General features: G+C 62.5%; 48 protein-coding genes (1 of these 48 running past the window's edge). 17 read left to right on the forward strand and 31 right to left on the reverse strand.

What is annotated here, in order from left to right:
• Nucleotides 1-234 precede the first annotated feature (234 nt).
• From BLS51_RS18350 to BLS51_RS18360, 3 genes are all read right to left on the reverse strand, one after another.
• Nucleotides 235-2736 (reverse strand): TonB-dependent receptor, encoded by a 2502-nt coding sequence (locus tag BLS51_RS18350; protein WP_090186006.1) that lies wholly within the window; start codon nucleotides 2734-2736, stop codon nucleotides 235-237.
• A 139-nt stretch (nucleotides 2737-2875) separates the two neighbouring features.
• Nucleotides 2876-4090 (reverse strand): acyl-CoA dehydrogenase family protein, encoded by a 1215-nt coding sequence (locus BLS51_RS18355; RefSeq protein ID WP_090186011.1) that lies wholly within the window; start codon nucleotides 4088-4090, stop codon nucleotides 2876-2878.
• Nucleotides 4091-4099: 9 nt separating this feature from the next.
• Nucleotides 4100-4804 (reverse strand): histidine phosphatase family protein, encoded by a 705-nt coding sequence (locus tag BLS51_RS18360; RefSeq protein ID WP_090186016.1) that lies wholly within the window; start codon nucleotides 4802-4804, stop codon nucleotides 4100-4102.
• Nucleotides 4805-4887: 83 nt separating this feature from the next.
• Between BLS51_RS18360 and BLS51_RS18365 the strand changes: the two genes are divergently transcribed.
• Both BLS51_RS18365 and BLS51_RS18370 read left to right on the forward strand, forming a co-directional pair.
• Nucleotides 4888-5799 carry a LysR family transcriptional regulator gene (locus tag BLS51_RS18365; RefSeq protein WP_090186020.1) on the forward strand — a complete coding sequence of 304 codons (912 nt, stop codon included), beginning with the start codon at nucleotides 4888-4890 and terminating at the stop codon, nucleotides 5797-5799.
• A gap of 49 nt (nucleotides 5800-5848) precedes the next feature.
• Complete coding sequence (locus BLS51_RS18370; protein WP_175472623.1) at nucleotides 5849-6664, forward strand: EcsC family protein; 816 nt, start codon at nucleotides 5849-5851, stop codon at nucleotides 6662-6664.
• Nucleotides 6665-6730: 66 nt separating this feature from the next.
• On the opposite strand, the gene BLS51_RS18375 is transcribed toward BLS51_RS18370, so the two are convergent.
• From BLS51_RS18375 to BLS51_RS18385, 3 genes are read right to left on the reverse strand one after another with little or no spacing between them, the layout of a single operon-like run.
• On the reverse strand, nucleotides 6731-7369 hold the full coding sequence (locus tag BLS51_RS18375) for a PqiC family protein (RefSeq protein WP_229207641.1): 639 nt from the start codon (nucleotides 7367-7369) through the stop codon (nucleotides 6731-6733).
• Nucleotides 7366-8985, reverse strand: a complete 1620-nt coding sequence (locus tag BLS51_RS18380) for a PqiB family protein (protein WP_090186026.1) — start codon at nucleotides 8983-8985, stop codon at nucleotides 7366-7368. Before BLS51_RS18380 ends, BLS51_RS18375 begins: the two co-directional genes overlap by 4 nt.
• The gene (locus tag BLS51_RS18385) at nucleotides 8978-10246 is read right to left on the reverse strand and encodes a paraquat-inducible protein A (protein WP_090186030.1); all 1269 of its coding nucleotides are present in this window, start codon (nucleotides 10244-10246) and stop codon (nucleotides 8978-8980) included. The genes BLS51_RS18380 and BLS51_RS18385 overlap by 8 nt, the downstream gene beginning before the upstream one ends.
• A gap of 93 nt (nucleotides 10247-10339) precedes the next feature.
• Here BLS51_RS18385 and BLS51_RS18390 point away from each other — a divergent pair, with 93 nt between their 5' ends.
• Entirely contained in the window at nucleotides 10340-11062 is a 723-nt protein-coding gene (locus tag BLS51_RS18390; RefSeq protein ID WP_090186033.1) for a substrate-binding periplasmic protein, read from the forward strand.
• Here the strand turns inward: BLS51_RS18390 and BLS51_RS18395 are convergent.
• The 3 genes from BLS51_RS18395 to BLS51_RS18405 are packed head-to-tail and all read right to left on the reverse strand — an operon-like array spanning nucleotide 11049 to nucleotide 13937.
• Nucleotides 11049-11498 carry a thioesterase family protein gene (locus BLS51_RS18395; protein ID WP_090186036.1) on the reverse strand — a complete coding sequence of 150 codons (450 nt, stop codon included), beginning with the start codon at nucleotides 11496-11498 and terminating at the stop codon, nucleotides 11049-11051. The two genes, BLS51_RS18390 and BLS51_RS18395, sit on opposite strands and share 14 nt — an antisense overlap.
• Before the next feature lies 1 nt (nucleotide 11499).
• On the reverse strand, nucleotides 11500-12726 hold the full coding sequence (locus BLS51_RS18400) for a M20/M25/M40 family metallo-hydrolase (protein WP_090186040.1): 1227 nt from the start codon (nucleotides 12724-12726) through the stop codon (nucleotides 11500-11502).
• 11 nt (nucleotides 12727-12737) lie between these two features.
• The gene (locus tag BLS51_RS18405) at nucleotides 12738-13937 is read right to left on the reverse strand and encodes a urate hydroxylase PuuD (protein ID WP_090186043.1); all 1200 of its coding nucleotides are present in this window, start codon (nucleotides 13935-13937) and stop codon (nucleotides 12738-12740) included.
• A gap of 116 nt (nucleotides 13938-14053) precedes the next feature.
• Here BLS51_RS18405 and BLS51_RS18410 point away from each other — a divergent pair, with 116 nt between their 5' ends.
• Together BLS51_RS18410 and BLS51_RS18415 are read left to right on the forward strand one after the other, a co-directional pair.
• A complete protein-coding gene (locus BLS51_RS18410) occupies nucleotides 14054-14992 on the forward strand; it encodes a LysR family transcriptional regulator (RefSeq protein ID WP_090186046.1) in 939 nt (312 codons plus the stop codon).
• Between the two features lie 72 nt (nucleotides 14993-15064).
• Nucleotides 15065-16813 (forward strand): allantoate amidohydrolase, encoded by a 1749-nt coding sequence (locus tag BLS51_RS18415; protein WP_090187238.1) that lies wholly within the window; start codon nucleotides 15065-15067, stop codon nucleotides 16811-16813.
• On the opposite strand, the gene BLS51_RS18420 is transcribed toward BLS51_RS18415, so the two are convergent.
• Nucleotides 16801-17712, reverse strand: a complete 912-nt coding sequence (locus BLS51_RS18420; protein ID WP_090186049.1) for an AraC family transcriptional regulator — start codon at nucleotides 17710-17712, stop codon at nucleotides 16801-16803. The two genes, BLS51_RS18415 and BLS51_RS18420, sit on opposite strands and share 13 nt — an antisense overlap.
• 96 nt (nucleotides 17713-17808) lie before the next feature.
• Between BLS51_RS18420 and BLS51_RS18425 the strand changes: the two genes are divergently transcribed.
• Nucleotides 17809-18702: an SDR family oxidoreductase gene (locus BLS51_RS18425; RefSeq protein WP_090186052.1), complete on the forward strand. Its 894-nt coding sequence runs from the start codon at nucleotides 17809-17811 to the stop codon at nucleotides 18700-18702.
• On the opposite strand, the gene BLS51_RS18430 is transcribed toward BLS51_RS18425, so the two are convergent.
• Genes BLS51_RS18430 through BLS51_RS18470 form a run of 9 tightly spaced genes read right to left on the reverse strand, consistent with a single transcriptional unit; the run spans nucleotide 18665 to nucleotide 30889 of the window.
• On the reverse strand, nucleotides 18665-20038 hold the full coding sequence (locus tag BLS51_RS18430) for a tetratricopeptide repeat protein (protein ID WP_090186055.1): 1374 nt from the start codon (nucleotides 20036-20038) through the stop codon (nucleotides 18665-18667). The two genes, BLS51_RS18425 and BLS51_RS18430, sit on opposite strands and share 38 nt — an antisense overlap.
• A gap of 32 nt (nucleotides 20039-20070) precedes the next feature.
• Nucleotides 20071-21297 (reverse strand): Zn-dependent hydrolase, encoded by a 1227-nt coding sequence (locus BLS51_RS18435; RefSeq protein WP_090186059.1) that lies wholly within the window; start codon nucleotides 21295-21297, stop codon nucleotides 20071-20073.
• Nucleotides 21298-21307: 10 nt separating this feature from the next.
• Entirely contained in the window at nucleotides 21308-22702 is a 1395-nt protein-coding gene (hydA, locus tag BLS51_RS18440; protein WP_090186061.1) for a dihydropyrimidinase, read from the reverse strand.
• Between the two features lie 10 nt (nucleotides 22703-22712).
• Nucleotides 22713-24197 (reverse strand): NCS1 family nucleobase:cation symporter-1, encoded by a 1485-nt coding sequence (locus BLS51_RS18445; RefSeq protein WP_090186064.1) that lies wholly within the window; start codon nucleotides 24195-24197, stop codon nucleotides 22713-22715.
• 49 nt (nucleotides 24198-24246) lie between these two features.
• Nucleotides 24247-25542, reverse strand: a complete 1296-nt coding sequence (preA, locus tag BLS51_RS18450; protein WP_090186066.1) for an NAD-dependent dihydropyrimidine dehydrogenase subunit PreA — start codon at nucleotides 25540-25542, stop codon at nucleotides 24247-24249.
• Nucleotides 25542-26912, reverse strand: coding sequence for an NAD(P)-dependent oxidoreductase (locus BLS51_RS18455; protein ID WP_217636468.1), 1371 nt, complete (start codon nucleotides 26910-26912; stop codon nucleotides 25542-25544). The genes preA and BLS51_RS18455 overlap by 1 nt, the downstream gene beginning before the upstream one ends.
• Nucleotides 26913-26926: 14 nt before the next feature.
• Nucleotides 26927-28420 carry a CoA-acylating methylmalonate-semialdehyde dehydrogenase gene (locus tag BLS51_RS18460; RefSeq protein ID WP_090186070.1) on the reverse strand — a complete coding sequence of 498 codons (1494 nt, stop codon included), beginning with the start codon at nucleotides 28418-28420 and terminating at the stop codon, nucleotides 26927-26929.
• A 25-nt stretch (nucleotides 28421-28445) separates the two neighbouring features.
• A complete protein-coding gene (gene ald, locus BLS51_RS18465; RefSeq protein WP_090186073.1) occupies nucleotides 28446-29561 on the reverse strand; it encodes an alanine dehydrogenase in 1116 nt (371 codons plus the stop codon).
• Between the two features lie 11 nt (nucleotides 29562-29572).
• Nucleotides 29573-30889, reverse strand: coding sequence for an omega-aminotransferase AptA (locus BLS51_RS18470; protein ID WP_090186076.1), 1317 nt, complete (start codon nucleotides 30887-30889; stop codon nucleotides 29573-29575).
• Between the two features lie 190 nt (nucleotides 30890-31079).
• Here BLS51_RS18470 and BLS51_RS18475 point away from each other — a divergent pair, with 190 nt between their 5' ends.
• Both BLS51_RS18475 and BLS51_RS18480 read left to right on the forward strand, forming a co-directional pair.
• Nucleotides 31080-32528 (forward strand): aminotransferase-like domain-containing protein, encoded by a 1449-nt coding sequence (locus BLS51_RS18475; RefSeq protein ID WP_090186079.1) that lies wholly within the window; start codon nucleotides 31080-31082, stop codon nucleotides 32526-32528.
• The gene (locus BLS51_RS18480; RefSeq protein WP_090186083.1) at nucleotides 32516-33175 is read left to right on the forward strand and encodes a TetR/AcrR family transcriptional regulator; all 660 of its coding nucleotides are present in this window, start codon (nucleotides 32516-32518) and stop codon (nucleotides 33173-33175) included. The genes BLS51_RS18475 and BLS51_RS18480 overlap by 13 nt, the downstream gene beginning before the upstream one ends.
• On the opposite strand, the gene BLS51_RS18485 is transcribed toward BLS51_RS18480, so the two are convergent.
• Nucleotides 33135-34235: a collagen-binding domain-containing protein gene (locus tag BLS51_RS18485; RefSeq protein ID WP_229207642.1), complete on the reverse strand. Its 1101-nt coding sequence runs from the start codon at nucleotides 34233-34235 to the stop codon at nucleotides 33135-33137. The two genes, BLS51_RS18480 and BLS51_RS18485, sit on opposite strands and share 41 nt — an antisense overlap.
• A 136-nt stretch (nucleotides 34236-34371) precedes the next feature.
• Between BLS51_RS18485 and BLS51_RS18490 the strand changes: the two genes are divergently transcribed.
• The 5 genes from BLS51_RS18490 (at nucleotide 34372) to BLS51_RS18510 (ending at nucleotide 37586) form a co-directional block, all read left to right on the forward strand.
• The gene (locus tag BLS51_RS18490; RefSeq protein WP_090186088.1) at nucleotides 34372-34950 is read left to right on the forward strand and encodes a GNAT family N-acetyltransferase; all 579 of its coding nucleotides are present in this window, start codon (nucleotides 34372-34374) and stop codon (nucleotides 34948-34950) included.
• 102 nt (nucleotides 34951-35052) lie between these two features.
• Nucleotides 35053-35304, forward strand: a complete 252-nt coding sequence (locus tag BLS51_RS18495) for a hypothetical protein (protein WP_090186093.1) — start codon at nucleotides 35053-35055, stop codon at nucleotides 35302-35304.
• Nucleotides 35301-36212, forward strand: a complete 912-nt coding sequence (locus BLS51_RS18500; protein ID WP_090186098.1) for a sensor histidine kinase — start codon at nucleotides 35301-35303, stop codon at nucleotides 36210-36212. The genes BLS51_RS18495 and BLS51_RS18500 overlap by 4 nt, the downstream gene beginning before the upstream one ends.
• Nucleotides 36209-36970, forward strand: coding sequence for a LytR/AlgR family response regulator transcription factor (locus BLS51_RS18505; RefSeq protein ID WP_090186101.1), 762 nt, complete (start codon nucleotides 36209-36211; stop codon nucleotides 36968-36970). The genes BLS51_RS18500 and BLS51_RS18505 overlap by 4 nt, the downstream gene beginning before the upstream one ends.
• A 175-nt stretch (nucleotides 36971-37145) precedes the next feature.
• Complete coding sequence (locus BLS51_RS18510; RefSeq protein WP_090186105.1) at nucleotides 37146-37586, forward strand: VOC family protein; 441 nt, start codon at nucleotides 37146-37148, stop codon at nucleotides 37584-37586.
• On the opposite strand, the gene BLS51_RS18515 is transcribed toward BLS51_RS18510, so the two are convergent.
• The 7 genes from BLS51_RS18515 to xapA form a co-directional block, all read right to left on the reverse strand.
• Nucleotides 37562-38791: a nucleoside deaminase gene (locus BLS51_RS18515; protein WP_090186110.1), complete on the reverse strand. Its 1230-nt coding sequence runs from the start codon at nucleotides 38789-38791 to the stop codon at nucleotides 37562-37564. The genes BLS51_RS18510 and BLS51_RS18515 overlap by 25 nt on opposite strands.
• Nucleotides 38791-39243 carry a cytidine deaminase gene (locus BLS51_RS18520; RefSeq protein WP_175472624.1) on the reverse strand — a complete coding sequence of 151 codons (453 nt, stop codon included), beginning with the start codon at nucleotides 39241-39243 and terminating at the stop codon, nucleotides 38791-38793. Before BLS51_RS18520 ends, BLS51_RS18515 begins: the two co-directional genes overlap by 1 nt.
• Before the next feature lie 60 nt (nucleotides 39244-39303).
• Entirely contained in the window at nucleotides 39304-40629 is a 1326-nt protein-coding gene (gene deoA / locus BLS51_RS18525; RefSeq protein ID WP_090186121.1) for a thymidine phosphorylase, read from the reverse strand.
• A gap of 62 nt (nucleotides 40630-40691) precedes the next feature.
• Nucleotides 40692-43076 (reverse strand): aldehyde dehydrogenase family protein, encoded by a 2385-nt coding sequence (locus BLS51_RS18530; protein ID WP_373994337.1) that lies wholly within the window; start codon nucleotides 43074-43076, stop codon nucleotides 40692-40694.
• Nucleotides 43077-43090: 14 nt separating this feature from the next.
• Nucleotides 43091-44044, reverse strand: coding sequence for a deoxyribose-phosphate aldolase (gene deoC, locus BLS51_RS18535; protein WP_090186124.1), 954 nt, complete (start codon nucleotides 44042-44044; stop codon nucleotides 43091-43093).
• Nucleotides 44041-45234 carry a phosphopentomutase gene (locus BLS51_RS18540; RefSeq protein ID WP_090186132.1) on the reverse strand — a complete coding sequence of 398 codons (1194 nt, stop codon included), beginning with the start codon at nucleotides 45232-45234 and terminating at the stop codon, nucleotides 44041-44043. Before BLS51_RS18540 ends, deoC begins: the two co-directional genes overlap by 4 nt.
• 52 nt (nucleotides 45235-45286) lie before the next feature.
• Nucleotides 45287-46126, reverse strand: coding sequence for a xanthosine phosphorylase (gene xapA / locus BLS51_RS18545; protein ID WP_090186134.1), 840 nt, complete (start codon nucleotides 46124-46126; stop codon nucleotides 45287-45289).
• A 208-nt stretch (nucleotides 46127-46334) separates the two neighbouring features.
• Between xapA and BLS51_RS18550 the strand changes: the two genes are divergently transcribed.
• The 4 genes from BLS51_RS18550 (at nucleotide 46335) to BLS51_RS18565 (ending at nucleotide 53282) form a co-directional block, all read left to right on the forward strand.
• Nucleotides 46335-47465 carry a carbohydrate kinase gene (locus tag BLS51_RS18550; RefSeq protein ID WP_090186136.1) on the forward strand — a complete coding sequence of 377 codons (1131 nt, stop codon included), beginning with the start codon at nucleotides 46335-46337 and terminating at the stop codon, nucleotides 47463-47465.
• Between the two features lie 4 nt (nucleotides 47466-47469).
• Nucleotides 47470-48384 (forward strand): pseudouridine-5'-phosphate glycosidase, encoded by a 915-nt coding sequence (locus tag BLS51_RS18555; protein WP_090186139.1) that lies wholly within the window; start codon nucleotides 47470-47472, stop codon nucleotides 48382-48384.
• An 18-nt stretch (nucleotides 48385-48402) separates the two neighbouring features.
• The gene (locus BLS51_RS18560; RefSeq protein ID WP_090186142.1) at nucleotides 48403-49311 is read left to right on the forward strand and encodes a LysR family transcriptional regulator; all 909 of its coding nucleotides are present in this window, start codon (nucleotides 48403-48405) and stop codon (nucleotides 49309-49311) included.
• A 134-nt stretch (nucleotides 49312-49445) separates the two neighbouring features.
• Nucleotides 49446-53282, forward strand: coding sequence for an Ig-like domain-containing protein (locus BLS51_RS18565; protein WP_090186146.1), 3837 nt, complete (start codon nucleotides 49446-49448; stop codon nucleotides 53280-53282).
• Here BLS51_RS18565 and pcp read toward each other — a convergent pair whose 3' ends face one another.
• The 4 genes from pcp to BLS51_RS18585 all read right to left on the reverse strand — a co-directional run.
• Complete coding sequence (gene pcp / locus BLS51_RS18570) at nucleotides 53283-53933, reverse strand: pyroglutamyl-peptidase I (RefSeq protein WP_090186149.1); 651 nt, start codon at nucleotides 53931-53933, stop codon at nucleotides 53283-53285. It abuts the gene before it with no gap.
• A gap of 37 nt (nucleotides 53934-53970) precedes the next feature.
• Complete coding sequence (locus BLS51_RS18575; RefSeq protein WP_090186152.1) at nucleotides 53971-54927, reverse strand: DUF979 domain-containing protein; 957 nt, start codon at nucleotides 54925-54927, stop codon at nucleotides 53971-53973.
• Nucleotides 54924-55646 (reverse strand): DUF969 domain-containing protein, encoded by a 723-nt coding sequence (locus BLS51_RS18580; RefSeq protein ID WP_175472625.1) that lies wholly within the window; start codon nucleotides 55644-55646, stop codon nucleotides 54924-54926. Before BLS51_RS18580 ends, BLS51_RS18575 begins: the two co-directional genes overlap by 4 nt.
• 79 nt (nucleotides 55647-55725) lie before the next feature.
• A protein-coding gene (locus BLS51_RS18585) for a TonB-dependent receptor (protein WP_090186157.1) crosses the window boundary here: on the reverse strand, nucleotides 55726-57671 show its 3' portion. 334 nt of this gene lie beyond the right edge of the window; only the last 1946 of its 2280 coding nucleotides appear in the window; its start codon lies beyond the right edge, outside the window; it ends in the stop codon at nucleotides 55726-55728.

A 57671-nucleotide genomic window follows, 5' to 3' on the forward strand; every position in this document is an offset into this window, starting at 1 on the left:
TCAAGGTAATGAAACGGATGGCCTATGGCTACCGCGACTCCGACTTCTTTTTCCTGAAGATCAAAGCCGCGTTTCCCGGTAATCCGTGAAGAGCCAAAAAAAAGCCCGCTACGAGAGCGGGCTAAATCTATTTCCTTGGAGGAGAATAGAGGAGACAGGTGCAATCATGCCCGTCACCAAACTATTAATCCAATTTATCTTTCTGATGCCAGAGATTCACCAAGCGCATAACACTTAGAATTTGACGTCCAGCTTGACACTGAAGTAGCGGAACACATCACGTGGCGGCACCCAGCTGCTGGCCGAAACCTGTGGCGAGGTCGAGGTCTGGCCGGCGCGGAACGACGACGGACCGCTGGCGTTGGCGTTCGGGATGTAGAACTTGTCGAACAGGTTGTTGACGCGGAAGCTCAGCTTGTAGCGATCCTTGCTGTCACGCACGCCAAAGCCCAGATCCGTGATCGAATAGCCATCATTTTCAGCATTCGGATCGTTGTTGATGTTGGTGCTGTACTTGCCCTGGTAACGCACGTTGACGTTGACAAAGCCCTTGAACGGCATCTGCGGGATCGCGAAGTCGTAGTTGGCGCCGATGTTCAGCTTGATCTTCGGTGTGCCAGGGAACACGCCGCCGTCCAGTTTCTGCACGCCGGTGGTCGACCCTGCTGCGATCGGGAAGCAGGCCGTGTTCTGGCCGGCGATCGAACCGTTGGCCGCGTACTTGGTCGTGCCCACCGCGACATTGGTCGGGTCGCTGTAGCATGGGCCGTTGGCCCACTCATCGATCTTCGGACGGGTGTAGGCCAGCGCCGCATTGACGGTCAGGTTCTGCGCCACCAGCGCGTTCATGTCGATCTCGAAGCCACGGGTGGAAATGTGCGGAATCGAATTCAGCTGGCTATAGATGGTTGGGTCGTTTGGCAGCACATAGGTGACGTTCTGCTGGTAACCGAAGAAGTCCGACAGGTAGGCCGTGGCCGCGATCGACACGCGGTTGTTGAACAGGTTGGCCTTGGTGCCGAGTTCGAAGCTCTGGCTGGTCTCCGGCTTGATCGGGAACGCCGCCGACGCCTTCAGGCCCGAGGTAACGTCATACGCCTCGCCCTTGTAGCCGGTCGATGCCTGCGTGTAGACCATCCAGTCCGGGGTGATCTGCTTCTGCAGACTGAGCTTGCCGGTGACGGCGCGGTCGGTGTTGCCGATGCTGTGGAACTGGTCCACGCCTTCCGGACCCGGCTTGAAGGTCGATTCGTCCAGCTGGTCGGTGTAGTAGTTGCGCTTGTAGTGGTAGCCCGAGATTTCCTCGTTCAGACGCATGCCGCCGGTCAGCGTCCAGGTCGGCGCGAACTCCCACGACGCCTGGCCAAACACCGACTTGTTGGTGTTGTAGATGTCGGTGTAGTAATTGGTCGGGCTGGATGGCGAGTTGCCGTTGCAGGCGGTCGGCGCCACGCAGTAGCCACGGATGAAGTGGCGGTAGATCTCGTTATGCGCCGCCCACAGGCCGGCCACATATTTGAAGGTGCCTGTGTCCGGCGAGACGTAGCGGAATTCCTGCGTCTTCGAACGGATGTCGTAGGTGCCGAACTGGTAGTTGCCGATGGTTGGCACGGTCTGGCCGGCGGCCGCGATGGTCGGCAGGTCGGTAAAGTCCTGGTCGCGGAAGTCGTTGGCCAGGTATTTGCTCCACGAGGTGATCGACATCAGCGTGGCGTCGTTCGGCAAGGTCCACGACACTTTCAGGCCGACGCCGCGATCGCTGGAAATCAGGCCGGTCGGAAAGTCGCGGCGCACATTGCGGTTGCCCTTGTCGTTGACGTTGATGCCAGCCAGCAGTTGCGACGCCGGCAGCAGCGGATTGCCGTTCAGGTAGACGCCATCCAGGCCGATCGGCGTCGATACCTGGGTGCCGGCTGCGGCCGAACCGGTGCGCAGGTTGAAACCGTTCACCGCCGTCACGCCGCGCGAGTTTTCCTGGTAGTTGTAGCGTGGCGTGAGGTCGACCTGCACCGTGTCGATCGGATTCCACTGCAGCTTGGCCATGAAGGTCTTGCCGCCCGAACCGTTGACGTCCTTGCCATCGGTCAGGTTGTGGAAATTGCCCGGCATGCGCGTCTTGCCGGCGTACAGGCGCAGCGCGAAGTGCTCGTCCAGCTGGCCGCCGGCCGAGGCGTTGACGCGCCATTCGTGGTCATTGGTCAAATAGGTGCTGGCGCGATAGGTCATCGGGCCGGAAATCTGCTTGGTGACGATGTTGACCGCGCCAGCCACCGCCGACTTGCCGAACAGCGTGCTTTGCGGGCCTTTCAGCACCTCGATGCGGGCCACGTCGGCCAGGTCCTTGAAGGCCTGGAACTGGGTGGCGATCGGGATGTCATCGATGATCACCGCCACGTCCGACTCGACACCAATGCCGACCGAGACGGTGCCGATGCCGCGCATGAAGATGGCGTTGTTGGCGGCGGTGGTGCCGGAATTCAGCGTCAGCGATGGCATCATCGCCACCACGTCCTCGATTTCACGGATGTTGGTGCGCTGGATTTCCTGCTCGCTCATCACCGAAATCGACATTGGAACGCTTTCCAATTTTTCGACGCGTTTATTCGCGGTTACTACTACCGTCTCCAGCGTGCCGGGTTTGGTGGTCGATTCTTCTTGCTGCGCCTGGGCGTTCATGGCCAGTAAAGCCAGCGCAAGCGCCGACGCCATCGGCGTCAGGTGGATGGGTTTCTTCATGGTCGTCTCCGTTCTAGTTTTAGTTAATCGTTTAACTTAAGTGACGAGCAAGATTAAAACAGCCTCCAAAATAAGTCAATACAAGTGGGAAATCCGCGCAACACATGCGCGGAAAACGATTACCTTAAATGTCAAAGGGTTATTTGTAGCGGGCAAGTTCCATTTTGCCGATCTGGGAACGGTGCACCTCGTCGGGACCGTCGGCCAGGCGCAGCGAGCGGGCGCTCGCATAGGCGTGAGCCAGGAAAGGGTCGGCCATGCCGCCGCCGCCCTGCACCTGTATCGCCCAGTCTATCACCTTGCAAGCCATGTTCGGCGCCGCCACCTTGATCATGGCGATTTCCTTGGCTGCCACCTTGTTGCCGACCGTATCCATCATGAAGGCGGCGTTCAGCACCAGCAAGCGTGCCTGGTCGATCAGGATGCGCGACTCGGCAATGCGTTCCAGCGTCACGCCCTGCTCCGCCACCGGCTTGCCGAATGCCACGCGCGACAGGCTGCGCTTGCACATCTGCTCCAGCGCGCGCTCGGCCAGGCCGATCAGCCGCATGCAGTGGTGGATGCGGCCGGGACCGAGGCGGCCCTGGGCAATCTCGAAGCCTCTGCCCTCGCCCAGCAGCAGGTTGCCGGCTGGCACGCGGACGTTGTCAAACACCACCTCGGCGTGGCCGTGCGGCGCATCGTCGAAGCCGAACACCGGCAGGTGGCGCAGGATGTTGACGCCGGGTGTGTTGCGCGGCACCAGTATCATCGATTGCTGCTTGTGGCGGCTGGCATTGTCCGGATCGCTTTTGCCCATGAAGATGAACAGCGCGCAGCGTGGATCATTGGCGCCGGACGACCACCATTTGCGGCCGTTGATGACGTACTCATCACCATCGCGGACAATCGAGCTTTCGATATTGGTGGCGTCCGACGAGGCCACCGCGGGCTCGGTCATGCCGAAGCAGGAACGGATGCGGCCGTCGAGCAGCGGTTCCAGCCACTGTTTCTGTTGCTCCGGCGCGCCGTAGCGCGCCAGCACTTCCATATTGCCGGTGTCCGGCGCCGAGCAGTTGAACACTTCCGGCGCCCAGTGCACGCGGCCCATGATCTCGCACAGCGGAGCATATTCCAGGTTGGTAAGGCCGGCGCCCTGGTCGGAATCCGGCAGGAACAGGTTCCACAGGCCGGCGGCACGCGCCTTCAGCTTCAGCTCTTCCATGATGCGGGTCGCCACCCAGGCGTTGCCGGCGTTGCGGTTGGCGTCCACCTCGGCGTGAAACGCGGCTTCGTTCGGGTAGATATGTTCTTCCATGAAGGCCGTCAATTTGGCCTGGAGTTGCTTTACTTTCGGGCTGTAGTCGAAATCCATCGTGTCTCCTTATCGGTATGTGACCGCACCTGGCTGGCCCAGCCATTCCAGATGCGCATAATTATTCAGGTAGCTCAGCGTGAACTGGCCGGGGCGCTGCATCAGCTTGGTGACGGCGGCGTTGGCCAGCGTCCAGTTCAGTTCCATGACCTGGAAATCCTGCAGGCCCAGCAGATGCTGCATCAGCGCCGCGATCACGCCGCCGGAGGTGAACACGATGGTGGTCTGCTTGCTGCTGTCGGTGTCCAGCCGTTCCAGCGCGCGCACGCAGCGGCGGCGGAAGTCCGGCCAGGTTTCGCTGTAGTCGCCGTCATGCCAGCCACTCATCCAGCGCTGCATGGCGGCGCGGAACAGATGCTCCAGCGCGCGCGGCGGATCGACATGCGCGGCCAGCAGCGCCTTGAAGGCGGCGGCGTCGGCAAATTCCGGGCAATGCCGCAGCAGCACCTCGTGATGATCGAATTCAGCGAAGTCCTCGTCGGTGATCCATTCGGTGTCGACCAGCAGCTTCTTCGGCAACGCGCCCATGCAGGCGTCCGCCGTCTGCCGGTGGCGCGCCATGCCGCCGTTGATCACCTTGTGGAAGCGCTGATGCGTGTTGGCATACCACTGGCCCAGCAAGCGCGCCTGCTCATAGCCCAGTTCCGACAACTGATCGTAATTGGCTTTGCCGAACGAGGCCTGCCCGTGGCGCACCAGAAAAATTTGTCCCATATCGCCTCCTCCCGAGAACCGTAGCTTAGCGGCTAGCCTATAATTCATCAAATGAATAGAATTAATGCTCCGCGATAAATCTCATGCATATATCCAAGGTCGACCTCAACCTGTTCATCGTGCTGGAAGCCATCTACGCCGAAGGCAGCATCACGCGCGCCAGCCAGAAAATGAACCTGACGCAGCCGGCCATCAGCCACGCGCTGAACCGGCTGCGCCAGCTGTTCGACGATCCGCTGTTCGAGCGCCAGGGCCACGTGATGACGCCAACGCCGCTGGCCCGTTCCATCATCGAGCCGGTGCGGCGCGCGCTGCGCGGATTTGAGGTGACGCTGACCGGCGCCGCGCGCTTCGACGCCGCCAGCAGCGGGCGCAACTTCTCGCTGGCGGTGCGCGACGTGCTGGAAGCCAGCGTGCTGCCGCCGCTGATGGCCGGCATCGCACGCGAGGCGCCTTCGGCCACGCTGAGCACGGTGCAGGTCAGTCGTCGCGAGCTGGAAAGCGAACTGGCCGCCGGCACGCTGGACGCCGCCATCGACGTGCTGCTGCCGCTGCCGAACGATGTCCGCCGCGCGCAGCTGGCGGGCGACCAGACGGTGGTGCTGGTGCGGCGTGGCCATCCGCTGGTCAAGCGCCGCGCACTGACGCTGGAGACCTATCTGCAACTGGAACACATCCAGACCAGCTCGCGCCGCCGTGGTCCGGGCCTGGAAGATGTGGAACTGAGCAGGCAAGGCCTGCAACGCCGCATCCGCCTGCGCTGCCAGCACTACTTCGCCGCCTGCCGCGTGGTCAGCCAGACCGACCTGGCGCTAACCATGCCCGACCGCCTGGCACGCATCGTCAACCAGCAGTTCAACAACCAGATCCTGCCGCTGCCGCTGGCCATGCCATCGCTGGACGTGTATTTGTACTGGCACGCCAACGTCGACAACGACCCGGCCAACACCTGGCTACGCAGCCAGATCGCCGCCGCCATGCAGGCCGCCGGCTGATTCCCCCAAGTGATACCATGCGATGTCTCAATCTGCGACAAGGGCCAAGATGAATGCCAAGGAATTACAGGACCTGGAAAACGCGGTCAAACTGCTGACCGCGACGCCCGTCCTGATCCGCATGAGCAATGCGGTCGGTTCGACCATCGAAGCGGGCATGAAAAAGCTGCCGGCCAAGGTGCGCGACGGTATCCAGGACGCCACCCACAAAGGCCTGACCAAAGCCATCGAATGGGCCGGCAAATCACTGGACGGCAAAGTGCAGGATGCCAGCACCAGGCGCCATATGCTGGCTGCCGCCACCACCGGCGCCATCGGCGGTTTTTTCGGCTTCGCCGGCCTGGCGATTGAAATTCCCGCGACCACCATGCTGATGATGCGCTCGATACTCGACATCGCGCGCAGCGAAGGCCACGACATTACCGATCCGGTCATCCAGCTCGAATGCCTGAGCGTCTTCAGCCACGGCAGCAGTAGCACCCAGTCCGACGACGCCACCGACACCAGCTACTACACGGCCCGCGTCGCGCTCGCGGAGACGATGGCGGAAACCGCCAAAGCGCTGAGCAAACTCGCCGCTGAAAAAGCTGCGAAAGGCATATCGCAAGGTGTGTCCGCCTCCACCGCCGGTAAATGGATGGCGCGTTTCATCGACGCCGTGGCAACCCGCTTCGGCATCGTCATCACCGAAAAAGCTGCGCTACAAGCCGCGCCGCTGCTGGGCGCACTGACCGGCGCTACCATCAACAGCCTGTTCATGGACTTCTACCAGGATGTAGCACGCGGCCACTTCACCGTCCTGCGCCTGGAAAAGCTCTACGGCCAGGAAACCGTAAAAACCCGATTCGAAGCCCTTGCTCCCTGACGCAGGGGCAGTTCCGGCAATCCGCCATGTGGTGGTTTGCCGGAACTGACTACGACATTGTTGGCATCAGCATGATGGCTTCTCGCCGGCGGCCAGCGTGCGTACGGCTTTGGCGATGTCGGCGCCGATGCGGGTGACGGCGCGCCGGTGGCCGGCAACCAGTTCGTCGTAGCCGGCGCCGACGCTTTCCTGCGCCACGCTGCGACAGGTCAGCACCTGCGCATTGCCGGCCAGGCGCACGCTCCACACCGCGTCAATCAGCGCGTACTGGCCCGGCGCCGATTCGAAGCGCTGCACGTTGGTGCTGATGCGGTACACCGGCGCCTTGTCCGGCACCGGATTGCGGAATACGTCGATCGTCCCCAGTTCGCCGGTGATCGTCAGCGACAGCGCCTGTCCAATTTCCGCCGCCGGCGGCGCCGACCAGCGCTCCTGTTCCAGCACGTCGATGCGGCTGGCGCCGGTCGTCACCACCAGCTGATTGCGCGCCACCTGCTTCGGCACCGTCACCGCCGGCAGCTCGATGTAATAGGCCGGCGCAGCCAGCGTGGTCCGCGCCGCACCATCCGCCGGCACCGGTTTGCCAACACCGAGGCCATTGCTCAGACTATAGAATCGCTCCTGCGGCACGCTGCCGCAGGCCGTCAGCATCAGTGCCGCTGCCAGCAGCGTTGCGCACGTGGCGCTAGAACCGTCACGCATCATTTCTGCTCTCCTTTTTTCTCCGGCTTACCGCGTATCAGCGACTCCGGATGCCGCTCCAGATAATCCGACAGGGCATTCAACGACTCCATGGTTTCCGTCACCTGCCGCAAGGCCTCGCGCAAATCCGACTGCATCGGCGAATCCTTTTGCAGCAGCAGGTCCGCTTCGCTGAAGGTTTTGCGCGCGGCGGCCAGCGTGTCCTTCAGTTCCGGCACCACTTGCGCGTCCAGGCGCTTCATCAGCACGTCGGCGCTCTTCAGTGTATCGCGCAGGTTCTTGCCGATCTCCTCGAACGGCACCTTATCCAGCTTGCGCGCGATGCTGGACAGCTGCGTCTGCAACTCATCCAGGCTGTTAGGCACGGTCGGCAGCTCCACCACCTCCGCCGTGGCGTCGATCTTCACCGGCGCCGCATTCGGGAAGAAGTCCAGCGCCACATACAACTGGCCAGTCAGCAGGTTCCCGGTGCGCAGCTGGCCGCGCAGGCCGCGCGCCACCAGGCGCTCCAGCACCAATGCACCGTTGCGCTCCTGGTCATCCTGCACGCTCTTGGCAAAGCTGCGGCCCAGGCGTGCCGGGTACATATCCACCGTCACCGGCATGCGGAAGTTCTTCTTCACAGGATCGAACTCCACGCCGACCGAGCGCACCTCGCCCAGCACGATGCCACGGAAGTCCACCGCTGCGCCGGCCGACAAGCCGCGCAGCGACTGGTCGAAATACAGCACCGTGGTCACCGCCATGCCATCCGGCTCGCGCATCGCGCTGGCCTGGTCTGCCGCCAGCGCGAACTCGCTACCGCCCGGCGCCACCGCCGACGGCTTCTGTCCGCTCACCGACTCAAACGAAATGCCACCCACCAGCACTGCCGCCAGCGACTGGGTATTCACCTTGAAACCGCTGGAATCCAGGCGTACGTCAACGCCGCTGGCATGCCACCAGCGCGTGTTCTTGCCCACATACTGATCGTAAGGCGCGGCGATAAACACCGACATTTTCACACCCCGGCCCTTCTCTTCCAGATCGAAACCGGTCACCTGCCCCACCTGGATGCGGCGATAGAAAATCGGCGCACCGACATCGATGGAACCCAGCGATTCGCTATGCAGCAAATAGGATGTGCCCTTCTCGTCGCGCGTCACCTGCGGCGGCTTTTCCAGCCCGGTGAATTCATTGGTGGTTTCCTCCGACTTGCCGGCATCCACGCCGATGTATGAGCCGGACAGCAAAGTGTTCAGCCCCGACACGCCACTGGCGCCGATGCGCGGCCGCACCACCCAGAAGCGCGTATCCTGCGCCGTGAAGCGCTTGGCCTCCTTGCTCATGTCGATCGTCACCAGCACCTTGGACAAGTCACGCGCCAGCGAGATCGACTTCACCAGGCCGATATCCACGTCCTTGTACTTCACCTTGGTCTTGCCCGGCTCCAGTCCATCCGCGCTGCGGAAGCTGACGGTCACGGTTGGCCCCTGGTCCAGCAGCGTCTTGGTCACCAGCGTCAGGCCGATGAGCGCCGCCAGCAAGGGAATCAGCCACACCAGCGATGGCAGCCAGCGGTTGGCCTTCTCCACTTCCGGCTCGTTCAACGGCGGATTGCCGTTCTCATTCTCAGGCATGCTTCTCTCCATGTGTATCGACAGGGTCCCAGATCAGGCGGGGATCGAACTGCATCGACGCGATCATGGTCAGTACCACCACCGCGCAAAACGCCAGCGCGCCGGGACCGGCCGTGATCACCGCCAACGACTGAAACCGCACCAGCGCCACCGTCAGCGTAATGACAAAAATATCCAGCATCGACCAGCGGCCGACAAACTCCACGATGCGATACAACACCGTGCGTTGCAAGGGCTGCCAGCGCGAGCGCCGCTGCGCCGTCCAGGCCAGCAGTCCCAGCGCCACCAGCTTCAGCACCGGCACCACGATGCTGGCGATGAAAATGATGACCGCCAGCGCCGGCGAGCCGCTGGTCCAGAAATAGACCACGCCACTGATGATGGTGTCGTCCTCCTTGCCGAACAGCGAATGCGTATGCATCACCGGCAGCAGGTTGGCCGGAATATAGAGGATGGTGGCCGCCAGCAGGAAAGCCCAGGTGCGTCCGACGCTGTCCGGACGGCGCCGGTGCAGGCGCGCGCCGCAGCGCGCACAATACTGGTGCCGCACCGTGTACTTCAACGACTCCACCAGCCCGCAAGCATGACAGGCCAGCAGCGGCGCGCCCTTTACCAGCGCCGCATACTTGAAGGTCTTCTGCGCCACGCGACGCGGTCCCGGCAGGTGCTCGCCGATATTCCATAGCGTCTTCGGATCGAACGACACCACAATGGCCAGCATCATGGTCAGCGCGCCGAAGGCAAACAGTCCGGGATGCACGACCACTTCGGCCAGGCTGGTCATCTTGACGATGGTGATCAGGATGCCAATCATCAGCACCTCGGTCATGCCCCAGCGCCGCGCCATGCCAACCGCGCGCAGCAGATGATCGAAGCCCGCTGGACGGCGGCCGGAGCGCAGCGACATGGTCACATACAGCAAGGAAGCCAGTTCCACCGCCGGCAACAGCATCGTGAATAAAAACACCACTACCGCCACCAACTGCATCTGTTCCATCCACAGCACGCGGATAGCGCCAAGCAGCGTGGCGCTGGTGTTATAGCCGCCCACCTCCAGCTCCACGATGGGGAAGAACTGCGCAATCAAAAACGTGAACACCGCCGCCATCGTGATCGCCGCCATGCGGCTGGCATCCGAGTGCACGCCGCGATACAGCACCGAACGGCAACGCACGCAGCGCGCCTTCTCGCGTGGGCGTAACGGGCGGTGCTGGTGCAGCACGCCGCAATCGTGGCAACTGATCAAATCGTATCGATGCACAGGCTGGCCGTTCAGTCAATAATATCCCTATCATACGATAAAGCCGTATCGGCTATGATAGAGCACTAACTCAAACAAAAACGGAGACAGCCGATGCCCCGCTGTTGGCCCGCGATGCTCACCGCCGCCTTCACCAGCCTTCCCGCCGCGGCGCAGGGCCCGGACACGCTCATCTTCGGCACCACCCATGAAAGCGACTCGGTGGTGTACCAGTACGCCACTGCCTACCTGAACAAGCTATGCGCGGAAATCCGCCAGCGCTGCCAGTTGCAAAGCCTGCCGGGCCGGCGCGCCGAAGCAATGCTGGCCGATGGCAGCATCGTCGGCGAAATGGGGCGGGTCAAGGACTATGGCCGCAAGCATCCACACTACCTGCGTATCGACGAGCCGTTTGTGCAGACACGCACCTTCGTCTTCACGCCGGCAGCAAAGCCGGCCATCGACAGCTGGCAGGAACTGACGCAACAAGCCCGCACCGTCAGCTACAAGCGCGGCATCCACACCTATCAAACCAGGTTGGAAATGCTGCGGCCGCAGGTGACGCCGCATGATGTGCAAACCGTGCCGGCTTGTCTGCAAATGGTGATCGCGGGGCGCGACCAAGCCTGCGTTTATGATGACGGCAGCTTGAGCGCCGCCTCGCGCGCCATGCTGTCGCTGGGGCGCATCGGCAAGCCGCTGGAAGAACTCGATCTGTATATCTATCTTGGCCGCGACCAGCGCGCGCTGGCGGGCAGCATCAATGCAGCCGCCGGCCGCCTGCATGCCCAGGGCCTGAACGCCGAGCTACGGCGGAAGTATTTTATTTCGCCTTGACGCTGGAAGACAGTTCCTGGAAGTCGTCGCTCTTGACCAGGGCCTGCCAGGTGGCCATCAGCTTCGCCGGCGGCGTAATCAGCTTGCGCTCCCCCAGGTCCAGCCAGCCGCCGGTGCTGTTGACGCGCGCCGCCAGCTTGCCATCCGGGCGAATGATGTCCGAGCGCAGTATCCAGCGGCTGCCATCTTCCGCCAGGCCGGCCAGCGACAGCGTCACGGTGATTTCCTCCAGCAGCAGCACTTCCTTGACGTAGGCAATTTCGTCCTTCATCACCACCGGGCCGATTTTCAGCCGCATGAATTCACTCATGGGGAAGCCGTGCTCCGACAGGAACAGCATGCGCACATCGCCGGCTTTATCGAGAAATGCGGTATTGCGCATATGGCTGTTGAAGTCCATGTCACCCCAGCCAGCCATCAGTTTTTTAGCAAACATCTCACTCCCCAAGGAAATCGAATAAGGTGCATGCTACCACCTTCGTCGCCTTGCGCAGATCTTCGAGATTAAGACGTTCGTCGGCCTTCTTGGCGTTCGATTCCGGCACCGTGCGCGGGCCGGCGCCGTACAGCACCGCCGGAATGCCATGCTCGCCGTACAGGCGCGCGTCCGCATACAGCGGCGTGCCTTGCGCCGGGATCTTCTCGCCGATGATGGTTTCGGCGTTCTGCTGGATGCTGGCTACCAGCTTGTCCGTACCTGGACGCTCGCGCAGCGCGTGCGACAGCAGCAGGCGCTTGATCTCCAGCGTGATGCCCGGAACACCCTGCACCGCATTCTCGATCAGCGCCCGCACCTGCGCTTCCACCTCGGCCGGATCTTCTTCCGGAATCATGCGGCGGTCCATCTTCAGCACCACTTTTCCGGGCACCACGTTGGTATTGGTGCCGCCGTCGATACGGCCTACCAGCATGGTCGGCGAGTCGATGCCGGCGATCTTTGACTTGATCTTCTTCAGTTCCGGCAGCTGGCCATAGATGGCGTTGAGGATGCGTGTGGCCGCCTGCAGTGCATCGTGGCCGGTTTCCGGCATCGCGCCGTGCCCCGACTTGCCGTGTACCGTGATCTCCAGTTGCAAACAGGCGTTGTGTGCGGTGACGATGTTGTAGCTGAAGCCCGCCGCGATCACGTAATCCGGCTTGGTCAGTTTCTGTTCCAGCAGCCAGCCCGGTCCCAGCAGGCCGCCAAACTCCTCGTCGTAGGTGAAGTGTAGTTCCAACCCGCCCTTCAGCGGCACGCCCAGCGCTTCCAGCGCGCGCACCGCAAAGATGTAGGTCGCGAAGTCGCACTTCGACACTGCCGCCGCCCGGCCATAGATGTAGCCGTTATCCACCACGCCGCCGTATGGCGGATAAGTCCAGTTGTCACCCGGCGGCACGACATCGCCGTGCGCATTCAGCGCCACCGTGGGGCCACCCGCCGCATAGGGGCGGCGCACGATCAGGTTGGTGATGCTCTGCATGCCGTAGTCGTGCACGGCCTGCTCGGGCACTGCATGCTTCTCGGCGCTCCAGCCGTAGGCCGTCACCAGATCCGCCACCAGGTCCGCGTGCGGCGCGTTATTGCCCGGAGGTGTATCGGTTGGCACGCGCAGCAGTTGCTGTAGCACGCCGACTTCCTCGTCAAAGTGCGCGTCGATCCATTCAGCCAGTTTTTGCTTGCTCATTGCTTGTTCCTTCATTTGGCGCCGGCCTCGTACCAGGCGGCGATCTGCGCCCGTTCGGCGTCGGTCATATTGGTCAGGTTAGCCAGCGGCATGGCCTTGGTCTGCACCACCTGCTTGTAGATTTTCTCTGCATTCTGATGGATTTCGGCGGCGGTGTCGAAGGCCACACCCAGCGGGGCCGCAGCAAAGCCGGGCTGCGTTGGATGCGCAGCATGGCAGGACAGGCAGCGCGCATCGACCACCGCTTTGACGCTGGCGAACTCCGGCGCCGCCACCGTCGCAGAAACCGGCCTGGCGGGCGCTATCGCCACCGCCACGCCAGCCAGCAACGCCACGCCGATGGCCGGATAGCGCCATTCCACGCGCCCTTTGTGGCGCAGGTTGAAGAAGTGGCGGATGAACACGCCCGCCGCCATGATCAGCGCCAGCACCAGCCACGCGTGCCCGTTCCGGTACGTCATCGCATAGTGGTTGCTGATCATGATGAACAGCACCGGCAGCGTGAAGTAGTTATTGTGGACGCTGCGCTGCTTGGCCTTCTGGCCATGCACCGGGTCCGGCATGCGGCCGGCGGTCATGGCTTCGACCATCTTGCGCTGGCCAGGGATAATCAGCATCAGCACATTACCGACCATGATGGTGCCGATCAGCGCGCCCACATGAATATACGCCGCGCGTCCACTCAGCACATGCGTCAGTCCATACGCCGCCGCCACGATCAACGCAAAAATCACCACGCCAAACCACAAATCATGCTTGCCCAGCGGCGAACGGCACAACAAGTCATATACCGTCCAGCCGATCACCAGCGTGCCGACACCGATGCCGATCGCCTGCAAGCTGCTGATATCCGCGATCTGCTTATCGATCATCATCGCTTGCGCATTAAAATAATAAGCGATGGTCAGCAACGCAATGCCGGACAGCCAGGTGGAATAAGCCTCCCATTTAAACCAGTGCAGTTCCTTCGGCAACTCGGCCGGCGCCACCAGATACTTCTGCGGATTGTAGAAACCGCCGCCATGCACCGCCCATAATTCACCCGACACACCCTTCTTCGCCAGCTCCGATCCGGGCGCCGGCGGGCGGATCGAATTATCCAGCCACACAAAGTAAAACGACGCGCCTATCCAGGCAATGCCGGTAATGATGTGCAGCCAGCGGACCAGCAGGTTAGCCCATTCGAGGCCGTAAGGGATCAGGTATTCCATGTAGTTTTAAAGGTCAAGAATGTGGCTAATTTACAGAAGATAAACGGATTTGATTCCTGCTACATGAACATTAGAGTATATTAAACATATCCATTTCCGTATAAACGACTCAACTCATGTCCGCTTTGCCGCAACACCTGGACCTTCACCTGATCCGCATCCTCTACCTGCTGCTGGTGGAGAAAAACGTCTCCCGCGTCGCGCTGAAACTGAATCAGCCGCAGCCATCAATCTCCGCCTCGCTACGCAAGTTGCGCGAGCTGACCGGCGATCCTCTTTTGGTGCGTGGCGCGCGCGGCATGGTGCCGACCCAGCATGGTGAAAGCCTGCTTGCACCAGCAAAGCGCATTCTCGATGAAACCGAGAACCTGTTCCTCAAGAAGGCAGCTTTCGTGCCACAGGAAGAAGCGCGCACCTTCCACGTCGCCGCACCGGACTACCTGGACAGCCAGTTCCTGCCCAATCTGGTAGCGCTGCTGCGGCGCGGCTCGCCCAACAGCCGCATCAAGATTCATGGCCTCGGTCCGGGCTCGGACTATGTGCGCCTGCTGTCGGACGGCGACATGGACCTGGTCATCGCCAACTGGGACGAGCCACCCGAGCACCTGCACATGTCCAAGCTGTTCGAAGATCCCATCGTCTGCGTGATGCGCGCCGACGCGCCTTATGCGCTGCGCACCGACAGCGACAAGATGACAATGGACGATTACCTGACGCTGCCACACGTGGCGCCAACGCAGATCCTGCCCGGCTATCTCGGCGTAATCGACGACTATCTCGAACGCCAGGGCCTGCAGCGCAACGTGGTGGTGGAGTCGGCCTACTTCGGCCTGATCCCCAGCATGCTGGCGCAGACGGACTTGATGCTGACCACCGGCAGTCAGTTCGTGCGCCATTACGAAAAACAGATGGGACTGAAGAAGTTCACCGTGCCGGTCAAGTTCCCGGCGATGCGTTTCTATCAGTTGTGGCACGAGCGCGTGCACCAGGCGCCGGAACACAAGTGGCTGCGCGAACAAGTCGCCGCCGCCGCCAAGGCGCTGACGCAAAACTAAGCACAGCCGTATAAACCGTACCGCATACCGCATATATCGCAGCGACGCTGGCGCGTTATGATGGAGCCCATGATGACGACACTCTCTGACCTGAACAGCTGCGACACCGCCACCTTCGTCGAACGCCTGCGCGGCATCTACGAACACTCGCCATGGATACCGGAACGCGCCGCCGCGCAGCGGCCGTTCAACAGCGTTACCGCGCTGAAGCTGGCCTTGCAGGATATGGTCAGCGCAGCCTCGCTGGATGAACAACTGGGCCTGATCCGCGCCCATCCCGAGCTGGCTGGGAAGGCCGCCGTGGCCGGCCAGTTGACTGCGGAATCGACCAGCGAGCAGGCCAGGTCCGGCCTGCACCTGTGCAGCGCAGAGGAATTCGCCACGCTGCACCAGCTGAATGCCGACTACAACGCCAAATTCGGTTTCCCGTTCATCCTCGCTGTCAAAGGCCCTACCGGCCAAGGGCTGACGCGGCAAGCAGTCATCGCCACCTTTGCACGCCGCCTGAAGAATCAGCGCGCCGCTGAAATCGCCGAATGCCTCCGCCAGATCAAGCGCATTGCAGAAATCCGCCTGAATGATCTGCTGTCCGTGCAGCTGGAGTTCGGTCCCACCATCATGCAGTGGAGCGAGGAACTGGCGGCGTGGAGCGACGACGAAGCCGCGCTCACCTGCGCCTACATGACCTCCGCGCATCGCCAGACAGCCGCGCAGCTGCTGGAATGGATGCAAGCCGCCGGCATGAATGCGCATATCGACGCTGTCGGCAACGTAGTCGGCGTCTACCGCTCGGAAGCGGCCAACGCCAGAACGCTGATGACCGGCTCGCATTACGACACCGTGCGCAACGGCGGCAAATACGACGGCCGGCTTGGCATCCTGCTGCCGATCGCCATCGTGCGCCATCTGCACGCACGCAGCGAAAAACTGCCCTTCCATATTGAAGTGGTTGGCTTCGCCGAAGAAGAAGGTGTGCGTTTCAAGAGCACCTTCCTTGGCAGTACCGCCATCACCGGCCGCTTCGACATGTCTTTACTGGAGCAGGCCGACGCCGATGGCGTCAGCATGCGCGATGCCTTGCTGGCCGCAGGCCATGATATCGCGCGCATTCCGGCGATCGCCCGCAATCCTGCCGACCTGCTGGGCTTCGTTGAGGTCCATATCGAACAAGGCCCGGTGCTGCTGGAGCGTGACCTGGCGCTGGGCGTGGTCACGGCTATCGCCGGCAGCTCGCGCTACCTGGTCGAACTGACCGGTCTGGCCAGCCATGCCGGCACCACGCCGATGAATATGCGCAAGGACGCCGCTTCGGCGGCCGCCGAAATCGTGCTGCTGGTCGAGCAGCGCTGTGCGCAAGCGCCTTCGCTGGTCGGCACGGTCGGCCAGCTGCAAGTTCCGGGCGGTTCGGTCAACGTCATCCCCGGTGCCTGCAAACTGTCGCTCGACATCCGCGCTGCCGACGATGCGGTGCGTCTGGCTGCGGTAAAAGACGTTTTGGACGGCATCGCCACCATTTGTGCGCGCCGCCAGATTGAATTCACGCTGCAGCCGTTGCTGGAGGCCAGCGCCGCGCCGTGTGCGCCGCGCCTGATGCGGCAGTTCGGTGACGCCATCGAACGCGCCGGCCTGCCGCGCTTTGAGCTGTTGTCCGGCGCCGGCCACGACGCCATGGAGATGGCAGCCATCACCGACGTCGCCATGCTGTTCACGCGCTGCGGCAACGGCGGCATCAGCCACAATCCACTGGAAACCATGACCGCCGACGACGCCGACATCGCTGCCCGCGTGCTGCTCGACTTCCTGCGCAGCTACAAGGACTGATCGCGCACGTACTGGCGCGGCGAGCAGCCCATCACACGCTTGAAAGCCGTGCTGAATGCACTGTCCGATTCGTAGCCCAGTTGCTGCGAGATGACCGACACCGGCTGGCTGGAATGCACCAGCCGGTCGCCTGCAAGCAGCATGCGCCAGCGCGTCAGGTAATCCATCGGCGAACTACCGACGGTCTGTTTGAACTTGAGCGCCAGCGTGGAGCGCGACATGCCGACATGCTGCGCCAGCGTCTCCAGCGTCCAGCGTTGCGCCGGCTCCGCGTGCAGCGCACCGATGGCGCTGCCGATCTGCGGATCGGCCAACGCGTAAAGCCAGCCGACGCCATTGCCCTCCTCTTCCGCCAGCACCAGCCGTAAGGCCTGCACCAGCATCATGTGCGCCATGTGCTGTGCGATCAGCACATGGCCCGGCCGTTGCTCGCGCAGTTCCGTCGCCAGCCGCTGCAAGGACCAGCGCAACGCTTCGCGGTCGCTGTCCTTGTGCACGTGGGCGATGGGCGGCAACGCCTCCAGCAGAATGCTGGTGTGCTTGCCGTTGAAAACAAAATGACCACCGACGATCATGCAGCCGCCGCCATCGTTGATGATGCCGATGCCGCCGACACGCCGCTTGTGCAGCAACTCCAGCGCATTCACCGGCGGCAGCGACAAGTCGCTGGCCAGCCGGAACGCGCGTCCACGCGGGAGTAAAAAGCAGTCGCCGGTCTTCAGGCGCACCGGCTCGTCCACATCCTCCACCGACAGCCAGCACTCACCATGCACCACCGCGTAGCACTTGATGCCTTCGGGCCGATGGAATTGCAGCGCCCAGTCACCGGCGGCGTCAAAACCGCCGGCCATGTAGCTACGCGGCTTCAGCAAGGACAGCACATCTGACAAAGGATCCATAATTTTCGGACGAATACAAAGAAAGTACGGATTCTACAGCATGGATCGTCCGGCCAGCATCTCCTATCATGCAGTCATCCACACGAGGAGATCAACATGAAAGTATTCGTTACAGGTGCAACGGGCTGGGTAGGCTCGGCGATCATCCAGGAATTGATTGCGGCAGGCCACAAGGTGCTGGGACTCGCGCGCAGCGACGACGGCGCCGCCCTGCTGCGCGACCGTGACATCGCCGTGCATCGCGGCGAACTGTCAGACCTGGAGGCGCTGCAAGCCGGCGCGCGGGCATGTGATGGCGTGATCCACACCGCCTTTATCCACGACTTCAAGGACTTCAACGCCGCTGGCGAAACCGATCGCCGCGCCATTGAGGCCATGGGTGACGCGCTGGCGGGCAGCGGCAAGCCGCTGATCACCACCTCGGGTAGCGCGCTGCTGCCTCACGGCCGCCTTGGCACGGAAAGCGACGCGGCCGATCCGCACGGCGCCGCCCAGCACCGTACCGCCTCGGAAGCGCTGACGCTGGCACTGGCCGGGCGCGGCGTGCGTTCATCGCTGGTGCGCCTGCCACCATCGGTGCATGGCGACGGCGACTACGGTTTCGCACCACGGCTGGTGGATATCGCCCGCGCCAAAGGCGTTTCGGCCTACATTGGGGATGGCGAGAACCGCTGGCCGGCCGTACATCGCACGGACGCAGCCCGCCTTTATCGGTTGGTGCTGGAACACGGAGTGGGAGGAGCGCGCTATCACGCCATCGCCGAGCAGGGCATCGCCACGCGCAAGATCGCAGAAGTCATCGGTCAGGGTCTCGGCTTGCCAGTGGTCAGCATGACGGCCGAACAGGCGCACGACCATTTCGGCTTCCTTGCGCGCTTCTTTGGCGCCGACTGCCCTGCCTCCAGCGCACTGACGCAACAGCAGCTTGGCTGGCAGCCTTCCGGGCCGGGGCTTATCGAAGATCTGGAGCGGCACTACTTCCGAAGCTGAGTAACGCGGCCGCCACCTCGGCAATCACCGGCGCCCAACCGCCACCGCGCGGTTGGCGGAACAGGCGCATGGCCGGATACCACGGCGTATCGCTGCGATCCGTCATCCAGCGCCAATCGCAGCGATAGTCCGGCAGCAGCAGCCAGCAAGGCTTGCCGAGCGCGCCGGCGAGATGCGCGACCGCCGTATCCACACTGATGACCAGATCGAGATTGGCGATGACGGCAGCCGTCTCCGCAAAGTCACCCAATTGCGCGCCGATCGGATGCAGCGACATCCCGCTCGGCGGCAGCAAAGCTTCGGCTTCGCCAGCGCCCTTCTGCAAGCTGACGAAATGCGCGGGCACTGCGGCGAGCGGCGCAAGCGTCATCAACGACGGCAAGGAGCGGTCGGCGTCATTCTCGAAATTGGCGTTGCCGCGCCATGCAAGGCCGACACGCAACCCATGCTGCGGCAACACAGCACGCCAGTGGTCAACCAGTTCCGGCTGCGCGCGCAGATAGGGCACCTCCGCAGGAATGGAGGCCAGCTCCGTGTCGAACAATCCCGGCAAGCGCATCGGCCGTGTCCAGAAATCCCAGTCGCCCGGCAGATCCTGACCCAGCGCATGCACACGATGCACGCCCGGTAGCGTGGCAAACAACCGCTGCAATTCTGGATGGCACACCACATCCACACGCGCGGCGCCGCGTTGCTTCAGCAGCGGCACATACCGCACAAACTGGATCATGTCGCCATGGCCGGCTTCCAGGCCAAGCACGATGGACTTCCCAGCCAGCGGCTCGCCCTCCCAGAACGGACAATCGAAGGACAGCGGAAACTGATCGAACTGCCAACGCGCATCCAGCATGCGCCAGCCTTCTTCGAAACGGCCCTGCCGCAGCAGCAGATAACTCAGGTTGAACTGCGTGCGCGCATGGCCGGGCTCCAGCGCCAAAGCCTCGCGATAGCAAGCCTCGCCCTCCGGCTCGCGATGGGTACACACCAACAGCGCGCCCAGCATATTCCACGCCGCTGCGGAATCCGGCGCGCACTCCACCGCCGCGCGCATGGCCGATTCCGATTCCTCAAAGCGCTTCTCCTTCAGCAGCAGTGCGCCCAGGTTCTGATACAACTGCGCGTGGTCCGGCATCAGCGCCAGCGCTTGCAGATAATGGAATTCCGCTTCCGCCGCTGCACCCTGCTGCTCCTTCAGATAGCCGAGATTGGCGCGCGCCGCCGCGTGCCATGGCTGCAAGGCCAGCGCTTGCAGATAGCAATCTTCAGCGCCAGCGTAGTCGCCGGCAGCCAGACGTTCGTTGGCATCGAGGTAGGCTTGCTGAGGGTCGGTATGCATGCGATGAAGTATGCACCGCCCTCGTCCTTCGGTCAAACCACGCGGGCACGCTCCAGCATGGCGTGCAGCAGAACGTTACAGCCAGCTTCCAGGTGCTCCGGCTTGGCGTCCTCGATTTCGTTGTGGCTGATGCCATCCTTGCACGGCACGAAGATCATGCCGGATGGCGCAAGGCGGGCGGCGTAGATGGCGTCGTGGCCGGCGCCGGACACCACGTCCATGGTCGAGTAACCCAGTTTGGCGGTGGCGCTGCGTACCGCATCCACGCACTCCGGATGGAAGGGGCATGGCGGATAATAGGAAACGCGCTCGATGGAGATTTTGAGGCCGCTTTCATTGCGCGTCTTGTCGATAAAGGCCAGCATCTCTTCATGCATGGTATTGAGCAGTTCATCGTTCACGTTGCGCAGGTCGATGCTGAATTTGACTTCGCCGGGAATGACGTTGCGGCTGTTGGGGAAAACCTGCACCATGCCGACCGTGCCACGGCCATACGGCGGGTAGCGGTTGGCGATGGCCACCACTTCCTGCATGATGCGGGTGGAGACTTGCAGCGCGTCCTTCCGCAGATGCATCGGCGTCGGGCCGGCGTGGGCTTCCATGCCGGTGACCACGCAGTCGTACCAGGACAGGCCCATCACCGCCGGCACCACACCGATGACCTTGTCGGCATCCTCCAGCACCGGGCCTTGTTCGATGTGCGTTTCGAAGTAGGCGCCGATTGGATGATCGCCCGGCACTTGCGCGCCCTTGTAGCCGATACGCTCCAGCTCCTCGCCGACTGACTTGCCATCCACGTCGCGCGCCGCATATGCCGTCTCCAGCGAAAAGGCACCGCAGAATACGCCGGAGCCCATCATCACCGGCACGAAGCGCGAGCCTTCCTCATTGGTCCAGAAGGCGACTTCAATCGGCGCCTCCGTTTTGATCTTGAGGTCATTCAGCGTGCGCACGACTTCAAGGCCGGCTAGCACGCCGTAGTTGCCGTCAAACTTGCCGCCAGTCGGCTGCGTGTCGATATGGCTGCCGGTCATGACTGGCGGCAGCGCGTTGTTCGTGCCATCGCGGCGCATGAAGACATTGCCGATCTGGTCGATGGTGATCGACAGGCCGGCTTCCCTGGCCCACCCGACCACCAGGTCGCGGCCCTGTTTATCAAGGTCCGTCAGGGCAAGGCGCTTGACGCCGCCCTTCTCGGTCGCGCCGATCTGCGCCAGTTCCATCAAAGACGCCCACAGGCGATCACCATTAATTTTCATGCTGGACTCCTTAACGCGCCGACGTTGCCTTGAACGACGGACGATTGATATAGCGGCCTGCACCCTCCACGGCCATCAGCACGCCGCGATGGAAGACGATATTCCCGGCGGCCAGCGTGGTGCTCGGAATGCCACGCACGGTACGGCCCTCGAACACGTTGAAGCCGCCTTTGGCAAACTGCGTCAGTGCCGAGATGGTGCGCGTGGCTTCCGGGTCCCACACCACCACGTCCGCATCCGCGCCCGGCGCGATGACGCCCTTGCGCGGGTAGATATTGAAGATCTGCGCGGTATTGGTCGACGTCACCTTGACGAATTCCGACGGCGTCAGCAAGCCGGTATTGACGCCCGCATCCCAGATGACCGACATGCGGTCTTCCACGCCACCGCAGCCGTTTGGAATCTTCGTGAAATCGTCCTTGCCCATGGCCTTCTGCTCCGCACAGAAGGTGCAGTGGTCGGTAGCCGTAGTATGCAGATTCCCACCGCGCAGCCCCTGCCACAGCGCTTGCTGATGGTGCTTGCTGCGGAACGGTGGACTCATTACGTGGCCCGCTGCAAACTCCAGGTCATCGCTCTGGTACACGCTATCGTCGATAACCAGGTGGCCGGCCAGTGCCTCGCCATAGACCCGCTGTCCATGCGCGCGCGCCCGCGTGATCGCCTCCAGCGACTCCTCGCATGACACGTGCACGATGTAGATCGGCGTGTTCATCACATTGGCAATCGCGATGGCGCGGTTGGCCGCTTCCGCTTCCACTTCCGGAGGGCGCGACAGCGGATGCGAGCTTGGCCCGGTCAAGCCGCGCTTCAGCAAATCCTGCTGCAACTGATAAACCAGTTCGCCATTCTCGGCGTGCACAGTCGGCATGGCGCCCAGCTCCAGGCAGCGGCGGAAACTCTTCACCAGCGTTTCATCGTCGGCCATGATGGCATTCTTGTACGCCATGAAGTGCTTGAAGCTGTTGACGCCATGGTCTTTCACCAGAATGCCCATGTCGCGGTGCACCGTCTCGTCCCACCAGGTAATCGCCACGTGAAAGGTGTAGTCGCCCGCCGACTTCCTCGCCCATTCGCGCCACTGGTGATAAGCCTCGATCAGGTTCTGCTTCGGCGAAGGAATCACGAAGTCGATAATGGTGGTGGTGCCACCCGCCAGGCCGGCGGCGGTGCCGGTGTAGAAGTCGTCCTGCGTCACCGTCCCCATGAACGGCAGGTTCATATGCGTGTGCGGGTCTATCCCGCCCGGCATCACATACTGGCCGCCGGCATCGATCACCTTGGCGCCCGCCGGCACTTCCAGGTTTTCGCCGACAGCGGCGATCTTGTCGCCATCGCACAGCACATCGGCGCGAAAGGCGCGGTCGGCATTGACGACAGTGCCGCCACGGATGATGGTCTTCATAAACGTCTCCTTATGGGTGAACCGGCGTGCGCACGGCAGGCACGGCCTTCCCTTTCATCATAAGCCCGTACACAATGGCCGAAATGGCGATGCCAACGAACCACGCATAGGTATAAATCGTTTTAAACGTTTCCGGCACATCGGGGAAGGAAGCCGGGAACGCAGCATTAAGGAAGCCCGGAATATTCGGCACCACGCCGATCACAAACGCCACCATCGCCGCCGTATTCCAGCCCTTGCCATACGAGTATTGGCCGTCTTCGCGATACAGATCAACGACATTCAGTTCCGTCTTGCGCACGAGGTAGTAATCGACAATCAGCACACCGGCGATCGGGCCAAGCAGCGCCGAGTAGCCAATCAGCCAGGTGAAGATGTAGCCTTGCGTCGACTCCAGTATCTTCCACGGCATCATCAGGATGGCGATGGCAGCCGTGATATAGCCGCCTGTCTTGTACGTGATCTTCTTCGGTGACAGCGCCGAGAAATCATACGCCGGACCGACCAGGTTTGCCGCCAGGTTGACCGACACGGTATCGATGAGCAGAATGAGCAGCGCTACCAGCACCGCCACGCCGGTCATGCGGCTCGACAGCTCGACCGGGTCCCAGATCGCCTTACCGTACAAGACGACCGTGGCCGAGGTCACGATCACCGCCATCGCCGCCAACAAGCCCATAGGCAATGGTAAGCCAACCGTCTGGCCGATCACCTGGTCGCGCTGTGTCTTGGCGAAGCGCGTGAAGTCTGGAATATTCAGCGCCAGCGTGGCCCAGAAACCGACCATCGCCGTCAGCGAAGGCCAGAACACGGACCAGAACTGGCCAGCCTTCTTGCAGCCGTCAACAAACTGCGACGGCGCCGACAGCAGCTCGCCAAAGCCGCCTGCCTTGCTGTGCACCCAGCCAAGCAGCACGAAGCAAATGGCAATCTTCAGCGGGGCGGTGTAAGTCTCCAGCTTGCGGATCGACTCCATGCCGTGCACGATGTAATAAAACTGGATGGCCCAGAAAGCCAGGAAGCAAAGCAGCTGCCCACCGTTGATACCAAGCCCCGCGATCTTCTCACCGCCGATATCTCCGCCCATCATCACGCCCAGCAGCGTGTAAATCATCTGGCCGCCAAACCAGGTTTGAATACCATACCATCCGCAAGCGACAATCGCGCGCATCAACGCCGGCAGCCTGGCGCCCGAGGTGCCAAACGATGCCCGCGCCAGCACCGCGTACGGGATGCCGTACTTGGTGCCGGCATGGCCGATCAACAGCATCGGCAGCAACACGATGGCATTCGCCAGGAACACCGTCAGCACCGCCTGATAGCCGGACATCCCGCCTTCGATCAGACTGGCGGACAATGTGTAGGCTGGAATGCACATGACCATGCCAACCCACAGCGCCGAGAAGTGATACCAGCGCCAGGTGCGCTGTGCCGCCGTTGTCGGCGCCAGGTCTTCATTCCAGAGTTGCGTGCTGCCAGAAGGTTCTGTGCTCAATGCGTTCTCCAAAAAGTTTGGCTTCCCTTCGTCGTTGCAAGTTCCATACCTAAGCGGCTTGTTCGACCTTCACATTCTCCGCGCGTGGATTGCGCGGGTCTTGAGTCCAGTTCATGTATGGCTTGCCGGTATCCTGCGGCACCATCGTGATACAGCCTTGCACCGGGCAGGTGATCTCGCACAGATTACACCCAACGCACTCCTCCTTGTTCACTTCATACGTGCGAGCGCCACTGACAGCATCGATCAGCTGATTGATCGACTGGTGCGAGGTGTCTTCGCACGCCACATAACAGCGGCCGCACTTGATGCAGTCTTCCTGGTTGATCTGCGCAATCACCTGGTAGTTCATGTTCAGGTATTTCCAGTCGGTGGTGTTGGGCACAGCCTTGCCGGAGAACTCGGCGATACTGCCATAGCCCTTCTGGTCCATCCAGCGCGACAGGCCGTCCTTCATCTCTTCAACGATGCGGAAACCATGCAGCATCGCCGCCGTGCACACCTGCACGCAACCGGCGCCGAGTGCGATGAACTCCGCCGCATCGCGCCAGTTGCCGATGCCGCCGATGCCGGAAATCGGCAGGCCAGCCGTCTGCGGATCGCGCGCAATCTCGGCCACCATGTTCAGCGCAATCGGCTTGACTGCCGAGCCGCAGTAGCCGCCGTGCGTGCTGGCGCCCCCTACGACCGGAAAAGCCACCATCTGGTCCAGGTCCAGGTGCGTGATCGAGTTGATGGTGTTGATCAGCGAGACGGCATCCGCGCCGCCAGCCTTGGCCGCGCGCGCCGGCGCACGCACATCGGTGATGTTCGGCGTCAGCTTGACGATCACCGGTAGCCGGGTATTCTGCTTGCACCAGCGCGTGACCATCTCGACGTACTCGGGCACCTGTCCGACCGCCGCGCCCATGCCGCGCTCCGGCATGCCGTGCGGGCAGCCAAAATTCAGTTCAATGCCATCGGCGCCGGTAGCTTCCACTTTCGGCAGAATGTCGGCCCACAGGCGCTCTTCGCATGGCAGCATCAGCGATACGATAATGACGCGGTCCGGCCAGTCCTTCTTCACCTGCGTGATTTCCTGCAGATTCAGTTCCAGCGAGCGGTCGGTAATCAGCTCGATGTTGTTGAAACCAAGGACTTCGCGGTTCTTGCCGTAATGCGCCGAATAGCGCGACGACACGTTGACGGCGGCGGGATCCTCGCCCAGCGTCTTCCACACGACACCGCCCCAACCCGCCTCAAATGCGCGCACCACGTTGTAGGCCTTGTCTGTTGGTGGCGCCGAGGCCAGCCAGAATGGATTGATGGATTTGATGCCGCAAAATTCTACGCTCAGGTCAGCCATTATGCAGCCTCCTTCAGACCATTGATATCGTGATGGATGGCGTGTGCAGCCAGCTTGCCATGTTGGACTGCCTGCACAGTCAGGTCCTGTCCCGGCGCCACGCAATCGCCGCCGGCGTAGATGCGCGGCAGGACGGTGCGGAACTGATCGTCGACATAGATCTTGTCACCGTCACGTTTCAGCGTTTTCGCCAACGGATCGCCGATGCTGGTTTCCTCCATGCCCTGACCGATGGCCTTGAAGATGGCGTCCGCCGCGATGTCGAAGGTCTCGCCAGTGCCTGCCAAGCGGCCGTTGACCAGCGCTGTCTTCTCGAAGCGCATGCCCTGCACGCGGCCCGCCACGTCCAGCAGCACCTGCTGCGGCTGTGCCCAGGTACGCATGCGGACCTGGTTTTCCTTGGCGATGTGCTGTTCATGACCGGTGGCGCTCATCGCCTCGAAGCCGCGACGGTAGACCAGCGTCACTTCATCCGCACCCAGGCGCTGGATCTGTACCGCCATATCAATCGCCGTATTGCCGGCGCCGATGACGATGGCGCGCGATGGCACCGGCAGCCTGGATAGATCGCCCGCCTGGCGCAGCGCTGCGATGTAATCCACCGCTGCCAGCAGTCCTGGTGCATCCTCGCCGGTCAGGCTTAGCTGCTTGCTGGCCCCAAGGCCCAGGCCGAGGAACACAGCGTCGTAATTGGTATGCAGCTCGCGCAGTTGCAGGTTCACGCCAAGCGCCTGTCCATGCTTGATGGTGATGCCACCGATCTGCAATAGAAAATCGACTTCCTTCTGCGCGAAGTTATCGGTCAACTTATACTTGGCGATGCCGTATTCATTGAGGCCGCCGGACTTCTCGCGCGCTTCGTAGATGACGACTTCATTGCCCAGCATCGCCAGGCGGTGCGCGCACGACAGGCCGGCAGGGCCGGCGCCAACGACAGCAATCTTCTTGCCAGTCGACGGGCCGCGCTTGAAAGGATGTTGATCCAGCTGCATATTGTCGATGGCGTAGCGCTGCAACAGGCCGATCTTCACCGGCTGGCCTTCCGCATCGTGATTGCGCACGCAGGCGTCCTCACACAGAATCTCAGTCGGACAGACGCGCGAACAGCTGCCGCCAAGGATGTTCTGCTTGAGGATGCCGACAGCAGCGCCGTTGATATTCTCTTCGTGGATATTGCGGATGAAACTCGCCACGTCGATGTCCGATGGACAGATGCGCGTGCATGGCGCATCGTAGCAATACAGGCAGCGCGACGCTTCGATGGCGGCTTGTCGCGCGTTCAGGGCCGGCGCCAGATCGGTGAAGTGTTTGGCCAATGAATCATTGGCTTCCTTCGATGTCGGCAGATAGCTAATCGATTCGATCATGATGTCCTCGTTGGTTTTCATTTCATCTGAGGGAATGCAAATTCTGCGCCAGCACTGGCGGTATTCGGCCAGCGCTGCATCACCGCCTTATGGCGCGTGTAGAAGCGCACGCCTTCCGGACCATAAGCGTGATGGTCGCCGAACAGGCTGCGCTTCCAGCCACCGAAACTGTTGAACGCCATCGGCACCGGCAGCGGCACATTCACGCCCACCATGCCGACCTGGATCTGCCGCACGAATTCCCGCGCCACGCCACCGTCGCGCGTGTAGATCGCCACGCCATTGCCATACTCGTTGCGATTGATCAGCTCCACCGCGCTGCCCACATCGGGCGCGCGCAACATGCACAGTACCGGACCGAAAATCTCCTCCTTGTAAATCGTCATATCCGGCGTGACGTGATCGAACAAGGTACCGCCGACGAAGAAGCCATTCTCGCGCCCAACCACCTGATGATTGCGGCCATCGACCACCAGCTTGGCGCCTTGTTCGACGCCCTCGCCAATCAAGCGCTCTATGCGCTGCTTGGCCGCCTGCGTCACCACAGGCCCCATTTCGGCATCCGACGCCATGCCATCGCGCACTTTCAGTGCAGCGGTGCGCTGTGCCAGTGCATCGACAATCTTGTCGCCCGCATCGCCGACCGCGACGACCACCGAGATCGCCATGCAGCGTTCACCGGCCGAGCCGAAGGCTGCACCCATCAACGCATCGACCGTCATCTCCATGTCCGCGTCAGGCATCACCACCATATGATTTTTGGCGCCGCCCAAAGCCTGCACGCGCTTGCCGGCCGCGCAGCCGCGCGAGTAAATGTACTCAGCAATAGGTGTCGAGCCGACGAAGCTGATCGCCTGCACCACCGGATGATCGAGCAACGCATCGACCGTCACCTTATCGCCCTGCACGACATTGAACACGCCGTCCGGCAGGCCGGCTTCCTTCAGCAGACGCGCATGCAGCAGCGACGCGGACGGATCACGCTCGGAAGGCTTGAGCACAAAGGTATTCCCGCACGCCAGCGCCACCGGGAACATCCACATCGGCACCATCACCGGGAAGTTGAACGGCGTGATGCCAGCCACCACGCCCAGCGCCTGGCGCATCGACCACGCGTCGATACCGCGCGAAATCTGATCAGTGAACTCGCCCTTCAGCATCTGCGGAATACCGACCGCGAATTCCACCATTTCGATACCGCGCGCCACTTCGCCCCGCGCATCAGCGAAAGTCTTGCCATGCTCGCGCGTGATCATGGCCGCGAATTCATCGACATGCTGCTGGCACAGCTGCAGATACTTGAACAGCACGCGCGCACGCGTCAGCGGTGGCGTCGCCGACCACGACGGAAATACCTTCTCGGCCGCGCGCACGGCAGCGTCTACTTCCTCCGCCGTGCCAAGCGCCACTCGGGCTACCGGTTCGCCCACTGCGGGATTGAACACGTCGGCATGACGGCCGCTTTGCGTATCGACGGTAACGCCGTTGATGTAATGGGTGATGGTATCCATGGTGCTCTTTCAAATTAAGCGCGGCCTAGCCCAGCAGGCTGTCCGCGTCGACATAGTTGTAACCAAGGCCGTTGGCCACCGCTTCATACGTGACCTTACCCTGGCAGACATTCAAACCATTCTTCAGATGCGGGTTGGCTTTCAGCGCTTTTTGCCAGCCCTTGTCGGCCAGCGCGACCGCGTGACCGATAGTTGCGTTGTTCAATGCGAAGGTCGAGGTGCGCGCCACCGCGCCCGGCATGTTGGCGACGCAGTAGTGCACCACGCCGTCCACCACATAGGTCGGCTGCTCGTGCGTGGTGGCGTGTGACGTCTCAAAACAACCACCCTGATCGATCGCCACGTCCACCACCACTGCGCCCTGTTTCATGCGCGCGATCATGGAACTGGTGACCAGCTTCGGCGCCGCCGCACCTGGCACCAGCACGCCGCCGATCACCAGGTCCGCATCCAGCACCGCTTCTTCGATCGCATGTGCGTTGGAATACATGGTGGCGACGCGGTTGCCGTACACCAGATCCAGCTGGCGCAGGCGATCCACGTTTTTATCCAGGATCGTCACGCGCGCACCGATGCCGATCGCCATCTGCAAGGCATTGGTGCCGACCACGCCGGCGCCGATGATGGCGATATGGCCCGGCGCCACACCCGGAACGCCACCCAGCAGCAAGCCCATGCCGCCCTTGGATTTCTCCAGATGCGCGGCGCCTGCCTGAATCGACATGCGCCCCGCCACCTCGCTCATCGGCGCCAGCAGCGGCAAGCCGCCGGTCGCGCCGGTGATGGTTTCATAGGCGATGCAGACCGCGCCTGATTTCACCAGCGCCTTGGTTTGTTCCGGGTCCGGCGCGAGGTGCAGATAGGTGTACAGGATCTGCCCTTCGCGCAGCATCGCGCATTCCTGCGGCTGCGGTTCCTTGACCTTGACGATCATTTCAGCGCGGCGGAAGATTTCCTCCGCACTGTCGATGATGCTGGCGCCGGATGATTCATACATCGCATCCGTCAGGCCGATGGCCGCGCCGGCATTTTGTTGTACCAGCACCTGATGGCCACGCAAAACGAGTTCCTTGACACTGGCCGGAGTAAGGCCAACGCGGGACTCCTGGTTCTTGATCTCTTTTGGGACGCCGACCAGCATGGTTATCTCCTTCAATCCAGGTTTTTAAGTACTTCCCTCAACTTTCCAAACAACTCATCAATGTGTTTTTTCTCCAGTACCAGCGGTGGTGACAAGGCGATGATGTCGCCGGTGGTACGGATCAGGATGCCGTCCTCGAAGGCTTTCTTGAACGCGGTGAACGCGCGCACGCCCGGCTTGCCGGCGATCGGCGCCAGCTCGATGCCGGCGATCAGGCCGATGGTACGGATATCGATCACGTGCGGCAGGCCTTTCAGCGAATGCACCGCATCGGCCCAGTAGTCAGCCATGCCGGCCGCGTGTTCAAGAATGTTCTGTTCCTTGAACACTTCCAGCGTCGCCAGCGATGCGGCGCAGGCCACCGGATGGCCCGAGTAGGTGTAACCGTGGAACAGCTCTATGCCGGCTGGCGCATCCATAAAGGCATCATGGATATGCTGCTTGCTGAACACCGCGCCCATCGGAATGGTGCCGTTGGTGAGGCCCTTCGCAGTGGTCATCATGTCCGGCTCAACGTCAAAGTAGTCGCCGGCGAACGGCGTGGTCAGTCGGCCGAAGCCGGTGATCACTTCATCGAAGATCAGCAGGATGCCGTGTTTGGTGCACAGCTCGCGCAAGCGCTTCAGGTAGCCTTTCGGTGGAATCAGCACGCCGGTCGATCCGGCCACCGGCTCGACGATTACGGCGGCGATGGTGGATGCATCATGCAGCGCGACGATGCGCTCCAGTTCATCGGCCAGGTTGGCGCCGTGTTCCGGCTCGCCACGGGTGTAGGCGTTCTTTTCCAGATTGTGCGTATGCGGCAGATGGTCCACGCCGGGCAGCATCACGCCATATGGCTTGCGGTTGCCAGCGATGCCGCCGACCGAGATACCGCCGAAGCCAACGCCGTGATAGCCGCGCTCACGGCCGATGAAACGCGTGCGGCTCGCTTCACCGCGCGCCTTGTGATACGCCAGCGCGATCTTCAGCGCGGTGTCCACCGCTTCGGAACCGGAGTTGGTATAGAACACATGGCCGTAGCGATGGTTGGTGTACGCCATCAGCTTCTCGGCCAGGTCGAAGGCGGCCGGATGGCCCATCTGGAAGGTCGGCGCGAAATCCAGCTGGCCTACCATCTCGCGCACGGCAGCGACAATCTTCGGCTGCGCATGGCCGCATGGCACGCACCACAAGCCGGCCGTGCCATCGAGGATGCTGCGGCCATCGACATCCTTGTAGTACATGCCTTCCGCCGATACCAGCAGGCGCGGGTTCGCCTTGAAATCGCGGTTGTTCGTGAATGGCATCCAGAAGGACGTCATCGATTCGGGTCTGGACTCGTTCATGCACCTCTCCTATGAAACAACTTTCTTCGGATTTTTTTGACAGACCGTAAAAAAATTTACCAGTTGGCAAAATGATGATGCAATAATAGACAGCAGGACAACTATGGCACAGATACACAATTCAACAAACTGTCCAACCGTACTGGCAACAAAAACACTACAGTTCCACTTTCCCTGCGCGGAGTCAAGGATGGAAGAAGCGAGTTCTGTGATCGATCAAACCAGCTGGCCTGTCGTGGCGATCGAGCGGCGCCACAAGGGCAGCCTGGTCGAGCAGATCGTCTCGGCCATCAGCGCCATGGTGGCCGGCAAGGAGTTGCGCGTGGGCACTAAGATGCCCTCGGTGCGACAGTTCGCCAAGTGTAATGGCATCAGCACCTTTACAGTTGTCGAAGCGTATGACCGGCTGGTGACGCTGGGTCTGCTGTCGTCGCGGCGCGGCTCCGGCTATTTTGTCGCCCGCCAGGACTTGCCGGCGACGCTGCTGCCGAGCACCCAGCAAGCCACGCCCAGTGCCATCGATGCGCTGACCGCCGACCTGTATTCCGGCATGTCCGAAGCGCTGCCGGTGGGCGCCGGCTGGCTGCCGCCCGAGTGGTATGGCGAAGACACCATCCTCGACGCCGTGCGCCAGGCGATGCGCATCCCGGCCGCGCGGCTGCGTGGCTACGGCCACCCGCTCGGCTTCCCGACGCTGCGTCAGCATATGGCGGCCACGCTGAGCGACGAACTGTATCCGGTGGAAGCGGAACAAATCCTGCTGACGCACGGCGCCACGCACGCCTTCGATCTGATACTGCGCACGCTGACCAAGCCGGGCGACACGGTGTTCGTTGAAGATCCGGGTTATAGCAACCTGCTGTCGCTGATACGCCACCATGGCTGCGTCGCGGTCGGCATTGCGCGCGGCGAACACGGGCTGGATCTGGACGCACTGGCGCAACAGGCCGCGCTGGTGCAGCCGAAACTGATGTTCGTCAACACGGTGCTGCAAAATCCGCTTGGCACTTCGCTGACGGTGGCGCAGGCGCACCGCCTGCTGGCACTTGCCGAACAGTTCGACTTCTGGCTGGTGGAGGACGATATCTACCGCGAGCTGGCGCCGCGCGGTGAAGCCTCGCTGGCGGCGATGGACGGACTGCGGCGCGTCATACGCGTCGGCAGTTTCTCAAAGACCTTGTCGCCGGTCTTGCGCGTCGGCTCGATCAGCGCTTCGTCGTCGCTGATCCCCGAGCTGCTGCGGGTGAAAATGCTGGCCGGCCTCACGACGTCCGAGATCAACGAACGCGCCGTCTACCACGCCATCACCGCGCGTCCTTACAAGCGCATGGTGGACAAGCTGGTGACGCAGCTGGATGCCGGCCGCGAACGCGCCATGGCCAGCCTGCGTGACGTCGGCATGACCTTGCTGGCGCGACCGCGTGGCGGCATGTTCGTCAGCGCCGGCTGGCATGATGCGCCCTCGCCGGCGTGGAACGGCAAGGTGATCGCCGACCTGGCGCTGAAACACGGCATCCTGCTGTCGCCGTGCGACTTCTTCATGCTGCGCGCGCCGGAAGCAATCTGGTTCCGCTTCAACGTCGCATATGCCGACCATCCGCAACTGCTCAACTTCCTGAGACTCATATGCCGACAGTAAAAATCAACCGTCGCCTGCTCAATCGCGACAAGCTGGAAGCCGAGATCACCGCCGAAGCAGTGCGCGTGTTCGCCGAATGCGGCTATGAAGGCACGTCGATCGCCACGGTGGCGGACAACGCCGGCCTGTCGAAGCAGAACCTGATGTACTACTTCCCCACCAAGCAGGCGCTGTATCAGCGCGTGCTGGACGAAGTGCTGGACGACTGGCTGGCGCGCATGGAAAGCCTGGCCGCCGCCGGGCAGGACCCGCGCGAAGTGCTGCGCGCCTATGTGCAGGCCAAGCTAAAATTCTCGCGCGAGAATCCGTGGGCGTCGCGCGTCTACGCAATGGAAGTCATCAGTGGTGCGCCGCTGTATGGCGGCCAGATACAGACCCGCGTAGTCCCGCTGGTGCGCAAGGACATCGAAGTATTTGAACAGTGGATCAGCGAGGGGAAGATTGCGCCGGTGAATGCGACGCATCTGCTGTTTGCGATCTGGGCGATGACGCAATCCTATGCGGACTTTTCCGCCCAGATGGCGCTGGTGTTAAACCGCAAACAGCTGACGAAGAAGGATTTCGACGATGCCGAAAAGGTCATCGTCGATATGGTACTGGCGGCGATCAGCGTGCCGCAGCAGCCTTCTGGCGGCGACGGCCCATGAAGCCGACGATGCCCAGGCCAGCCAGCAGCATGGCATAGGTTTCTGGCTCAGGTACTGCGGCAATCGCCGGGATGGTGCCGGTGAAGGTCTGGATGTGCATCTGGCCATACTCGTTGACGCTCTGCGCATACACGCCACCTTCGACGTTGGCGCCGCCGCCCGCATTGGTGAAGGTGCCGCCAGCCACCAGCACCTGGCCACCAAAGGTCTTCTCCACGGTCACGTTGCTGGCGCCAGCGAAGTTCCAGATGAACTTGCTGCCATTGGCTTCCGCATCCTGGAAGTTGGCGTTCAGGCTCAACGTCGTTTCATCGGTGTTGAAAATGACCGTGGTGGCGCCGGTCAGGTTGAAGTAGAAGTCGGTAATCTTCGGCGAGAAAATGGTGTCGTCGATGCCGGTCAGGTCGAATACCAGCAGGCCGGATGAGTCAGCCTTGCCGCTAAACGTCACTTTGCTGTTGGTCTGCGTGTCGATGGTGACGCTGGCTTTATCGGTGCCTTTCAGCGTCGACAGCTGTTTCGACAGCGTGGTCATCACCGAGCCGAAATCGGTCGAGGTGGCAGCGGCTTCCGCTTTCAGCATGGTGCTGGTTTTCTCCGCCAGCGGCTTGTAAGGGTTGCCGTTGCTGGAGGCCGCGTGAGTGGCGCCATTCAGGTTAACGTTGGTGGCGGAACCGTTGATCCAGGTATTACCCTGGAACGAGCCACCAGTGGCCGAGCCGCCGACAGTGGCATCGCCCTTGTTGACGATGACATTGGTGGTGCTGCCGCCGACGTACAGGCCCAGCGCATCCACATGCGCCTGGTTGCTGGAGCTGCTCATATTGCCCAGCACGGTCACGCCGGCATAGTCGGACGCCAGAATTTTTTCCGGTTTCTGCACGAAGTCCTGCGCCACGGCATCGCCGCCAACAAAGGTACGGCCCTGCACGTGCGAAGTCGAGTGCAGGTCTTTGCTGACAACCAGGTTAAATTGTTGCAGCATCTGGGTGGCGGTCAGCGGCGTAGTAGCGGCCTGGGCATTGGCGACAAACAGGGCTGCGGCTGCCAGGGCGGTCATTGGGAACACTCGTGCCATTACGGTATCGTCCTTAAAAAATGTCGCGACCGGTGGCCGCGTGCAGAAAATTGCTTTAATTCAAAAATAATTGCGTTTAGTATATCATGCAAATAAATTCGATACAATAACTTTAGTTATGAAAATATTCACCTCATTTACCCTGAGCACCGAGCGCCTGACGCTGCGTTTTGTCGAACCTGGCGACGCCGAGGCGCTGTTCCGCATCATGTCCGTCGAAGAAACCATGCGTTACTTCAGCAGCACGCCGTGGCAACACATGGCGCAGGCGGTCGACAATATCGAGCAGACGCTGAAAGGCTACCTGGACGGCGCCGTGCTGCGGCTGGCCATGGTGCCACGTGAAGGCGAACACGCCGGCGAAGTCATCGGCACGGTAACCTTGTACGCCTTCGACCTGCGCAACCACCGCTGCGAGATCGGCTACATCCTCGGCCGTCCGCACTGGGGCCAGCGCTACACGCAGGAAGCGTTGAAGGCGCTGATCGCCTACGCCTTCGGCACGCTGGAACTGCAGCGCCTGGAAGCGGATATCCATCCCGACAATATTGCCTCCGAGCGCCTGCTGCAAAGCCTGCATTTCCAGCGCGAAGGCCATCTGCGCGAGCGCTGGTTTGTCGGCGGCGAGATCTCGGACAGCATTATCTACGGCCTGCTGCGGCGTGACTGGGAAGCTGCCACTCATCCGGCGCAATAACCGGCCATCCCCATGAAATTGCAGTTGATCGGAATCCGCCACAGCCTTGCGGTCGCCTTTGCTACAGTGACTCCATCGCAACACCTTTCATGGAGAAACAAAATGAGCAAAGTCACCGCCCTGTTCGACGAAATCTTCCAGGCTTTCACGCGTGCACTGCGCTATGGCGTGCGGCTGATCGGCAGCATGTCGCCGCAGGCTTTGCTCGGCGTGGCGCTGGTGATGGCCCTGATCTGCGCTGTGCTGCCGCTGGCCTTGACGCTGTTTGTCGTGTTCCTGCTGGTAAAACTGGCGTTCGGCGCCAGCATCATCGCCCGCCGCCCACGCGCCACACCCTACAAGGATGTTGAATGAAAAAGACGAAGCTGGCCCAGGCCGGCTTGCTGGATATCATCCGCGAAGTCGGGGAAACCGCCGCCAGCGTCTGGTGGCATTTCTTCGACTGGCTGGCACAAGTCGAGTGGCGCAAGCTGGTCATCATCTGGCTGCTGTTCCTGGTCCTGTCGGCCTCGCTGTTCCACATCAACGAGCAGATCTGGGGCTTTGTGCTGGCTTCGTTCGGCCTGAAAGTGCTGGCCGGCGGCAAGCGCAAGGCCGAGCTGGAAGCACGCAACGCTGAAACGCACGCCGACGAGGAAAGCATCGAGCGCCGCGTGGTGGAGGCGCGCATGGCGGCCTTGCAGGCACAGGTCGAACCGCACTTCCTGTTCAACACCCTGGCGCTGATCGGCCAGCTGATCGAAACCGATCCGCCGCAAGCCGCCCGCATCCACCAGAACCTGATCGACTACCTGCGCGCCACGCTGCCGCAGATGCGGGCGAAAGGCACCGGCACGCTGGGCCGGCAGATCGAGATGTCGCGCGCCTACCTGGCCATCATGCAGGCGCGCATGCGCACGCGGCTGGCCGTGTCGATCGATGTAGCCGAGGAAATGCTGAGCGCCACCTTCCCGGTGATGATGTTGCAGATCCTGATCGAGAACGCCATCAAGCACGGGCTGGAGCCGAAGATCGACGGCGGCCGCATCGATATCCGCGCCTCGGTTGACGGACAGATGCTGCAGGTCGACGTGATCGACGACGGCATCGGCTTCAATGCCTTTGCCGGCGATGGCATCGGTCTGGCCAATGTGCGCGAGCGCCTGCGCATCCAGTACGGCAACCGCGCGCAGCTGGTGATCGAAGCGCCGCTGACCGGCGGCACCCGCGCCAGCATCCGCGTGCCATACGCGCCCGATATCTTCCATGGAACCAGCAAATGAACCGCCCTACCGCACTGATCGCCGACGATGAAGAAGGCATGCGCCAGCAATTGCGCAGCCGCCTCCACGACGCCTGGCCGGAACTGCAGATCATCGCCGAAGCGGCAAACGGCATCGAGGCGGTGGCGCTGGCCGGGCAGCACCAGCCGGACATCGTCTTCCTCGACATCCGCATGCCCGGCCTGTCCGGGATCGAGGCGGCGCGCATGCTGTTCAACCGCTGTCACCTGGTGTTTGTCACCGCTTACGACCAGTATGCGATCGAAGCATTTGAGCAAGGTGCACTGGACTACCTGCTCAAGCCGGTCGGCGGCGAGCGCCTGAAGACTACCTGCATCCGTTTGCAATCCTTGATCGGGCAGCAGCCAAGCAATATCGAGCGCCAGCTCAGCCAGTTGCTGTCGCACCACAGCAAGCCGCCCGCCAAACAGGAATACCTGCGCTGGATACAGGCGGTGGTCGGCGCCAACCTGCGCATGATCTCGACCCGCGAAGTGCTGTTCTTCCAGGCTGACGAAAAATACACGCGGGTGCAGACCGAGCAATCGGAAGTGCTGATCCGCAAGACGCTGAAAGAGCTGGCGGATGAACTCGACCCAGACGAATTCTGGCGCATCCACCGTTCGACGCTGGTGCGCGTCGACGCCATCGAGGAAGTCACGCGCGACCTGCGCGGCCGGCAGATGGTGCGCATCCGCAATCATCCGCAGCTGTTGGAAGTAAGCCGTGGCCATACCCATCTGTTCCAGCAGATGTAAGCCATGGAGGCGCGTTGCCATTGCCGGAAGTCTGGTCTATATTAAGACTTTCGACAATACACAGCGCGTCCCTTTGAGTTAGATCAAAACAAGCGCAATCAGGCATTGCAGCGCTGAACCATGGGCCGTGCAAAACAATCGAATCTGTTTGCAGCGCACACCAGGGGAACACACAATGTCCAGCATACCCAAGCAAACATCCTGCGGCGTCATTCCATGCCTGCGCTACCGCGACGCGCCTGCCGCGATCGACTGGCTGCGCGATACGCTCGGATTCACCGTGCAATTCGTGGTGCCGAACGAGGATGGCAGCATCGCCCACGCCCAGCTTACCTTCGGCAACAGCATGATCATGCTGGGCTCGGCTTTCGACACGGAATATGGCCAGTTGCTGAAGCAGCCCGCTGAAACCGGCGGCTTCGTCACCCAAAGCGCCTATCTGGTGGTGAACAACGCCGACCTGGTGTATGGCCGCGTGCTGGAAGCCGGTGGCAAGATCCTGCTGGATATCAAGGACGAGGACTACGGCGGCCGGGGCTTCACCTGCAGCGACCTTGAAGGTCACGTCTGGAGCATCGGCACCTACGATCCCTACGCGGCGGCGCCCAAGGCCTGAATCAGCGCGATGTCCGTCACCTGCGTCGGGCGGATGCGGATGATGTTGCGGTACAGCGGCGGCATGGCCGCGCACAGGGCGGCCAGTTCGGTCTCTGGCAGCGCAGGCAGCACGTACTGCAGCTGCGCCGGATTTTTCAGCGGCAGCGGGCCTTCCATGGTGGAGCCGTAGGCGCCCAGGTTCATATAGCTGACGGCGCTGGCGTCCGGCCCCTGGGCAAAAACGAACGTCCCTTCCTTTGGATGGCCGAGGTAGTGGCGGATATCGTCCTGCTGCGCGCGCGTGGCGCCGTTCATCAGCTTGTAGCGCAGCTGCGCATAGGCGCGCGTGGTTTCCATGAAGGCGCTGCGGATGCCCGATTGCGTCATCCGGCCCGGCATGCAGAGCAGCAGATTGCCGAAAGAATCGAGCAAGGCCACAGCATCCCCTGCCCCGCCATGCTCGCGGTCGCGCGCCATCGCTTGCAGCAGGAACGGCGCCAGGCCGGCGTCCGGCTGGTGCGGCTGGCAACGGTAGGTCAGTGCGTCGGGATACTGCTGCTTCAGCGCGCGCACCACAGCGTGATCGGCGGGCAGCGCAGCAGGGTCCTTCAGCAATTCCTGCGGATGGTCGGCGTTAAATTTTTCCGTCACCTCGGCCGACGTGGCCTCGAACACCAGTGAGCACAAGGCTTGTGTCGGTTCCGAGATGGTCTTCCCGATGAAAAACGATTTCGGTGTGGCGCCGCTGGCGGTACGCGCATACAGCGAGGAACCGAGGATGGCCGGGTAGCTGAAGCTGTCGCCGGCCTGCGCGCGCAGCGCCACTGGCAGCGCGCTGAAACTGGCGCTGTGGTCATAGTTGATGCCGGACTCCTTGTCCGGCGCGGCCACCACCACGTTGAAGCCCGCTGCGAGGATCGCGCCGCTGCACATGCAGCACGGATCGAGCGAGGTGACGATGGTGATGTCCTGTGGCGCCGGCAGGTCACGGCCCTTGGCGCGTTCGGCGTAATACCAGTCGATCAGCTGGCGTTCGCCGTGCGCGGTCGGGTCGAAGATCAAGCCGTCCTTGACGACGTTGTTGTGCAGCGATTGCAGCACGTTGCCATGCTGGTCGAGCATCAGGCCGCCGACACCGAAGGTGCCTTGCGTCCTGGCGGCGATGGCTTCCGACGCCGCGATGGCGACAGCTGCCTGCACATCAATCGTCTTCTTGTGGGCCATTACTTCTTCTTGAGATCCTGGCCACCGAATGCGTTCGGCAGTTGCTCGGCTGCGGTGGTTTCGAAGATGTCACCTTTCAGGTTGGTCAGCAGGACCGGCAGTTCGTTGCCGCCCAGTTCCAGGATCACCTGGCGGCAGGCGCCACATGGCGCGATCGGGCCGTCGGTTTCGCCGATGACCACCAGTTGCGCGAAATCGCCCTGCTTGTAGCCGTGGGCAAAGGCACTGAAGAAGGCGGTGCGCTCGGCGCAGTTGCACAGGCCATACGACGCGTTTTCCACGTTACAGCCGTGGAAGAGCTTGCCGTCGTTGGTTAGCAGCGCGGCACCGACCTTGAAGTTGGAGTATGGCGTGTAAGCCTTCAGGCGCGCGGCAGCGGCTTCGGCGATCAGTTCTTGTTTGTCCATGTGAGTTGTCCTTGGTACGTCATTCAGGCGCAGGCCGGAATCCATGGTGAGATCGCAGGCCTGCTTGCTGGCTATGGGTCCCGGCTTTCGCCGGGGCGACGTGGGTTACGGGCGGATCGTGCGGTAGATCACCGGATTCACGGCTGGCGCCTGGTCGGCGATCTGGTAAGCCGCCTGCACTTCGCGGATCGCCTGTTCGGCCGCTTCCTGCGTGCGCGCATGCACCATCGCCAGCGGCTGGCCGGCTTCGATCTTGTCACCCAGGCCAGCCAGATCGGTCAGGCCAACGGCGTAGTCGATCGGATCGGCAGCGCGACGACGGCCGCCACCCAGCGACACCACCGCCAGGCCGATTTCACGGCAATTCGCCGCAGCAGCATAGCCCGACTTCAGCGCAGGCGCCGGCACGATGATCGGCGAGCGTTCCAGGTACTTGTCCGGATTATCCATCAGGTCCGCAGGACCGCCCAGCGCCACCACCATGCGCGCGAAGCGTTCGGCCGCCTCGCCGCTGTCCAGCGATGCTTGCAGCTTGGCGCGCGCCTCGTCCTCGCTGGCGGCCAGTTTGCCCAGCACCAGCATCTCGGCGCACAGCGCCATCGTCACTTCGTGCAGGCGTGCAGGACGCGATTTACCGCTCAGGTAATCGATCGCGCCGCGCACTTCCACCGCGTTGCCGGCGTACGGCGCCAGCGATTCGTTCATGTCGGTCAGGATGGCCGAGGTCATCATGCCCGCGCCATTGCCGACCTTGACGATGCTCTCGGCCAGCTCCACCGATTTCTCGTAGCTAGGCATGAAGGCGCCGCTACCGACTTTCACGTCCATCGCCAGCGCATCCAGGCCGGCTGACAGTTTCTTCGACAGGATGGAGCCGGTGATCATGGCCACCGACTCCACGGTCGCGGTGACGTCGCGCACGCCGTAGAAAATCTTGTCCGACGGCGCCAGCGACGACGTCTGGCCGATGATCGCCACGCCGACTTCTTTCACCACTTTGCGGAACAGGGCATTGTCCGGCACCGTGGTGTAGCCGGGGATGGAATCAAATTTGTCCAGCGTGCCGCCAGTGTGGCCGAGGCCACGGCCGGAGATCATCGGGACGTAACCACCACAGGCTGCGACCATCGGGCCGAGCAGCAGCGACACCACGTCGCCGACGCCGCCGGTGGAGTGCTTGTCCACCACCGGGCCGTTCAGGTCCAGCGAGCGCCAGTCCAGCACTTCGCCGGAATCGCGCATGGCCAGCGTGAAGGCAACGCGTTCGTCCATGCTCATGTCGTTGAAGTAAACCGCCATCGCCAGCGCGGCGATCTGACTCTCGGTCACGCGGCCGGAGGTGATGCCGCCGACGAAGAACTGGATCTCTTCGGCCGACAGGACGCCGCCGTCACGCTTTTTGCGGATGATCTCTTGAGGTAAATAGGACATGGAATTTTCCCGTATCTTAAACGCGTCATTCCGGCGAAGGCCGGAATGACGGAGGGGGGGGGTTAGACGCCGTACGGAATCCAGATGTTTTTGACTTGCGACGCGTGGGCCAGCACCGCGCGGCCACCGGCTTGCGCGGTGCTGTACCAGTCACGGCCCTTGGCGCCGCCAACCCAGGTACGCTTCAGCGACGATACCGACAGACGCTCTACTTCAGCGCAGCCTTCTGCCGAACCATCGTGACGCCACACCGCATCGATATCGCCGTGCGTGGCCAGCGTACACGCCAGCTCATCGGCTGAACCGGTGATGATGTTGACCACGCCAGCCGGCAAGTCCGACGTATCCAGCACTTGGTACAGATCGGTCGCCGACAGTGGATGCGCCTCAGAAGGCACCACCACCACGCGGTTACCCAGCGCGATCGCCGGCGCCACCAGCGAGATAAAGCCCAGCAGCGGGGCCTCGTTCGGGCAGACGATGCCGATCACGCCCAGCGGCTCGTTCAGCGCCACGGTGATGCCATGCATCGGTGGCTGGTGCGCCAGACCGTCATACTTGTCCGCCCACGCGGCCCAGTAGAACAGACGTTCGATCGATGCCTGCACTTCCTTCTCGGCGTTCTTCGAACCAGTCATGGCGGCGATGCGGGCAGCGAATTCCTCGCCGCGCGCGGCCAGGTTTTCAGCGATGTAGTACAACACTTGCGCGCGGTTGTGCGACGTGGCCTTGGTCCAGCCCCCAGCCTTGTGCGCAGCTTCCACCGCATTGCGGATGTCCTTGCGGCTGCCCTCGCCCACTTCAGCGATGAACGCGCCGTCGGCGCCGTGAATCGCGCGGCTGTAGGCACCATCAGGGCGCGCCTGCTTGCCACCGATGTACAGCTTGGCGGTACGGTCGATGGCGAACGCGCCACCGGCTGCCGCCGGCACGGCCTTGGCTTTCGCCTTCGGCTCGATCACCGGTGCGGCAGGACGCGCGTCTTCCGACTTGGCGGTCAGGTATTCGTACATGCCTTCGCGGCCGCCTTCACGGCCATAGCCGGATTCGCGGTAGCCGCCGAAGCCGCAAGCGGCGTCGAACTGGTTGGCGGTGTTAATCCACACCACGCCAGCCTTGATGGCAGGCGCGACGTCCAGCGCCAGCGAGATGTTCTCGGTCCACACGCATGCGGCCAGGCCGTACACGGTGTTGTTCGCCAGTTGCACGGCTTCCGGCGGAGTGCGGAAGCTCATCGCCACCAGCACCGGGCCAAAGATTTCGGCCTGCGCCACAGCGGCGGCGGTCGACGCACCGGTAATCAGCGTTGGCGGGAACCACGAGCCATCGGCCGGCAGTTCGCACGCTGGCTGATAGACAGTGCAGCCTTCATCGCGTGCCGATTGCACCAGTCCTTCGATACGCTGCTTCTGCACCGGATCGACCAGCGCGCCGATGTCCATCGACTTGTCCAGTGGCGAACCGAGGGTCAGCTTGTCCATGCGGGCGCGCAGCTTGGCCAGGAATTTCTCCTGCACCGATTCCTGCACCAGCAGGCGCGAACCCGCGCAGCACACCTGGCCCTGATTGAACCAGATCGAATCGACCAGTCCTTCAACGGCGGCGTCCAGGTCCGCATCTTCAAACACGATGAAGGGAGACTTGCCGCCCAGCTCCAGCGACAGCTTCTTGCCGCTGCCGGCCGACGCTTCGCGGATCAGGCGACCCACTTCGGTGGAACCGGTAAAGGCCAGCTTGTCGATGCCTGCGTGCTTGACGATGGCTTCGCCCACGCGGCCGTCGCCGGTGACGATGTTGACCACGCCCGCAGGCACGCCGGCCTGCACGCAGATGTCAGCAAACAGCATCGCAGTCAGCGAAGTGAATTCGGCCGGCTTGAAGACGACCGTGTTACCAGCAGCGAGTGCAGGAGCGATTTTCCACGCCAGCATCAGCAGCGGGAAGTTCCACGGCACGATCTGGCCGACCACGCCTACGGCGCGGTAGTCGGCGAATTCTTCGGCTTGCAGTTGCGCCCAGCCTGCGTGGTAGTAGAAGTGACGCGCCACCAGCGGCAGATCGACATCGCGGGTTTCGCGGATGGTCTTGCCGTTGTCCAGCGTTTCCAGCACAGCGAACAGACGCGCGTGTTTCTGCATCAGGCGTGCGATCGAGTACATGACCTTGGCGCGGCCGTGACCACCCAGCGCCTGCCAGCCCGGTTGCGCGGCGCGTGCGGCGGCGACAGCGCGGTCAACGTCAGCGGCGCTGCCTTGCGTCAGGTCGGCCAGCTTGCTGCCATCGGCTGGATTGATGGAAGCGAACAGCTCACCGGCTTCGCTCCATTCATTGTTGATGAACAGGCCGAATTGGCGGCCGCGTTGTTCCAGCCACGCTTGCGCTTCTTTCGTGCTTTCCGGTGCTGGGCCGTATTCCATGGTGTTGAGGATCTCTTTAATGGTTGGCATGACGGTGTCCGTAATTATGGTTGCGCGTGGCGGTGAGCGGCCGAGTAGTTACCGGTCACATAGTGTTCCAGCTGGCGTTCGATGTCGGTCAGCAGGCTGGAAGCGCCGATGCGGAACAGGTGCGGTTCCAGCCACTCGTTGCCCAGTTCTTCTTTCATCAGCGTCAGGTATTGCAGCGCGGCCTTGGCCGTACCGACGCCGCCCGCTGGCTTGTAGCCGATCTTGAAGCCGGTCTGCTCGTGGTAGTCGCGGATCGCGCGCACCATCGTCAGCGACACAGGAATGGTCGCGTTGACCGGCTCTTTGCCAGTCGAAGTCTTGATGAAGTCCGCGCCAGCCATCATGCAGACCCACGATGCCTTGGCGACGTTTTCCAGCGTGACCAGTTCACCGGTCGCCAGAATCGCCTTGACGTGCGCTTCGCCGCAAGCCTTGCGGTAAGCCAGCATCTCGTCATACAGCGCTTGCCAGTTGCCGGTCAGGACGTGCTGACGGGTGATGACGATGTCGATCTCGGAAGCGCCAGCAGCCACCGACAGTTCGATCTCGCGCACCTTGGTTTCCATGCTGGTCAGGCCGGCCGGGAAGCCGGTCGATACGGCGGCGATCGGCAGGCGCCCTTGCAGCACCTCTACCGCCGGCTTGATCATCTCGTGGTACACGCAGACGGCGCCGGTGGCCAGGTTGTAATCTTGCAGGCCCAGTGCTTCCACCAGATCGGCGCGCAACGGACGAATCGCCTTGCGGCACAGGCGCTCGACGCGGCCAGGCGTATCATCGCCGGACAGCGTAGTCAGGTCGATCAGGCCGATGGCCTTGACCAGCCAGGCGGCCTGGTATTCCTTCTTCACCGTGCGGCGGTTCGCCAGGCTGGCGGCGCGGCGGTCGGACGCGGATTTATTAACGCGGATATGGTTAATCCAGCTGAGGTCCAGCGGGACCGCTTCATTGCGCTTGAAGTCGCTCATAACAGATTGCTTCCGTTCGAAAGTGGCTTGACGCCGAGGTGATGGGCCAGGGTCTGGCCGATGTCGGAGAAGGATTCGGAAATGCCCAGCGATTGCGCTTGCACCTTCGGACCGAAGAAGATCATCGGGATGTGTTCACGCGTGTGGTCGGAGCCCGGCCAGGTCGGATCGCAGCCATGGTCGGCGGTGATGACCACCAGGTCGTCTTCTTTCAGCTTGGCGATGAACTCCGGCAGGCGCGCATCCATTTCATGCAGCGCGTTCGAATAGCCATTGACGTCGCGGCGATGGCCGAAGGCCTGGTCGAAGTCGACGAAGTTGACGAAGGTCAGCGACTTGTCGCCCGCTTCGTCGGCCACCTTCAGCAGCGCGTCGAACAGCGCCATATTGTCCTTGCCCTTGACCACGCGCGATACGCCTTGCGTGGCGAAGATGTCGCTGATTTTGCCCAGCGCGATCACTTCGCCGCCATCGTTCTTGACGTGGTCCAGCAGCGTAGGCGCCGGCGGTGCGACAGCGTAGTCATGACGGTTGGTGGTGCGGGTGTAGTTGCCGTTGGCGCCGAGGAAAGGGCGCGCGATCACGCGGCCGATATTGTACGGCTCGACCAGCTTGAAGGCGATCTCGCACACTTCATACAAGCGCTCCAGGCCGAACGATTCTTCGTGCGCGGCGATTTGCAGCACCGAGTCGGCCGAGGTGTAGATAATCGGCTTGCCGCTGGCGACATGCTCGTCACCATGCTTGTTGATGATTTCCGTGCCCGATGCATGGCAGTCGCCCAGGAAGCCTGGCACGCCGGTCAGCTCTTGCAGCTTTTGCGTCAGCTCGGCCGGGAACGATGGCACGGTTTTCGGGAAGTAGCCCCAGTCGAATTCCACCGGCACGCCGGCGATTTCCCAGTGGCCGGACTGCGTGTCCTTGCCGGTCGAGCGTTCACGCGCGGCGCCGTAGGCGGCGGTGAAGCCTTCGCGCCGGGTGAAGCCGGTGGCCCACTCGCCGCTGGCCAGATGGGCGGCGGCGGTCAGGCCGAGTTGTTCCATGGTCGGCAGCGACATCGGCTTGCCGCTTTTGGCGACCTGCTCGGCGATGTGGCCGAAGGTGTTGGCGCCGGCGTCGTTGTACTTCGCCGCGTCAGGCGTGGCGCCCAGACCGAACGAATCGAGCAACAGGATAAATGCGCGTTTCATAATGTACTCCTAAAAGCAAAAAGGGGCGGACATCGCCGCCCCTGTTGCTTCCTTAAGCTTGCGGCGTTTTCGCCACGTTGCCCAGGAAGCCCAGGATCACTTCAATCAGCGAGGTCGCTGCAACGGCTGCATATTTCAGCGTCTGGTCATGCGACAGCGGGAACGGCGACAGGCCTTCCGCCAGATTGGTGATGGCCGATACGCCCACCACTTTCAGGCCGCAATGACGCGCCGACACCACTTCCGGCACCACCGACATGCCAACGACATCCGCACCCAGCGTCTTGAACGCGCGGATTTCCGCAGGCGTTTCAAAGTTAGGACCGGCGTAGGCGATGTACACGCCTTCGTGCAGCGTGACGTTCTTTTCCTTGGCCGAAGCCTGCAGCAGCGCGCGCAGGTCGGCGTCGTAAGCGTTGGCCATGCTGAAGAAGCGTGGACCGAAGCGCTCGTCGTTCGGGCCCATCATCGGCGTACCCGGCAGGAAGTTGATATGATCGGTCAGCGCCACCAGCGAACCGGCGTCCACTTCAGGACGCAGCGAACCGGCCGCATTGGTCACGAACAGCATTTCGCAGCCCAGCAGCTTCATGGTGCGCACGGCGCTGGTCATCACGCCGAGGCCATAGCCTTCGTAGACGTGGCCGCGGCCCTTCATGCACACCACCTGCACGCCCGACAGCGTACCGATCACCAGTTCACCGGCGTGGCCGTGCACGGTGGAGATCGGGAAACCTGGCAGCTCTTCGTAGCCGATGGTGACCGCGTCGGTCATCTGTTCCGCCAGCACGCCCAGGCCGGAACCAAGTATCATCGCGACGCGCGGCTTGAAGCCTTCTGGAAGACGGGCGCGAATAATGTCGGCTGCCTGGAATGGGGAATTATTAGACATGGAATCCTCGAAGATTTTTTGATAAGGCTGGGGAAGCTGCCACTATGCATCATCGTGCATATGTATGGCAAATACCATTTTTCTTAGCCATTTATATAAAAGTGATATAAATCAGGAGTATTATAAACCAACGTAAACTTAGCCGTAGAGCGCGGTTGACTCGATTCAAACAAATGTTTACGATTACGAACAACTGTTTGGAAGCACTATGACCGATACGTCAAAAAAGGAACAGCTATACCAGCTGATCCGCGCCAATCCCTTTATTTCCCAGCAAGACCTGGCGGTGGAATTGCGCCTGTCGCGTTCCGCCGTGGCCGGCCACATCGCCGGTCTGATTCGCGAACGCCGGCTGCTGGGCCGCGCCTACGTGCTGCCGGATAAACGTCCGGTGATGTGCATCGGCGCCGCCAACCTGGACCGCAAGCTGCGCACCATCGAGGCGATGCAGCTGGGCACCTCCAATCCCGCCACTGCCGAGGAAGTCTACGGCGGCGTGGCGCGCAACATCGCTGAAAACCTGGCCCGCCTCAACCTGCCGGCGGCGCTGCTGACCGCGCTGGGCGACGACAGCGCCGGCCGCAATCTGCAAGACCATGCGGAAGCGGCCGGCATCGATACTCGTGGCAGCCTCAAGCTGCAAGACGGCGCCACCGGCACCTACACCGCCATCCTCGACGACAAGGGCGAACTGGTGGTGGCGCTGGCCGACATGGCGCTGTATGACCGCATCACGCCCGAATTCCTGGCCAGCCGCCTGCCCCAACGCTCAGCCGCCGCCATGACCGTGGCCGATCTGAACCTGCCTGCCGACAGCATCACCGCGCTGCTGGAAAGTGCGCGCACCGATAACGTGCCCCTGGTGATTGTGGCCGTCTCGCAGCCGAAGATGGCCCGGCTGCCGGCGGACCTGAGCGGCCTGCGCCTGCTGATCCTGAATCGCGGCGAACTGGAAACGCGGGTCAACCGCGCACTGCCCACCGAAGCCGACGTGCGCGCCGCCTGCAACGAGGTATGCGCGCAAGGCGCGCGCGATGTCATCGTCACTTGCGGCAGCCAGGGCGTCTACCACACGCGTGGCGGCGAACTGGTATGGCTGGCCGCGCACCAGGTGGAGGTGGTGGATGTCACCGGCGCCGGCGATGCGTTCTCGGCCGCCGTCTGCTGGTCGCTGTACCAGGGCAGCGATGACCTGACGCTGGCTTGCCGCCGTGGCCTGAAAGTCGCCGCCATGACGCTGGAAAGCCCGGAGACCGTGTCGCCGGTGCTGGCCGCCGACATCCTCGACGAGATACACGATTTTGATATGAGCGCTCCGCTCTTCCCTAGTAAAGGATAAAACCATGCACCAATACCTGTTGTTCTCGCCGGAAGTGGCTGCCGCCCGCGCCGCCGGCAAAGCCATCGTCGCACTGGAATCGACCATCATCTCGCACGGCATGCCGTATCCGCAGAACGTGCAGATGGCGCGGGAAGTGGAACAGATCATCCGCGACGGCGGCGCCGTGCCGGCCACCATCGCCATCATCGGCGGCAAGATCTGCATCGGCCTGTCGGACGAGCAGCTGGAACTGCTGGGCACCTCGGCCGATGCGATGAAAGTCAGCCGCCGCGACCTGGCCTACGTGCTGTCGCAGGAGAAGCTGGGCGCCACCACTGTCGCGGCGACCATGATCTGCGCCGAGCTGGCCGGCATCCAGGTATTCGTTACCGGCGGCATCGGCGGCGTGCACCGTGGCGCCGAGACCAGCTTCGACATCTCGGCCGATTTGCAGGAACTGGCGCAGACCTCGGTGGCGGTGGTGTGCGCCGGCGTCAAATCCATCCTCGATATCGGCCTGACGCTGGAATATCTGGAAACCCACGGCGTGCCGGTGGTCAGCGTCGGCCAGCGCGGCTTCCCTGCCTTCTTCACCCGCGAGAGCGGCTTCAACGCCGACTTCCAGCTCGACAGCGCCGCCGGGCAGGCCGCCTTCATCCAGACCAAATGGCAGCTGGGCCTGAAAGGCGGCATCGTTGTCAGCAACCCGGTGCCGGCTGCCGAAGCGATGCCGAAGGAAGAAATCGACCGCATCACCGAGCAGGCCTTGCAGGAAGCGGATCAGCAAGGCGTGACCGGCAAGAACGTCACGCCGTTCCTGCTGGGCCGCATCAAGGCGCTGACCGAGGGCCGCAGCCTGGTCACCAATATCGCGCTGGTCAAAAACAATGCCCGTTGCGGCGCCGCGCTGGCGGTGGCCATGCAATCCACACGCTAACGACGAACACGGCCCGCCATGTCCATCGATCTGAAACAACTGAAGTACTTCCTCGCCGTCGCTGAAGAAAAAAGTTTCAGCCGGGCCGCCGAGCGCCTGCACATCTCGCAGCCGCCGCTGAGCCAGCAGATCATGAAGCTGGAGAGCGAACTGGGCGTCAAACTGTTCGCCCGCACCACCCGCACCTTCGAGCTGACGGTGGCCGGCAAGGCGCTGATGAGCGAGGCCTCCGAACTGCTGGCCAAGATGCGCATGACCATCGACACCATCCGCCAGATCGACCGTGGCGAAGTGGGCCGGCTGCGCGTCGGCATCGTCGGCTCGGCAATGTGGGGGCCGATCCCCAGCCTGCTGGAAGAATTCCAGACCAAGTTCCCGCGCGTGACCTGGACGCTGCACGAACTCGGCCCGACCCTGCAATACGAAGCGCTGCGCGCCAAGCAGATCGACGTCGGCTTCTGGCGCGAACCACGCCTCGACGACGACGACCTGAAGAACGACAACCTGCGCCAGGAACTGTGCTTCCGCGAAGACGTCTGCGTGGCGCTCAACGAGCATCATCCGCTGGCCAAGCAGAATGCCATCGAACTGATGGACATCGCCGACGAGCCGATGCTGACGCTGGCGCTGGACAAGTCGGCCTTCCCGCGCTACCTGATCCAGTGCTGCGTCAAGGCCGGCTTCCAGCCAACGATTTTCCAGGAAGCCTCCGAGCCGCAGACGCTGCTGGCCATGGTCGGCGCCGGCCTGGGCGTGGCGCTGATGCCGGAAACCACCAGCCGCATCGGCTGGCCAGGCGTGGTGTTCGTGCCGATCCGCAGCAATCCGCCATCGGCCAACTTGTACATCACCTACACCACGCAGGACGACGCGCCGGTGGTGCGGGCTTTCCTGAATATCCTGAACCCGCCGGCGAAAGGAGACTGAGCAGCGCACTGGATTCATGACAATAGCTTACTTGTTAACTATTTTTTGCAAGTAAAGTTTACCTGTGGCAATATGTTCCAAAGTTCTTAATTTTAAGTCTTTGCCAACCGCCACTTGCCCAGGGAGTCCATGTTATGGCCACGCTTAGCACCCAGAACCGTCTGACCTTTACCGGCACCACAGAACCTGACGCCTACATCACCTTGTACGATGGCAATGAAATGGTCGGTCTGGCGGTGGCCGACGCCTTCGGCGCCTGGCGTGTCGTCAGCGACAAGCTGGCTGACGGCCTGCACGCGCTATCGGTCACCGCCACTGATGTGGCGGGAAATACTTCCCCCCGGTCCGCGATTACCTACGTCAGCATCGCCGCAGCGGACGATGCGCCGCCGAAGTCGCCGATCGACACACCGGCCGAGGCTCAACTGAGCCCGGACACCGACAGCGGCGCCTCGAATACCGACCACATCACCAAGGTGGCGCTACCAGTGTACGTCGGACAGGCCAGGCCAGGCTCCTTTATCGAGCTGGTCATCGACGGCGTCAAGGGCAAATTCGGCGTGCCTGTCGATGCCAATGGCCACTGGCAGGCGCGCGGCGAGATCCTGGACGATGGCGCCCACACCATCAGCGTGATCGAGCACGACAGCGACGGCAACACCTCGGCGCCATCGGTAGCGATGCCGATCTTCATCGACACCATCGCACCGCAGCAACCAGGCGTGCCGGCGCTGGTAGCGCACAGCGACGACGCCATCCTCGCCAATGGCAACACGGTCATCCACCACAACACCCCCACCTTGACCGGCACCGCAGAGCCGGGCGCCATCATCCAGCTGTTCGAGCACAGCTACTACACCACCAAAATCGGCAGCACCGTAGCCGACAGCAACGGCGCCTGGTCCATCACGGTTGCGCTTACCGACACCGAGCACAAGGTGAGCATTATCGCGACTGACCAGGCGGGCAATAGCGTCGGTTCGGACACCCTGACTTTTACCGTTGATACCAACGCCCCTGCCCTGGCCTCCGCTTCGGACACCGGCCTGCGCGGCGACTGGATCACCAATCTGGCCCAGCCTACGCTCTACGGCCACGCCACGCGTGGCACTACGGCGGTGTTATATGAAGGCAATGAGGTCATCGGCACCAGCGTCGCCACCGGTGACGGTTTCTGGCGCGTCACCTCCACCAAGGCGCTGAGTGACGGCCAGCACAGCCTGTATGTCAAGCTCACCGACAGCCAGGGTAACGCCCTGCCAACCACTGGCACGGTGGTCATCACGGTCGATACGCAAGGGCCACAGACCGTCTCCTCCGCGCCGGCGCTGGCGGAAACCGATGATCATGGCAGCTCTTCCAGCGACCAGATCACCAATGTCAACACTGTGCTCATCCATGGCGTCACCGAGGCCGATCCGCACGCCATCGTCCGTGTCTATGTGGACGGTATCGAAAACGTCGCCAAATCCGCTGTTGCCACCAATGGCACCTGGATAGCCTCCGTATCGGGACTCAGCGATGGCGTGCACCGCATCAGCGTCACCACCGAGGACCAGGCCGGCAATGTCGGGCCGCGTTCGGTCGAGTCCATCATTACCGTCGATACCAGGGCGCCGGATGCGCCGTCCGCGCCCAAGCTTGATTCGGCCGCCAACGCCACGCCGCGCTTTACCGGCAAGGCCGAGGCTGGCGCCACCGTCACGCTGTACGACGGCACTACCCGCGTCGGCAGCGCCGTGGCGGACAGCAAGGGTGCGTGGAGCATCACCGCCGCCGCGCTTGCCGATGGCAAGCACAGCCTGACCGTCACCGCCACCGACGTGGCCGGCAATACCTCGAAAGCGTCGGCCGCGCTCAGCGTGACAACCGATGGCACGCCGGACGCCGCGCCAACCGCGCTGGACTTGTCGACCGCGTCCGACAAAGGTGCGTCCAGCACTGACAACCTGACCAATCTGCCGACGCCTACCATCACCGGCAAGGCGGCTGCCGGCGCCACCGTGCTGCTGTTTGATGGCGCCACACAAGTCGGCAAGGCTGTCGCCAGCAGCGCCGGCGCGTGGAACATCACCAGCAGCAAGCTGTCCGACGGCGTGCACCACCTGACCGCAGTCGCGCAGGATGCGGCCGGCAACCTGTCGGCCGCATCGGTGGAACTGCTGGTGCACATCGACACCGCGCTGCCGGGTGTTGCCGCACCGGTGCTTGATGCGCTGTCCGACAGCGGCCGTTCGCAAAGCGACGGCATCACCAACATCGCCACGCCGAAACTCAGCGGCACAGCCGAAGCCGGCGCAACGGTGACCTTGTACGACGGCAGCACCGTGATCGGCACAGTGGTGGCCGACGACAAGGGCGCATGGAGCATCACCAGCAAGACACTGGCGGCAGGCGCGCACAACATCTCGGCCAAGGCTAGCGATGCAGCGGGCAATATATCGAATGCATCGGCGGTGCTGGCCATCACGGTCGATATCAAGGCGCCTGCAGCGCCTACCGCGCTGGACCTGGCCGCCGCAGCCGACAGCGGCACCTCGAATAGCGACAACCTCACCAGCGTCGCCACGCCGCTCGTTTCCGGCAAGGCCGAAGCCAACGCCGTTGTCACGCTGTACGACGGCCAGACGCTGCTGGGCAGCGCCACCGCCGACAGCAGCGGCAACTGGCGCATCACCCCGGCGACGGCGCTGGCAGACGGCGTGCACAACCTGACCGCCACCGCCACCGATGTGGCCGGCAATGTATCGCCTGCCTCGGTGGCGCTCAAGCTGAGCATCGACACCGCAGCGGCGGCCCCGACCGCGCTGGACCTGGCCACCGCGTCCGACAAGGGCGCCTCCAGCAGCGACAACGTCACCAACGTGGTCACGCCGGTCATCAGCGGCAAAGCCGAAGCCGGCGCCAGCGTGGTGCTGTACGACGGCGCCACCCAGGTCGGCAAAGCGGTCGCCAACAGCAGCGGCGTGTGGAGCATCACCACCAGCAAGCTGGTCGATGCGGAACATCACCTGACCGCCGTGGCCACCGATGTGGCGGGCAATGTCTCGCCAGCCTCGGCCGAACTGCTGCTGACCATCGATACCAAGGCGGTGCAAGTGACGGCGGCGCCGCTGCTGGAGGCGCAATCCGACAGCGGCCGCTCGCAAAGCGATGGCGTCACCAGTGACGCCACGCCAACAGTCAGCGGCGTCACCGAAGTGGGCGCCAGCGTCGCGCTGTACGACGGTACGACGCTGGTAGGCTCGGTCGTGGCCGGCGACGATGGCGCCTGGAGCATCACGTCCAAAGCGCTGTCGGCCAGCACGCACAAGCTGACGGTCAAGGTCACCGACATCGCCGGCAATATCTCCGCCGCTTCGCCGGCACTGACGCTGACCGTGGATAACAAGGCGCCCAACGCGCCCACCACGCTGGACTTGCTGGCGGCCTACGACACTGGCACATCCGCCACCGACAACAAGACCGCCATCAGCACGCCGGTCATCAGCGGCAAGGCCGAAGCCAATGCCAGCGTCGCCTTGTATGACGGCACTGCGCTGCTAGGCAGCGTCATCGCCGACAGCAGCGGCAACTGGAAGATTGCCACGACGGCTTCATTGAGCAAGGGCGTCCACAGCCTGACAGCCAAGGCCACGGATGTGGCGGGCAATGAATCGCAGGCATCGGCCGCGCTGAACCTGACCATCGATCCAGGCGCCACCGGTCTGACGCTGGCCGGCACCAGCGCCGCCGACAATTTTGTCCTGAACAGCGAAACCGGCGCCATCAAGGTGACTGGCTTTGCCATCGTCAGTGATCATCTGGTGCTGGCGCACGACTACAACGGCCTGGTGCTGAACAGCGCCAGCGACGTGCTGGCGCTAGGCCATGTGGTCGGCAAGGACTACGTGATTGATCTGGGCGCCGGCCACGAAGTGACGTTGGTTGGTGTCACCGCGCTGGCCGAATCGGCGATTACGCTGCTGTAATCAGTGGGTCAGCCCGCCCGCCTCGCGCACATCGACGGTGTGCGCGAGCGTGGTGCGGACGGCGATGCGCAGGCCTTCGACCAGGTCTTCCAGCTTCATGCTGGCGGCGCCCGGATGCTGGGCCGCCTGCTGCGGCAGATATGGGATGTGTATGAAGCCGGCGCGCATGGTGGTGCCCCACTCGTGCGCCTGGTGCATCAGGCCATAGAACACATGGTTGCAGACAAAGGTGCCCGCCGTTTGCGACACCGACGCCGGCAAGCCCGCCGCGCGCAGCTCGTGCACGATGGCCTTGATCGGCAGCGTGGAGAAGTAAGCCGCCGGGCCGCCGTTGATGATCGGCTGGTCGACGATCTGCCGGTGCTGGTTGTCCGGAATCGGCGCATCGTCGATATTGATGGCGATGCGCTCCACTGAAATATCCACCCGGCCGCCAGCCTGCCCCACCGCAATGACGATGCTCGGCTGCAGTTCCTCCACCGCCTGGTGCACGACTTTCAACGCACGGCCGAACACGCACGGCAGTTGCCGTGCGTGGACCACGAAGTCGCCCTCGTGCCAGCCTTGCAGCGCGCGCACCGCTTCCCATGAGGGATTGATGCTCTCTTTGTTAAACGGCTCAAAGCCCGTTAACAATATTATCTTTTTCATCTCCACGAACTCCGTGATGCGTTAACCCAGCAGCGTCTCACAGATTCATCAAAAAATAAAGCAGCGCAATATTTGCTAACAATAATGGCAATGCTGTCGGAATCTGCATCTTGACCACGGCGTTCTTGTCCGGCAGTTCCAGCAGCGCCGCCGGCACGATGTTGAAATTCGCCGCCATCGGCGTCATCAAAGTGCCGCAGTAAGCGCTGAACATGCCGATCGCCGCCATCACCGCCGGGTTGGCGTGGTAGACGCCGACCAGCACCGGAATGCCGACGCCGCCGGCCATCACCGGAAACGCCGCGAAGCCATTGCCCATGATGATGGTGAACAGCGCCATGCCGACGCAATACACCGCCACCGCCACCAGCCGCAGGTCCATATTGATGTAGGACGTGACCACATGCGCCACCGCCTTGCCCATGCCGGCGTCGGTGAACAGCAGGCCGAGCACCGCCAGCATATGTGGCAACACCACCGCCCAGCCGAGGTGGTCGACCAGGCGGCGCGATTCGCGCATCGCCTGCAGCGGCGTCGAGCGCGTCAGCCAGCAGGCGGTGGCGACCGCGAACAGCGAGCCACAGCCAAGGGCGACCAGCGTGATGTGTTTCGGATCAAGCAGGAACAGGCCGTTCCACTGCACATCCTTGAACACGGTGGAGCCGATCACCGTGGTCAGCGGAATCAGCAGCGCCGGGATCAGCAGCTTGTGCCCCAGCCGCTGCGCGCTGGCGCGGCGTTCTTCCGGCGTGCGCTCGCCGTAACGGCCCAGCGTGACGCCGCCAAAGCCGGCGATCAGCGCCATCACCACCATCAGCAGGCCGGCTGCCACCGGCGGCAACTGCTCGCCGGCCAGGTAGATCACTGCGTACAAGGCCCAGAACAAGGCGCTGCTATAGCGCCTGGGATTGTGCTGGTCGCGCAGCGCCATGAAAGCGATCATCAGCAGCATCGCGCCCAGCACGTAATAGAAGAAGTCCAGCGTGAGTATCATTTGACGCTCCGGGCGATCTGCGCGTCCAGCCGGTACAGCCGCCACGAATGGATGATGAAGGCGCAGATGGCGGTCGGTATGCCCCACAGCGCCATGTGCAGCGGATCGACATCGATTCCCTCGCCATGCAGGATGGTTTGCATCAGCACGATGGCGCCAAAGGCGACGAAGATGTCCTCGCCAAAGAACAGGCCGACGTTATCGGTGGCAGCCGCCATGGCGCGGATGCGGTGCCGCATGTCCATCGTGATATCCGGATAGCGCACCTCGGCGGCGCCCTCGGCCATCGGCGCGATCAGCGGCCGCACCATATTGGGATGGCCGCCAATGCTGGTCAGGCCGAAAGCGGCGCTGATTTCTCGAATCGCCAGGTAGACAATCAGCAGCCGGCCGGTGGTGGCCGAACGGATGCGCGCGATCGATGCCTGCGCATGCTCCTTCAAGCCATGCCGTTCCAGCAGGCCGATGGCGGCAATCGGCAGCAACAGGATCAGCGGCAGGTTGCGGGTCTTGATGAAGGCCGTACCCAGCGTGGCCAGCAACTGCTCGACCGGCATGAAGGCGGCAAAGCCGGTGACAAAGCAGGCCGCCACCACCACCAGCACCGGATGGGCGCGCAGCGCGAAGCCGGCAATGATGACGGCCACACCCAGCAGCGGCCACAGATTTACGACGGTGTGTTCCACAAAAACTCCTCGGCACGAATAACCCGTGGGCATTGTACCGGGCTGGACGCCCGATGCAACAATCCCCCGCCAGGCGGCGCCTGGCGGGGGATTGGAGATGGGCTGTTAAGGCTTAGAAGTTCATCTTGAACGTGGCGCCGTAGGTGCGCGGTTCGTTCAGCATGCCGGTCAGGTTGTTGAACTCGATCGCGCTGAGCGCCACGACCTTGTCGGTGATGTTGCGGCCGAAGGCAGCCACTTCATACTTGCCATCGCCCCACTTGTAGCCGATGCGCAGGCCACCTTCGGTCAGCGGCTTGGCGGTATATTCGACAGCGGTGTACAGGAAGAAGTTGTACTTGCTGCGATAGCTCCAGTCGGTGATCGCATACAGCTCGCCATTACCCACTTCGGTGCTGTACTTCAGCGAGAAGTTGGCCTGGTTGCGCGGCGCGCGCGGCATGTCGTTGCCGTCGATCAGGACGTAGCCTGGATAGCCTGGCGCCGCCACGTTGGTCGGCGTGCAGCCCATGCCCAGGTTGTTGGCGCCGTTACCGCAGTATTGCACGCGAACGTTCTTGTCCTTGATCTCGGTGTCGTTGAAGCTGTAGCCCAGCGAGCCGCTGAAGCCGTAACCCAGATTGGCTTGCAGGTCCAGTTCGATACCCTGGCCAGTCACCTTGTCCGCATTCAGCAGGCGGTTCATATTGACGCCGCCGCTACCGGCGGTCAGCTGCTTGTCCTTCACGCGGTACTGGAACACGGTGGCGCTCAGGCGCGCGCGCTTCTCGAACAGGTCCTGCTTGATACCAGCTTCATACGACAGCGCTCTTTCGACGCCGGCCATGGTCGGCACGTCACCCAGGCCATTCAGGCGGCCCTGCATCGACGGCGCGCGGTAGCCAGTGGCCACGCGGGCAAACACATTGGTTTCCTTGGTCAGTTCATACGTGCCGCTGACGTCCCAGCTGACATTGTCCGTCTTGCTGTCCAGCGTATGCGGCACGGTGACCAGCACGTTGGCGGTGTTGTAGTCGGTGCGCGAGGCGGAGAAGTCTTTCTTGTCGTCGGTGTAGCGCAGACCGGCGCGCAGTTTCAGCTTATCGGAGACGGCGTAGTTGACCGAGCCGAAGGCTGCCCAGGATTTCGATTTCTGGTTCTGGCGTGCGAATGGAATATTCTGCGGATTGCCCGGCGCCAGACTATCGAAGCTGATACTGTCGATCTGGATCGCTTCGTTGAAGTAGTACAGGCCGCCGATCCATTGCAGCGGGCCGCTGTAGTTCGACTCGGCGCGGAACTCCTGCGAGAACTGCTTGTGGTTAGGCAGCAGGTCTGCGGTTTCCACCACGAACGGGATACGGCCAGGGCCGTATGGTGGCGCGTACACAGCGCCATAGCCGCCATCAACGTCGGCGCGGCTGTTGAAGTCCAGTTTCTCGTAGCCGGTGATCGAGTGCAGCGTGATGTCGTTCAGGTTGTACTTCAGGCGGATGCTGCCGCCCTGGGTTTTCAGCTTCTGGTAGTTGACACCGTCGGTCGGGTAGGAGCCATAGTCAAAGCCGTCCACCAGATCGTTGGTGCCCTGCTTCAGGATATTTGCGCGGAACAGCGTGGCGCTGCCGTGGTAGTTGCGCTGGTGGTAGTTGAACAGCGCCTCGAAATCCTTGTTCGGCTTGACCAGCGCTTGCAGGCGGAAGGCGTTGTCGCCATAGCCTTCGAAGTCGCGGGTGCCCTTGCTGGTATCCGGGTTGGTGTTGTGCACGCGGTTGCCGCGATGCTGGCTGGTGCCGGAGAAGCGCAGCGCGACGGTGTCGCTGACCGGAATGTTGAACGCGCCTTCGGCGGTCTTGGCCGAGTAATTGCCGACGCCGAACTGCACATAGCCTTCCTGCTTGAACACTGGCTTGGCCGAATCGAACTTGATCACGCCGGCCGGCGAGTTACGGCCGAACAGCGTGCCCTGCGGGCCGCGCAGCACCTCGACCTGGTCGACGTCAAACACCGGGAAGCCTTTCAGCATGGCGTTTTCCATGACGATATCGTCCATCACATAGCCGACCGGCTGCGAGGCGTTCA

Origin of the sequence: Duganella sp. OV510 (assembly GCF_900100205.1) — a bacterium.
In the GTDB taxonomy this organism is placed as follows: domain Bacteria; phylum Pseudomonadota; class Gammaproteobacteria; order Burkholderiales; family Burkholderiaceae_D; genus Rugamonas.

Excerpts from the sequence above, each read along its gene's own strand:
- BLS51_RS18350 (WP_090186006.1), bottom strand. The coding sequence starts at position 2,736 with ATGAAGAAACCCATCCACCTGACGCCGATGGCGTCGGCGCTTGCGCTG.
- BLS51_RS18355 (WP_090186011.1), bottom strand. The coding sequence starts at position 4,090 with ATGGATTTCGACTACAGCCCGAAAGTAAAGCAACTCCAGGCCAAATTG.
- BLS51_RS18360 (WP_090186016.1), bottom strand. The coding sequence starts at position 4,804 with ATGGGACAAATTTTTCTGGTGCGCCACGGGCAGGCCTCGTTCGGCAAA.
- BLS51_RS18365 (WP_090186020.1), top strand. The coding sequence starts at position 4,888 with ATGCATATATCCAAGGTCGACCTCAACCTGTTCATCGTGCTGGAAGCC.
- BLS51_RS18370 (WP_175472623.1), top strand. The coding sequence starts at position 5,849 with ATGAATGCCAAGGAATTACAGGACCTGGAAAACGCGGTCAAACTGCTG.
- BLS51_RS18375 (WP_229207641.1), bottom strand. The coding sequence starts at position 7,369 with ATGATGCGTGACGGTTCTAGCGCCACGTGCGCAACGCTGCTGGCAGCG.
- BLS51_RS18380 (WP_090186026.1), bottom strand. The coding sequence starts at position 8,985 with ATGCCTGAGAATGAGAACGGCAATCCGCCGTTGAACGAGCCGGAAGTG.
- BLS51_RS18390 (WP_090186033.1), top strand. The coding sequence starts at position 10,340 with ATGCCCCGCTGTTGGCCCGCGATGCTCACCGCCGCCTTCACCAGCCTT.
- BLS51_RS18395 (WP_090186036.1), bottom strand. The coding sequence starts at position 11,498 with ATGTTTGCTAAAAAACTGATGGCTGGCTGGGGTGACATGGACTTCAAC.
- BLS51_RS18400 (WP_090186040.1), bottom strand. The coding sequence starts at position 12,726 with ATGAGCAAGCAAAAACTGGCTGAATGGATCGACGCGCACTTTGACGAG.
- BLS51_RS18405 (WP_090186043.1), bottom strand. The coding sequence starts at position 13,937 with ATGGAATACCTGATCCCTTACGGCCTCGAATGGGCTAACCTGCTGGTC.
- BLS51_RS18410 (WP_090186046.1), top strand. The coding sequence starts at position 14,054 with ATGTCCGCTTTGCCGCAACACCTGGACCTTCACCTGATCCGCATCCTC.
- BLS51_RS18415 (WP_090187238.1), top strand. The coding sequence starts at position 15,065 with ATGACGACACTCTCTGACCTGAACAGCTGCGACACCGCCACCTTCGTC.
- BLS51_RS18420 (WP_090186049.1), bottom strand. The coding sequence starts at position 17,712 with ATGGATCCTTTGTCAGATGTGCTGTCCTTGCTGAAGCCGCGTAGCTAC.
- BLS51_RS18425 (WP_090186052.1), top strand. The coding sequence starts at position 17,809 with ATGAAAGTATTCGTTACAGGTGCAACGGGCTGGGTAGGCTCGGCGATC.
- BLS51_RS18430 (WP_090186055.1), bottom strand. The coding sequence starts at position 20,038 with ATGCATACCGACCCTCAGCAAGCCTACCTCGATGCCAACGAACGTCTG.
- BLS51_RS18435 (WP_090186059.1), bottom strand. The coding sequence starts at position 21,297 with ATGAAAATTAATGGTGATCGCCTGTGGGCGTCTTTGATGGAACTGGCG.
- hydA (WP_090186061.1), bottom strand. The coding sequence starts at position 22,702 with ATGAAGACCATCATCCGTGGCGGCACTGTCGTCAATGCCGACCGCGCC.
- preA (WP_090186066.1), bottom strand. The coding sequence starts at position 25,542 with ATGGCTGACCTGAGCGTAGAATTTTGCGGCATCAAATCCATCAATCCA.
- BLS51_RS18460 (WP_090186070.1), bottom strand. The coding sequence starts at position 28,420 with ATGGATACCATCACCCATTACATCAACGGCGTTACCGTCGATACGCAA.
- ald (WP_090186073.1), bottom strand. The coding sequence starts at position 29,561 with ATGCTGGTCGGCGTCCCAAAAGAGATCAAGAACCAGGAGTCCCGCGTT.
- BLS51_RS18470 (WP_090186076.1), bottom strand. The coding sequence starts at position 30,889 with ATGAACGAGTCCAGACCCGAATCGATGACGTCCTTCTGGATGCCATTC.
- BLS51_RS18475 (WP_090186079.1), top strand. The coding sequence starts at position 31,080 with ATGGAAGAAGCGAGTTCTGTGATCGATCAAACCAGCTGGCCTGTCGTG.
- BLS51_RS18480 (WP_090186083.1), top strand. The coding sequence starts at position 32,516 with ATGCCGACAGTAAAAATCAACCGTCGCCTGCTCAATCGCGACAAGCTG.
- BLS51_RS18485 (WP_229207642.1), bottom strand. The coding sequence starts at position 34,235 with ATGACCGCCCTGGCAGCCGCAGCCCTGTTTGTCGCCAATGCCCAGGCC.
- BLS51_RS18490 (WP_090186088.1), top strand. The coding sequence starts at position 34,372 with ATGAAAATATTCACCTCATTTACCCTGAGCACCGAGCGCCTGACGCTG.
- BLS51_RS18495 (WP_090186093.1), top strand. The coding sequence starts at position 35,053 with ATGAGCAAAGTCACCGCCCTGTTCGACGAAATCTTCCAGGCTTTCACG.
- BLS51_RS18500 (WP_090186098.1), top strand. The coding sequence starts at position 35,301 with ATGAAAAAGACGAAGCTGGCCCAGGCCGGCTTGCTGGATATCATCCGC.
- BLS51_RS18505 (WP_090186101.1), top strand. The coding sequence starts at position 36,209 with ATGAACCGCCCTACCGCACTGATCGCCGACGATGAAGAAGGCATGCGC.
- BLS51_RS18510 (WP_090186105.1), top strand. The coding sequence starts at position 37,146 with ATGTCCAGCATACCCAAGCAAACATCCTGCGGCGTCATTCCATGCCTG.
- BLS51_RS18515 (WP_090186110.1), bottom strand. The coding sequence starts at position 38,791 with ATGGCCCACAAGAAGACGATTGATGTGCAGGCAGCTGTCGCCATCGCG.
- BLS51_RS18520 (WP_175472624.1), bottom strand. The coding sequence starts at position 39,243 with ATGGATTCCGGCCTGCGCCTGAATGACGTACCAAGGACAACTCACATG.
- deoA (WP_090186121.1), bottom strand. The coding sequence starts at position 40,629 with ATGTCCTATTTACCTCAAGAGATCATCCGCAAAAAGCGTGACGGCGGC.
- BLS51_RS18530 (WP_373994337.1), bottom strand. The coding sequence starts at position 43,076 with ATGCCAACCATTAAAGAGATCCTCAACACCATGGAATACGGCCCAGCA.
- deoC (WP_090186124.1), bottom strand. The coding sequence starts at position 44,044 with ATGAGCGACTTCAAGCGCAATGAAGCGGTCCCGCTGGACCTCAGCTGG.
- BLS51_RS18540 (WP_090186132.1), bottom strand. The coding sequence starts at position 45,234 with ATGAAACGCGCATTTATCCTGTTGCTCGATTCGTTCGGTCTGGGCGCC.
- xapA (WP_090186134.1), bottom strand. The coding sequence starts at position 46,126 with ATGTCTAATAATTCCCCATTCCAGGCAGCCGACATTATTCGCGCCCGT.
- BLS51_RS18550 (WP_090186136.1), top strand. The coding sequence starts at position 46,335 with ATGACCGATACGTCAAAAAAGGAACAGCTATACCAGCTGATCCGCGCC.
- BLS51_RS18555 (WP_090186139.1), top strand. The coding sequence starts at position 47,470 with ATGCACCAATACCTGTTGTTCTCGCCGGAAGTGGCTGCCGCCCGCGCC.
- BLS51_RS18560 (WP_090186142.1), top strand. The coding sequence starts at position 48,403 with ATGTCCATCGATCTGAAACAACTGAAGTACTTCCTCGCCGTCGCTGAA.
- BLS51_RS18565 (WP_090186146.1), top strand. The coding sequence starts at position 49,446 with ATGGCCACGCTTAGCACCCAGAACCGTCTGACCTTTACCGGCACCACA.
- pcp (WP_090186149.1), bottom strand. The coding sequence starts at position 53,933 with ATGAAAAAGATAATATTGTTAACGGGCTTTGAGCCGTTTAACAAAGAG.
- BLS51_RS18575 (WP_090186152.1), bottom strand. The coding sequence starts at position 54,927 with ATGATACTCACGCTGGACTTCTTCTATTACGTGCTGGGCGCGATGCTG.
- BLS51_RS18580 (WP_175472625.1), bottom strand. The coding sequence starts at position 55,646 with ATGCCCACGGGTTATTCGTGCCGAGGAGTTTTTGTGGAACACACCGTC.